We start from the raw sequence: 47,556 nt of genomic DNA, 5'->3' as shown, positions 1-47,556 counted from the left end.
GCACTGGCTAATGTGCTTACCGGTCGGCTGGCCTTTCACAACACGCTCCGCTCGCTGTTTCCTCTGCCGCGTGCCGATCAGGAGATTGCGCTCAGTTGCCTCGCTCGGGTCGGTCTGGCAGACAAGGCGCTAAGCCGGGTGGACAAACTGTCCGGTGGCCAGCAGCAGCGGGTAGGCATCGCGCGTGCGCTAGCGCAACAGCCCGCGATCATTCTTGCCGATGAGCCGGTAGCCAGTCTCGACCCGGCCACTTCGGTCCGTGTTCTCGGACTGCTGCGCGACATCTGCAAGGAAGACGGCATCACCGCCATCGTTTCGCTGCATCAACTCGAATATGCCCGCCGCTTCGCCGATCGCGTCGTCGGGCTGGCCGATTCTCAGATCGTTTTCGATGCCGCGCCCTCGGAACTCACCGATGCGCAGCTTGAGCGCATCTATGCAGGCCGCTCTACGACTCAGCCAGCGAATGCTCCGGCTGAACCACCTGTCATGCTCGCACCTTCACTGGAGATGTCCCGATGAAACGCTTATCCGCGCTCTTATTGACTTGCTTGCTGTCCGCTGTTTCAAGTTTGTCCGCCGTAGCGGCCGATGCCGATCCGGATGTGCTAAAGGTTGCGCTGCTGCCGGACGAAAACGCCTCGGAGTTGATCAAGCGAAACCAGCCGCTGAAGGATTATCTGGAAGAGCATCTGGACAAGAAGGTGCAGCTGATCGTAACCACCGACTATTCCTCGATGATTGAGGCGATGCGCTTTGGCCGTATCGACCTGGCGTATTTCGGTCCGCTGTCCTACGTCATGGCCAAAAGCAAAAGCGACATCGAGCCCTTCGCTGCCATGGTCATCGACGGCAAGCCGACCTATCGCTCGGTGATTATCGCCAATGTGGCGTCAGGCGTGAATGAGTATGCCGACCTTAAGGGCAAGAAGATGGCCTATGGTGACCGGGCATCGACGTCCAGCCATCTGATTCCCAAAGCCGTGCTTCTTGAGACGGCCGGTTTGACGGGTGGGCAGGACTACGAACAACATTTTGTGGGCACGCATGACGCCGTTGCCGTCAACGTGGCGAACGGAAACGCCGATGCGGGTGGGCTGTCGGAGGTAATTTTCAATCACGCAGTCGAACGTGGCCTAATCGATCCGAGCAAGGTGAAAGTACTTGGTTACAGCGGCGAATACCCCCAGTACCCCTGGGCGATGCGCTCGAACCTGAGCCCCGAGCTGAAAACCAAGGTGCGGGATGTATTCGTCGGTATCGACGATCCCGAAGTGCTGCGCAACTTCAAGGCCGAGGCCTTCGCGCCAATCACCGACGCCGACTACGATGTGATTCGCAACATGGGATCGCTGCTCGGCCTCGACTTCGCCACGATGTGAGCACCGATATGTCTACTCATCATGACGTGCAGGCGCTGCCTGCAGAGCAACGCGAGCACATCCTTCGAGGCTTCGGCCTCGGTTGGTGGCGCCAGCTGGGGCAGGTGGCGATTGTATTCGGAGTGGTGCTGTTGGCCTGCTGGTACGTGGGGCTGCTCGATGCCACCACGCTGCTGAACGGGCTGCCCTCCATCGCGACCCTGGCAGGCGAGGCCATGCCGCCAGACTTTTCGGGCTATCGAAGCTGGATTCGCCCGTTGATCGACACGCTGGCGATGAGCATCGCCGGCACGGCCATCGCAGTGGTGTTCTCGCTGGTGGTGGCCTTCGTTGCAGCGCGCAATACGGCGCCGCACCCCCTTGTGTTCGGTGTTGCCCGGGTGCTGCTCAATGCCCTGCGGTCGGTGCCGGAGCTGATCATGGGCATCATCTTCGTTGCAGCCGTAGGGTTCGGCGCCTTGCCGGGCGTGCTTGCCCTGGGTCTGCATTCGATCGGCATGGTCGGCAAGTTCTTCGCCGAGGCCATCGAGCACGTCGACGAAGCGCCGGTGGAAGCCGCTCGGGCGGCGGGGGCTACGCCGATGCAAGTGCTGCTGCACGCGGTTTTGCCACAGGTGACGCCGCAGTTCGCCGACGTGGCGATCTACCGCTGGGAATACAACTTTCGCGCCTCCACCGTGATGGGCATGGTTGGCGCCGGCGGTATCGGCTTCGAACTCATGGGCTCGCTGCGCATCATGCAGTACCAGGAGGTTGCAGCAATCCTGCTGGTCATCCTGGCCATGGTCACGCTAGTAGACGCCTTCAGTGGCGTGCTGCGCAAACGTTTCAAATAGGACAAACCATGCTGCCGAAACTCGTTATAACTCACCGAGTACACGATGAGATCCTGCAACTGCTGGCGCCACATTGCGAGCTGATGACCAACCAGAGCGACAGCACGCTGACGCGCGAGGAAATTCTGCGCCGCTGCCGCGATGCTCAGGCGATGATGGCGTTCATGCCCGATCGGGTCGATGCAGAATTTCTCCAAGCCTGCCCCGAGCTGCGTGTGGTCGGCTGCGCGCTCAAGGGCTTCGACAATTTCGATGTGGACGCCTGTACTGCCCGCGGGGTCTGGTTGACCTTCGTGCCTGATCTGTTGACGGTCCCGACTGCCGAGCTGGCGATCGGACTGGCGGTGGGGCTGGGGCGGCATCTGCGCGCAGCAGATGCGTTCGTCCGCTCTGGCGAGTTCCAGGGCTGGCAACCACAGTTCTACGGCACGGGGCTGGATAACGCGACGGTCGGCATCCTTGGCATGGGCGCCATCGGACAGGCCATGGCTGAGCGCTTGCAGGGATGGGGCGCGACCCTGCAGTACCACGAGGCGAAGGCTCTGGATACACAAACCGAGCAACGGCTCGGCCTGCGCCAGGTGGCGTGCAGCGAACTCTTCGCCAGCTCGGACTTCATCCTGCTGGCGCTTCCCTTGAATGCCGATACTGAGCATCTGGTCAACGCCGAGCTGCTTGCCCTCGTACGGCCGGGCGCTCTGCTTGTAAACCCCTGTCGTGGTTCGGTAGTGGATGAAGCCGCCGTGCTCGCGGCGCTTGAGCGAGGCCAGCTCGGCGGGTATGCGGCGGATGTATTCGAAATGGAAGACTGGGCTCGCGCGGACCGGCCGCGGCTGATCGATCCTGCGCTGCTCGCGCATCCGAATACGCTNNAGGCCGAGCCTGCCGCATGTTGAATCCGGTCTGGCTGAAGAGCCTGGTAGCGATCGTTCAAACAGGCAGTTTTCAGAGCGCGGCGAGGGCGTTGGGGCTGGCCCAGCCGACGGTGTCGCAGCACTTGCAGAAGCTTGAAGAGCAGGTCGGCGTAACGCTGGTGCAGCGCAGTCGTAGAGGCTGCCAGCCTACCACACGTGCGCTGGCCTTCATGCCGCATGCGACCGCCTTGCTCGACATGCACGCCCGGGCGCTAGAAGCCCTGCATGGAAATAGTGAGCGCGTCGGGGCCAGCTCCAACATCGGCACCTACCTTCTCCAGCCATTCGTGCGCAGCTATCTGACGACCGCAAATGAGAGGGGCGAGGTGGATCTGCGCATCGCCGCCAACCCGGATGTGGCCGACCAGCTACTGGCGGGCCAGCTCGACGCCGCGATCATGGAATGGTGGCTACCTCACCCCGACTTCGAACACCGCCTCTGGCGGGTCGAGCCGCTGGTACTTATCGTCAGCCCCGACCATCCGCTGGCTGAAGCAGGGTGCATAGAACGCGATCGTCTGGTGGACCTGCCGATGCTGGGAGGTGAACCGGGTAGCGGTACCGGACGGCTTCTGACCGAATACTTTGGCGAGCTGGGCGTGCCTCGCAGCGGTATGCAGCTAGGCAGCACCGAGGCAGTCAAACAAGCAGTCAGGGCGGGACTCGGCGTGTCGTTGGTGATGGCTTCCGCAGTACAAGACGAAGTTCGCAGTGGCGCGCTGGTAGCTCTTCCCATCCCGGGGCTTGAAAAGCGTCTCCAACTGATCTGGCGCAAACCGCCCGGAAATCTGCACCCGCCGGGATTTGTGCGGCACTTATTGGCCGATAGCTACAACTCGCTAGAAGCTGTTATCAGCTACGCGCCCGCGATGCCTAATCTCACCGTCTAAGCGAAAACCTGACTCCAATCTCTATCTACTAGGACAGTGCATGCCTGCGGCGCTCCACCGAAACATCGACTCGAAACCTTTGAGAGCTTCGCAACAGAGTCATAGGTAATAGGTTCGCCAGATTGATTGATCAGGACGCCGCCAGCTCCCCGCAGAATTGCGTGTCCAGCCACCACATCATGAGCAGATACAGGAACAACTGAGACTGCCGCAACACCATCTCCAACGGCGACCGTAGCCAGTCGGTAGGCAATACTAGGCATCGGTAAGCACACAGAAGGAGCGCAAAGCGCTGCGTTGACCTCTGGCCTCGCCAAAGCTCCCGTACTTACCAGCACGTTGCTGTCCGCTCCTAGCTGGAGTGTACTAATCGAGCTTTTCAAAATCTGTCCATTTCTACTGATGCCGGCCAGCCCCTCGCACCAAGCGATACAGTCTGGTCCTCTCCCGTTCGTGACCGGCGCATGAACCACGCCGAGGACAGGCTCTGCCCCCCTCAATAGGCCGACAGAGAGCGCTGTCCCTCTGAAGCCCCGAAGGAAATCCCGGGTGCCGTCGTTAGGATCAACTACCCAACAATACTCAGCACCAGTCAATGTTGAGCCCGTTTCCTCCCCCCAAAAATCGCAGTCCAGAGCAGCCAGAAGCTCTTCTCTCAGCAGGGCTTCAATCTCTACGTCGACCTCCGCCTTGTCCCCATATCCACGTGGACCCGATGCAAGCTCACATTCCGCTGCTAACAACTCTCCGGCGCCGAGAACAATCCGAATCGTGCAGTTCAAGAGATCAGTCAGAATCATGACGGGACCCTGTGTCATGCCTAAGCATGGGCTGCTTCAAGATTCAGCGACCGCGCTAGGCGCTGCCGAACAATATATTCTCGCCTTAGTTCCCCCTACCGCCCCTTCGTGGCGACTCTCCACGTAACACCTCCCCGTGCCGGTTTTGAACTCATAGCCAAACACCTGCTTTGCTTGATCGTGAACTTTCACCAGCTCGGTTAGCGGCTCCATGCTCCAGCTGTCCGTCCCGTTCAAGCGCGCAGGTACAACCAATGCGACCGACGCAATCTGCAGATCTGGAGACTGCTCCCCAAGAAGTGACTCAAAAGCATCCTCGTTCGGGATCAAGAGCATCGTGTCCCAGGACACACCATCGCTGGCTTCGCGAACCGTCACGTAGAACCATGGACGATGCTGCCTGTGCTCCACGTATTGCCACATTTGATAGTGGTCCCCAAATAGAGGCTCGAACGGGATTTCAGCATGCCTATAGGTAGTAAACATCTGTGGATACTCGAAATTAAGCTATATATAGCATAGCCGAATTATCACCAAGAAGGCTTCATCGTTCCCTTTGCGAGAGTGCAAAGTGGAACTGAACAAAGCACTTGGATTGGTAATGAAAGACATTCGGCAATCGCGCGGGCTGCCACAGGAGGGCCTTGGCCCAAGCCAGAGCTATATCAGTGCGCTTGAGCGAGGGAAGTGGAAAGCATCACTAGATAAGGTGGAGCAAATCGCAGGAATTTTGACCCTTCATCCCGCAACACTCCTTCTTCTCGCCTACCTGAGAAAGGACCCCTCGCTTGATGCGCAGGCGTTACTTTCGCAGATCCAAGCTGAGTTAGATGTCCATCAAAGCAACCTTGGTGCACGTTGAATTAAAACCCAAGGCAGGATCTAAAACCGCCGCAGTCAGATCGACACAGGTAGAAAACTGAAAACCCCAGCCTGAGACCGTCCCTGTAAGACCTCAAACCTAGGCCCAGGTGAGCCTCAGGCGCAAAAAGCATTGAGGCTTTTACCTTGCCTATGCATCATGACCTAATGGCGATGAGTATCTGAAACACTGGGGGTCGCCCCCCAAATCCAAAATGTAAACGATGGGCCCAATTAGAGGCGCACGGTTTACATTTTCCCCTGCCAGCTCTTAACGAAAGAAACTGATCCACCAAAACACCAGCCTTAAACCCGCATTTTTAGAGGAGTAGAGATCAAAAGAGGGGGCTCAGCGCACGTTTACAGTGATGCGCACTGGGTGGAACAGTACAACTGCGTTTCGGACTCGCGGCAGTATCGTGGTAATTTGGTAAGAATTAGCCACGAGAAGTTGCTTGTTTTTAAGAAGGATAAACATGAGTTGTTCTTTCTTGCAGCAGTTGAACAACGAGCCGCGGCAATGAAAGGCATTACCTGGCGAGCAGCAGTTCGCAAGATACTTTTAGGTGGGAAGACATTGCACCTAAGTGAGATCTATAAGGAAATTGAGCCTTTTGCGCGTACTCGGGATAACAGCAACTGGGAGGCCAAGGTGCGACAGGTCTGCCAAGCTGAAAAATACTTTGAGCGTGTCAGTCCGGGTGTTTACCGCCTGGCTGCTTGAAGACAGTCTCGCTCCTCCTCTTTGGCTTGTGCCAAGGGGGAGGAGAGAGGCAAACAGGTAACAATGCTGGCCACTGGATGAGCGCATGTTGAGTGATGCCGCTCGGCGGCAGGCGGTATCAGTGGGTAGACCGGTTGCTGGTGCTGCCCTAAGCTACGTCCCAAGCTGTGAATCAGCACATCTGTTCTTCTGCCCCTGTCCTGGGGGCGAATTGACCATATTTTGATCGGCGGCCGCATTACTGTGCAGTCGTTGGCGTCCCTTCTCCTCGAAGACACTTCGGTAATGGTGAGCCATTACCAAAGCGGATTCTTCTGCCCCGAATGTTCGGGTCAGGGAAACGGCAGCTGCTCCGTCTTGCAGCACTCAACTACCCAACTGGGGACTTACCTCCCCGTTCGGGGCAGGGGGTCTCCAACCCCCGGACCGGGGCCACTCCAAAGACCCCGCCTCGGGTTCTTCGGTGTGGTCCTGGTTCGGGCTCAACACTGGAGAATACCCATGAAACATGAAACCACGATCGATCTCAGCATTCCGCAATCGATCTCTACTGATGTCCTTCTCGAGAAGTACGCCAAAGACGGCGAAACTACCCAGGAGGAGATTTTTGCTCGCGTCGCAAAGGCGCTGGCATCCATTGAAAAAGATCCTGCTCACTGGGAAGAGGCTTTCCTCTACGCTCTGCGTGGTGGCTTCATCCCGGCTGGTCGGATCATGTCCGCAGCTGGTACTGGTATCCGTAGCACATTGATGAACTGCTTCGTTCAACCCGTTGGCGACAGCTTCCTCGGTGTGGACGAAAACGGTGTGCCAGGCATCTATCCGGCGCTTTCTGAGGCCGGTGAGACGATGCGTCGCGGGGGTGGTGTCGGTTACGACTTCTCTGCGATTCGCCCGAAAGGTTCCCTTGTGAAAGGCACTAAATCGGACGCAAGCGGCCCTGTCAGCTTCATGCATGTCTTCGATAAATCCTGTGCGACCGTAGTGTCTGCAGGTGGTCGTCGAGGTGCACAGATGGGGGTTTTGCGAGTGGACCATCCGGACATTCGTGAGTTCTGTCGTGCAAAGCGTGAGGCTGGGGTTCTGACCAACTTCAACGTGTCCGTGGGTGTGACGAACGCTTTCATGGAAGCGGTGGAGGCGGGTGGCCAGTTCAAGCTGGTTCATGCGGCCGAACCGTCGGAGATTCAAAAGCAGAAAGGTGCTTTCTTCGAAGATGGTGTGTGGGTCTATGAGGTTGTGGACGCCAAAGTTCTGTACGAAGAAGTGATGCTTCTGACCTACGACTTTGCCGAGCCTGGGATCCTGTTCATCGACCGTATGAACGAGGAAAACAATCTCGCGGGTCTCGGGGAAGTGCTCCGGGCGACCAACCCTTGCGCGGAACAGCCGCTGCCTTCGTATGGCTGCTGCTGCCTGGGCTCTATTAACCTGGCTGCCTTGGTGAAGCACGCTTTCTCTGACGATGCTGTTATCGACTGGGAGCAACTGCGTAACCTGGTCACCGTTGCAGTGCGCATGCTGGACAACGTGCTCGATCTGACCTTCTGGCCCCTCGAGCAACAACGTAAAGAAGCAATGGCTAAGCGCCGCATTGGGCTCGGTTTCACTGGCCTCGGTGACGCGCTGCTGATGCTGTGTTCGAAGTACGACACTCAAGAGGCGCGCATGCTCGCAGCAGAGATTGCTGAGTTCATGCGAGATGTTGCTTACGAGGCTTCTGTCGAGCTGGCGCAAGAAAAAGGTGCTTTCGAGATTTTCGAAGCTGAGGGGTATCTGCAGTCGCCGTTCATTCAGCGTCTCCCTGAGAACCTCAAGAATCGCATCCGTGAAAGCGGTATCCGCAATTCGCACCTGCTGTCGATCGCTCCGACTGGCACCATCAGCCTGGCGTTCGCAGACAATGCATCCAACGGCATTGAGCCTCCGTTCAGCTGGTGGTATCCGCGTAACAAGCGTGAAAGCGATGGTTCCACCAAGCAGTACAAGGTGATGGATCACGCCTACCGTGTCTGGCTCGCACGAGGTGGTTCGGAAGAGAATCTTCCGGAGTACTTTGTGACGGCTCTGTCGATCTCGGCGGGTAGCCACATGGCCATGCTTGAAGCGGTGCAGCCTTTCATCGATACCAGCATCAGCAAGACTGTGAACGTGCCGGAGGATTACCCCTTCGACGAGTTCAAGTCGCTGTACATGGATGCGTGGAAAGCCAAGCTGAAAGGCCTGGCAACCTACCGTCCGAGTGACGTCCGCGGTGCTGTACTGGTAGCCCCTACGGCTGAGAAGCCGAAGGAAGAAAAGTCTGATTTCGATGAAACCGATCCGGATCGTCGAGTCAAGTTGGACAAGCTGCCTGAACCTGCGCTCGCCAGCCTCCGCTGGAACAAGCGGCCGCAGTTGGCGGCTGGCAATCCGTCCTGGACCTATATGGTCAGCCGTCCTGATGGTCAGGACTTTGCTGCCATGGTGGGCCACGTCGATGGCGAAAGCGGTGAGAAACCGCAGATGCTTGAGGTGTGGATCAACGGATCTGAAGCCCCTCGTGGTTTGGGGGCTATCGCAAAGAGTCTGAGCATGGATATGCGCAGCGCGGACACCCGTTGGCTTAAAGCTAAACTGGAGTCCCTGCAGCGTGTCGCCGGCGAAGATGCTTTCGACATGCCGTGTCCGTTCGATGGGGAAATCAAGCGTATGCCCAGCAGCGTTGCTGCCATGGCGTACGTGGTGCATGCACGCTGCGAGCAACTGGGTGTTTTCGAAGAAGAGGGTCCATCCCCGATCTTTGATGCGCTGATGTCCGCAAAAGAGCCGAAAACTGGTACTGGCGGCACGATGTCCTGGAGTGTGGACGTTGTGAATCCGGCAACTGGTGACGATCTGTGCATGTCGCTGAAGGAGCTGCAGATGCCTGATGGCTCGCGCCGGCCGTACTCGGTGTGGTTGTCTGGCAACTATCCACGGACGCTGGATGGTCTTTGCAAGAGCTTGTCTTTTGACCTGCGTGTGGTCGACCCGGCATGGGTTGGCGCGAAGCTGCGTCAACTCGCTAGCTTCTGTGAGGTTCGCGGCGATTTCTTCGCAAAGGTTCCGGGCAGTGAAAAGTCCGAAAACCAACCCTCCACTGTTGCCTACCTGGCCAAACTCATTCTGCATCGCCTTGCGATGCTGGGAGTTTTGGATAGCAATGGCCACCCGATCCAGCAGCTTGGTTACTTCCACCAGGAAGGCCGCACTGTGAAGACCGGTGGCGCCAAAGCTGTGTCGGGTTACAAGGCCTGCCCGGAGTGCTCGAAATACACCGTCGTCCGCAAGGACGGCTGCGACTTCTGCACTGCGTGTGGGCATCAAGGTAGCTGTGGCTAAGTGATGGAGTGGGGCCCCTTCGGGGGCCTTTACTTCCCCCATCAGAGGAATCACCATTCGACAAATGGCGAGATGCTTTCAGTAAGCTGGCCTTACTAAAGGCATTTCTCTAGTGACCATTGTTGGTTGCTAGGAAGACGGCAGCTGCTCCGTATGCAGCAATCAAATGGGCAGTTGCCTAAACCCTCAAGGGGCTACTCGCCCGTTGGGGCCGGTAGCCCCCAGTCTTGGAGTTAACATGAAATCGCAACTCACTTCTTGCACTCACGTCGGTGAAACTCGCTCTGAGCTCACCGTAGAGTTCGGCGCTTCGGGTAGCAAGCTGAAGTACACAGCAACGGTGCCGGCCGGCACGAAGGTTGGAAAGCGAGAAGGGTACGCTGATCAGTGGATAGTTGATGATCTCAGTTTCATTGAGGACAAAAGCTCGCTGATGTACCACGACGCCGACCACTACGGAATTCGCATCCCGGAGTCCGAGATCGTCAATATTCGTGCGGCCTGAGTAATCTGAAGGAGCTCAAAACAGCTCCTTGAGAAGCCGTTTCGTTCGAAATTTTCTCCCGCCGGCATTCCGTCAGCTGGAGATAGCATCGCTGGCATTGCCAGCATCACAACCCCTGGGGGCGTTCTCCCCTAAGGGGAGGGGCCTCCAGTCTTCCAAGTAGGAGGTCCTATGTCTCACAAAGAACACCCACCCTGGTACGCACCGATCGTGCATTTCGCCACTCATGCAGTGGTGGGTTCGATCATATTCATAATCGTTGGCACACCATCAGTGCTGTTGGGCTGGCTGGTGCACAAGCTCCGTGATTGGGGGGTTTCAGAGGTTACTCTGACCATCCTTCAATTCTTGGAGTACGCCATCCTGATTATGGATGCAATCCTCTTCTTGGCTTTCCTCGGCTTCACAACCTGGTCGGCCATCAAGGAGCTCAAAAATGAATGAAGCAAACAGCGACAAAGGGGCTTCTGGTCCTATCAAGGGCTGCATAGCCGAGGTGATCAAAGCTGCTCGTGCGGCGCCGGCGATCTACTTCGCTCCCCTTGTGGGAGCGTTTACCGGCGTGGCTTTGCAGTGGAAAAAACTGCAGCCGCAACCCTTGGCAAAACCGAAGCTCGCGTAGCTTTTTCCCTTTCAGGGAACCTCTGTGAGGAGTATTCTTGAGGTAGATGCCCTAACGGAGCAGCTGCAATGAGCATGCGAATTCCAGAGTCACTTCATCGTGTTTGGCGCGAAGTTTCCGCCGCTGCGAAATCAGCGCCGGCGATCTACTTTGCTCCCCTCGTCGGGGCTGTCAAAGAAGTGCAAAGCATGGCGAAGGAAAAGTAGGCAAGCTGTATGTTTCAACCCTCTCCGGCTACGGCCGGAGAGGGCTCTTTCGATACCAGTGACCAGATGACTCTCGCTGTGAGTGATGTGGTCAACGGTATTCACTTGACCGCCATGGTGCGTTCAAGCTGAAAGTCAGCTGCAACTCTATGCAGCATCAACGCGGCTTAGCCGCTCAACCCATTGGGGGCATCTCCCCCTAATGGGGCTGGTGTCTCCAGTACCAGGAGTCACCATGAATCTTCATCAAGCCCTTTGCAGCTCTGGCATGGAGCAGGTAGTTCATAGCCTGGCTTTTCGTGCTGGTGTCTTCCATCGCCTCGGCCTCGAGGTCGATGAGGCTAAATTACTCACCAGTTCGGAACGACTGAATCTCCAGTGGATCCAGTCTCAACTGAACGTGAAGAAGCTTTCCAGTGCTGATGAGCTCGCCGAGCATGATCGACTGGTAGTACTGCTGCATCGCGAAACCGGCGAATCCCAGTCTTGGCTTCAAAAGCTTCCTCTTCCGCGCTTGCGCAAGATGATGGATGCCGTTGAGTCGCGGTGGTAATCGCTAAAGAACAGTCGAGCCCATAAGGGTTCGATTTACACGCTGCGTTCGCAGCAAAACCCTGCCGGGGCATCTTCCCCGCAGGGGTAGGGCCTCGGTTTTCTTTTGGAGGTCCTATGACAGATAACAACGTGATCCACCTGCAAAACATTAACCCTGCACTTGAGCTCAGCCACTACGAGGAAATTATCGAGAAGCGGCGTGCTCAATTGTTCGGTGAGATGGATACCCAGGGGTTCAACAAGATCCTGCTGCTCGATGTCGCTGACCGTTCTGCATACATCAAGTGCAAGGCGGCCGTTGCGCAGTTGGGCACGCTGGAAACCATGGCTAGCCGTGGTGTGAAAACACCGGAGGATCTGCGTGAGCATATCCAGCTGGTGCACGACCTGAGTGCTGTTCTCACGGACATCACTGCCGCAGAGCTGCGCACCTACTCCCTGGACCTCTTGAGGTCGATGGATATGGAAATGCGTAGTCAACGCACGGCTTAAGTCAGGCGATGGGGAAGGGTAACCTTCCCCATCTTCACCTAGCCAAAATCAGGTGCTATATTGAGCTCAGCTGTTCGCAGCACCTTCTTCTAGGCACTCGCCTATCAAGCACCACCGTCAAGGGTGCTTTGGAAATCGAAATTTACCAAAGCAGAATTCTTCCTCGCGCAATGTTGCGTGTGGTCGATAGCGCAGCTGCGCGTTCCTTCAGCAGCAATCTAAACCCAATGGGGTCCTCCCATTGGGCGGACCCTCCACTCACATCGAGGACTCCGTCATGATCGACTTCATCGTCAATCTGATCATTTTCATTCTTCAGTAATGGAAATCGGTCACCCAACCGGGCCAGAACCTTCTTCGGAAGGCCTGGCCCGATGGTTGGGAGTTTGATTTCAAAAGCAAGGCTTTCGAAATCAAGTTCGTGCTCCGTCTCATGAGAGATTGGGCTTGAAGGCAGCTGGACCTATCCAGCATCAACCCAGTGGGGTCTCTGCCCCCACTTGGGCAGCGGCTTCACCTCTGATTTAGGAGGTGTGCATGTCGATTCTCAATGTACCGATTTCCGAACTGATGGTGGTCGGTCGTGGTTACTACTTCTTCAAAGGTCAACTGGTTCACTGCGATGGAAATCGCGGCCGTGTTCGCTTTTGTGGGGGTGCTACCGAATGACTAAGCCGAAACCCCAGGAAAAACCAGCGACTCCGAACCGAGTCGTTTTGCCGCTGCATGCATATTCCGACGATAGCTTCGTTCGGATGATGTCTGCGCTGGTTGGCCTGGATCCGAAAGCGGGGGAGGGAAAGAAGAAATGAAATCCTACCCTCGGCTTGTTTCCTTGCTTCGCGAGACGATGAACCTCACCACCGGTGAGGCTGAAGCGTTAATGCGTGGTGTTGAGGCTGAAGCGGTGGTGCGTTGCGGCGGTAAGGCGAAGATCATCTCGAGAGCGATGACACTGCGTCACTACCGCGTAGCAGCAGACTTGCTTCAAAAGTATCCCAACGGCAAAGACATGACGATGTACTGCATCGACATGGGATATGCCGGCAAGCGGAGAGTGATCGTTTTTGATGGAAAGGTGGTCAGTCATGGCCACCAAGATTGGTTCCAGTTTGTTGAACGCATCCGCTACAAAGCAAAGACTGCAACAGCAGCCTAGCTATTCCTTAAACCCACAGGGGTCTCAACCCCTGCGGGTTCGAGACCTCTCTCAGCTGGAGAAGTCTCATGTCCCTTTCCAACGCAGTCACCACCCTGATGACTCGCAACCTCCAAAAACTTGGCTACCCCACCGGCGACATTCGCTGGAGTCTGGGATACTGCCAGGGCGATGGATCCTCGTTCTCTGGTTCGCTCGACATCGCCGTTCTTGGGCCGAGGCTGCTTCCTGAGATTTCGCAAGAGATCTGGGCCAGCATTGACTGTGACCTCGAAATCGTCCGCAGCCGAAGCTGCCGCTATGTTCATGAACGTAGTGTCGACCTGAATATCGACACCCTGTGCGTCGAACAGACGGATGCCAGTGAGTACGGCGGCGTGGCTCAGAAGGTTGCCCTGCATAAGCTTGTAGGAGCTCTTGAGGATGACATCCTGAAGGCCTCTTTCAAGAATTCTGCTGATGGCTACAAGCTGATCGAAAGCTTCGTATCGGAGGACACTCTGGCATGGCGTTTTCGTACTGCGTCCTTCCTCGTTGAGCTTTTCAAGATCAACGATGAAGACTGCAGTCCCTTCGATTTGTACGACGAAGGTGATCAGTTGGATGGTGTGATCAGCAGCATCCTGGAGGGGAAAACCAGCATCTTCGGCACGAAGGTCGTTGTCTCTCTTCTCGATGATGATGGTGACGCCTCAACCGTGCTCGCAGAGTCGTATCTCGGCGGATTCAGTTGTGATTCTAACGATGCTTCCCTTGGTGGAATGCGTCGTGAAGTCGTCTCAGAGGCCATTTCGATGGCCCGCGAGGCATACCAAAAACTGCTACGGCCGAGACTCAAGGCTGCGGCATAGCTAGCACATCCCTTGGGGGACTTCCCCCTAAGGGGCGAAGTTTCTCCAGGGTTCTCAACCCCGGTATCGGGGCTTCCCAAAGCCTCCGTACTGGAAGTTTTGGGAAGCCCCGAGCCGGGCTTAACCTGGAGGTACTTCGATGTCTAAGGAACACAATTTCGACGCCAAGGTTGTCAGGGAGGCGGCTGCGGGGCAATGGGAGCGCATCATTCAGGCGCTCATTCCTGGTATTCCCGACAAAGCCTTCACGAAGCTTGGAAGTCACGTTGCTTGCCCTGTACACCACAGGGGAAGCAAAAAGCGTGGCGACGGCTTTAAGCTGTTCAAAAAGGACTTCCACCTCTCTGGGGGTGGGATGTGCAACTCATGCGGTGCGTATCCTGACGGTTTCGCGCTGATCATGTGGGCCAATAACTGCTCATTTGCGGAAGCTCTAGAAGCTGTCGCCCATGAGTTAGGGATACGTTCTAAGGAAGATGAGAGGGCGCAAGCTGCTATCAACCGAGTGAACGAATCTCAACGTGCTGCATTGCTGAAAGAGATCGAGGAGAAGCAGGCGGCTGATGACGCGCGTTCTCGGGAAAAGCTGAAATGCCTTTGGCGTGAAAGCATACCCTTGACGCACCCGGATGCTGAGCCGGCCAGGCTGTACCTCAAAGGTCGAAAGATCCTTTGCTGGGACCGTCCAGGCCTGGAGACTGTTATCCGCTTTCACCGGTCGGTGAAGTCGTGGAATGAAAACCTCGAGTTCGAGGGAAGCTTCCCGGCCATCATTTGCCTGGTTACCAACGCCGGCGTACCGATCACAATCCATCGGATCTACTTGACCGAGAAGGGTGAGAAGGCGCCGATCGAGAGCGTTAAAAAGATGTGCTCCTACCCCAGCGACCGAACAGTCACTGGCGGGGGCATCATCACTGGTCCGTGGACTGAGGTAATCGATCTAGCTGAGGGACCTGAAACGTCCCTGGCAGTTGAGATGGCCACAGGCTTGAAGTGCTTTCCGACGGTAAATGCGACCCTGCTTGAAAACTTTGTTCCCCATCAAGGCGTAAAGGCAATTCGGGTATGGGCTGACAAGGACCGGTCTGGGACGGGAGAGGAGGCTGCTAAGAAGCTCAAAGTCCGCATGTGGGAGTTGGGTATCAAGGTCGCCATTATGCTTCCGCCCTTGCCGATCCCTGACGGGGAGAAAGGGGTCGACTGGAACGACGTGCTGATTGAGCTTGGGCTGCTCGGGTTTCCGAGACAGCAAGCCCAGAGGAAGTGCGCATGACGTTCGTTAGAAGACCCTGGACGTTTGACCCATTGGTCGTTGACTCAACGCCTGGTGGTAGCTTTGTCTGCCCCTTCTCTCCACCGAGTGACTTTGGTGGAGGAGGGGGAGAGTACCTTAGCTTGATGAGGATTCGTTACCGGGATCCTTCGTATAGCAGGTGCTTTGCGGAGCACATCCGGGCAATGAACTCTGGGTTGACCATTCACTTTGAGGGACCGTACAGCACAGAGGCGATGGCTGTCCTAGCTAAAATCTCTGAGAAACACAACCAACAAAAAAGGGCCAGCTGATAGCTGGCCCTTTTTTTTGGCCTACTTCTGACGAGCGGTAGTGCTTATCAGGGTTAGGCGTGACCTGTGGTATTGTATGCGCAGTGAGTTGCATATTTCGGGGCGCGGGAGATAGTTGGTGCATCCCGCGGAGATAAGATAATGACATTGCGACATGTTAAGTTTTATACGGAAAGTACAGATAGGGAAAATGTATATCTAGTCTCTTTGGCTGGAGATGATCGTTATTTCCATCGATTGGAAGTGCATCTTGATTGTACTTTCGATGTTGATGTACTTGATTACGTTGAGCTTTATGGTATTTGGTTTTTTTGATATCCCTTGAGGTTGCTGGGAAATTTCGGACAGCCAGGAACCTGGCCATTTCGGTATCTAGGCCCTCTGTCCGGTCATTACTGCTCGGTAAAACCATGTCCGATTCAATTGGTCCTTACGCATCAGCATTGAGGGCTATGCTCTACGGCATGGAAAGTATAGGGCTTGAGCGAAAACCAGCTTGGCTAAGCAACGTCACTGATGTTGGAGGCCTTTGCTCTCGCTGGGATGGCCGTCCTTGCCCATACCAGACGGTGTCCAACGACCGGTTCGGTGAGATTGGCATCACTCATCATGCGGTTGATCAGTACTTCAAGCGGACTAGGTCTGAGGGAAGGAAAGATCAAATGTTATCAAAAGTACAAAGCCTGGCCCGTGCTGCAACCGAAGAGGTAGAGCTTCCCCCAGAAGTTGTTTTTAAGAAGATCCTGACTCATGGATTTGAGCAGAAATATGTAAAAACTCTTGCAGCGCCCAGAGGCTGGATGTTGGTAACTGCGCCTGATCATGAAAGAGGCTATTTGCGTGTCATCTCCGTTTACCAGCTCAACCTTGGGTGAAGAAGCCATGGGACGGTTGTGGAAGTACGTAAAGCGTCTGCGCAGTGAAATCATGTCGTTAATGAAAGTGCATAGCCCTGACGCCTGGGAAGAAGCGCAATCATTAAAAGGTGATGAGCTAGTAGACTTCTTAATTAGGCAGCCACTAGTAAGACACGGTATTTGCTATCACATCCTTGGGGATGCTGGATATAGAGAGAATTGCTATGTTCAGCGGCTGCGTGATGGCGAAGCTTTTATTCTTAAAAGGTGCTTAATTCAATTTGACGAAATTGGAAATCCGCTAATCATTACTCTAACTGGCGTAAAGAGTGATGGGGAAACTGCTGAGCGGATCGGGAAGATTGAAGAATTTGTCAGCATGGAGACTGGCTATCAAATTCTTCCTTCGCTGATATTCGACATGCTACCAGAGGACTGAGAGGTGCCAGGCGCTACTGCTGGCTGCGAGGTGGAAGCATCAACATGGCGCTGCTTTTCGAGCTCACGCCGTAGGTCGTTGACGTGTGCGTCCACTGCAGCCTGTAGGCCTGGCCTGTATCGCAGAGAATCCTCAATCGCGTCGACCACGAGTACCGGGGGAAGGCCGAACTGATCGGCGGTGATGTCAACGATGTACCGGCATCCATTCACAGAGACCTCAGTCCAGTAGTGGCCGTGGCATGAACCCTGGATGTTGATTCCTTTCTTGAATTCCCCGTCGCCGCCACGAATCCGGGTGGGGAATCCAGAGAATTTTCGAATCACCTCGGCGCAAAGAAATGCTGCGTACAAGCAAGTGCCTTTGGTTGTCGCCGAGCCAATGGAGTGGTCAAGCATCTCCTCAAAAATCTTGCGAGTGTTTTGGGCTATGCTCAGTATCTGATGATAATCGTCTGTCATGTAAGCTGGGTCTAGGCCGACGGCTACAAAGCGGAGGTGGTCCAGTTTTTGAAAAATCGGATTGGATCTGGGTGGCAGGGTAGCATTTTGTCATGTGCAATATCCGATAATAGGTAGACCCGGATATTGCAAGCAAATCGCTCCTGGGCGAGTATACCCACCATCTCAGTTAACTGGATTTGCCGCGATGTCTTCCAGTATCGATAAGCCTTTTCCTCTCTTTGATTCTTATCGTGAATTCCGCCAGCTCAATTTCAACGATCTTTCGAAGGAGCGTCCAATCGTTATAGGCCTACTTCGGCAGATTGGCGAGGCCGCTGATCCGATAGAAAGCTATAAAGCTGTCCGTGAGTTTTTCCACTCGTACGATGGGAACGAAGGTACTTTCAACTCATACAGGACGCACGTTGAGCGTTTGCTCTTGTGGTGCCTTCTCATTGTGAAGAAACCAATCCTTTCGCTTCGCAGAACAGACGCTGAGGCGTTTATGGAGTTTTGCCTAAAACCCCCGGCCAGTTGGGTTGGGCCGGTCGTTAAATCAAGGTTTGTCCGCGCTGGTGGTCGTAAGAAGTCGCCTGATGACACATACACGGTTAATGAGGACTGGAGACCGTTCAACCTGACACAGCCGAAGCTAGTGCGAAAGCTAGCTGAGGAAGCAAACGTCGAAGCACCTTCGCCGTCTGGTTACAAGATGTCTAGCGGCTCGGTTGCTCAGGTTTTCGCCGCGTGCCAAAGCTTCTATCAATTTTGTATAGATGAGGACCTCACAGAGGTTAATCCCTTCCGTGCGATTAAGCAGAAGTCGCGGTACACACAGAGGAGCACTCGCGAGGTCGGCGGCCGATCGCTCACTGCAGTTCAGTGGGATTTTGTGATTGAGACCGCCGAACTGATGGCTGATGAAGATGAGGAGCACGAGAGAACACTTTTCATTCTGGTCACGCTCTTCTCCCTGTACCTCCGAATCTCTGACCTGGTAGGCCGGGAAAACTGGGAGCCCACCATGGGTTCTTTCCAGAAGTCTGGAGATGACTGGTGGTACCACGCTATTCGCAAGGGCAACAAGAGCACAAAAGTAAGCGTTCGCCATGAGTATCTGAAATATCTGAAGCGCTACCGTGCGACGCTTTCTCTGTCCCCTCTCCCATTTCCCGGTGAGCAGACGCCACTCCTGAAATCAAAACAAGGGAGGGCCGGGCTTTCCGATCGCCACGTTAGGCTCCTGGTGCAGGGGGTCTTTGATCGTGCCGTTGAAAGGATGAAAGCTGAAGGACAGCCTGAGGATGAGATTACGAACCTGAGGGCAGCTTCCCTGCATTGGCTCCGCCACACAAGCGCCACTTTTGATGCGCCATATCGTGATCCGAAGGACCTGCAGGCGGACCTTGGCCACGAAAGCCTTTCGACAACCCAGGACAACTATTACGACTCCCTGGATGGAAAGCGAGCGTCTTCAGTAAAGGGGCTTCCGGTCAAAGGGTATTAGAGGTCGACAGCCAGGTGAGTCCGGGCCAACCACCCTACCCTGGCTTCCATCGCTGCTCAGGTTGGTTGACGTTCTGTCCCTCCCATAGGGCTCAATAGCCACTCTTTAGGCACTGTCTATTCCCTAGCATGGCTGCATCAGAAATCAGATGCATGCAGCGGTGACTAGATGTTTACGACTCTTGCCCATGCTGGCTCCGCTCAGGCGAACCATGTCAGCGCCGGCGACGCCTGTGAAAAGCAGTCCACTTACGAAGCCCTCTTTACTCGATTTGGCGACGCAATCCCGCGGGATGATGTTGCAGATCTGCTCTTCTTCTCGAAGGTCTACTTCGCGAAGCGCATTGGCAGCAAAGATCTAGATCACCTGGCTTGGGTCAGGGCTTTAAAGCCAGCTCGGATCCGCAGAGGGCGCCGCACCTTCTTTAAGACTCAGGCCGTGGCCTCGTTTCTGGATGCTCGTGACGGCGATGCTGGAAGCGAGACCACTGCATGACATCTCGCAGGATCACGTTAGCGGTACTCGCTGCAATGCTGTCGCTATCGACAGTCGCAGCTGAAAAAAAGAAGGACGAAGAACCTTCGTTGCCGGCTGCCGGCAGTGAAACCTTCTATAAGGGCAAAGCTGAAGGCTGGTTCTGGTACAAGGATCCTAAAGAGGAAGAAGAGGAGGAAGAGAAAAAGCTTCCCCCTCCTCCTCCGCCCCCACCTGCTCCAGCCAAAGATGAAGAGCCTGAAGCGGCTTCTCAGCCAGAGCAACCAGCAATCTTCAGCGTGAAATGGTTGAGAGACAATCTCGACACATACCGCGACATTGCCATCGATAGCCCGACTGAAGAAAACGTCAGCCGCTACTACTACATGCAGCGGATGATGATGGATAAGGCGTCGAAGTTCTCTGAAATGTCTTCCAAAGTGATTATGAAGGATCCCTTCCTGGACGAGGACAGCCGTCGCCCTGTAGCAACTTACGCGGCCAACGCCATGAACAAAATGGCAGCAGACAGTCGCGACAAGGTTCTAAAAGACCTTTCGCAGAAGGTCGGGCTCTTCTACTTCTTCAAATCTGATTGCGCTCTTTGTGTTGAGCAGGCAGGTGTCCTCCAGTCACTGAACCACGCCACGGGTATTTCCGTCATCCCTGTTTCGATGGATGGGGAAAACCTGCCTAACGGCGGGTTCGCAGAGTACAGAGTAGACAGTGGCCAAGCTGAAAAGCTGGGGATCTTTCAAGCCCCTGCTCTTGCTTTGGCAATTCCGCCCAACAAGTCCGAGATTGTGGGATACGGCGCCATCACACTGGATGTCCTTTACAACCGCATTCTGATTGCTGCCAAGGATGCAAATGTAATTGATCAAAAGACCTTCGCTTCAACTCAGCCGGTTAACGATACAGGGCTCCTTTCTATGGAAGATGCCGAAGGCATTTCGGAAGAGATGCTTAAGGATCCGGATGCCTTGATCGAGTACATGCGCACTCAGCTTGCAAAAAAGAATATGGAGGGTAAATAAGATGGCCAGAAAAATTATGCCGAACCGGGTAACTCTGGCTATCGGATTCGCCACAGTCTTCGCCTTGATGCCGAGCATCTCATCCGCAAACATTCAGTCGCAAATGGATTCGATGTTCGAGTCCATGTCGAATACAACGGGTGGCGGTTATTTTGAAACCGCTACTCGCGGGGTAATCGCAGGCGGATCTATGCGGGTACGGAACAAGATTGCCACTGACCCACTGGTATCTTTCCGTCCCCCGTCTTTCCAGGCCGGTTGCGGCGGCATTGATATGTTCGCGGGGTCTTTCAGCTTTATCAATGCACAGCAGTTTGTTCAGTCACTGCGCTCTGTAGCGGCTAACGCTGTAGGTGTTGCCTCGGGCTATGCGTTTAAATTAGCGCTGAACGCAATGGGCCCAACAGTCCATAACGTAATCCAAAATTTGCAAGAAGTGATGCAGGACATCAACTCTTTGATGTCCAACTCTTGTCAGTTAGCTCAAGGCCTTGTTACTGAGGCTTTCTCGGCCTTCGATGCTAAAACCGATATGAACGCTTCAACAGAAAACGTTACCAAGGGTATTGGTGACGTTTTCTCGCAACTCAAGCCCTCCAACTTAGTAGGTAGCAACCCTAAGACGGAACAGGCAAAAGCAGGTAACGCGACGATCTGTAAAGACTTCGGTAACGTGCTCTGGTGTGCTATGCGGGCTAATAGCATTAAATCCACTTTCCAGTATGGGTCCAATCAGACTGAAGAGTTGATTCTTTCTCTAGTAGGGTCCGCTGTTATTGGCGACCTTGCTAATGCTGAAGATGGAAAAGGTCAAACCCGAAACATTAATTACCTGCCGCCCCTGACAATAACCCTCAAAGACATCATTGAGGGGCGTAAGGATGAGAATATCAAGATCTATGACTGCTCATCAGATCAAGATTATTGTGCCGATCCGGACATTAAGGACATCAGTTTTGATGGATTGGCTTCAAAAATAGTCAAGGCCTTTAACGGTGGTGATGGCGGGCCAGGAATCATCTACAAGTGGGCCACCAACACGGGGAGTTTTACCTCGACTGAGGTAGAGGTTATTTCATCTCTGCAGCAAACCGGATTTTCCGCAATGATCCAAAGACTCTCGCAACGCAGTCAGTCAATCGCCCAGGGATTTGTCCAGGAGCATGCAAGACTGATTGCGCGTGATGCAGTTGCATCGTTAGTCCGATCGTATATCGCCGCAGCTGAAGCCAGTATGAAAAACGCGAAGATGGCTGATCTCCAAGGTCCAGAAGCGGTGACCTTTATTAAAGATGCACGTCAACGTGTAAATGAAGACTACGCCGCTGTACTGCAGGACTACGGAAATTCTAACGCTGTTTTTGCCGACTACCAAAATAAGCTTCAGATTATGCCATCAACGAGTTTCCTGGCCGTTGGGCCAGCAGCACCTGTAGGCGGAGAGTGATATGGACTTTACAATTTACTCTATTGGCTCCGCGGCCTATCTGGAAGAGATTCTTAACTCAGTAGCCATGATTTCGGGTTCAGGCAAGATTGAAGACCTTGCCAAAATTGGCTTACTGATCGGAGTTTTTATTCTCGGCTTTCAGGCTGTCTTCAACAATACGGGTATTCAGTTTCAAAAAGTAGGCGTGTGCCTGATTCTTTATCTTGCTGCCTTTGGTCCGCAGGTTACTGTTCTTGTCGAGGACGTTTACACAGGTGATGTTGCCGTTGTTGATAACGTTCCGCTTGGCCCGGTTGCTGTAGGCTCGATCGTGTCTAATTTGGGCTATGACATCACCAATACCTTTGAGCAAGCGTTTTCCACGCCTGGAATGACGAGCTATGGGTTTGTCGATCCGCTGGAGACTCTCCAAAAGTTCCGCTCTATCTCAATGAACATTATGTCTATCCCTTCCTTTGTTGAGGATGGCGGCAACCAGAATCTGGTCGCCTCCTGGACTAACTACATGAAGGAGTGCACTTTCACTGGGTACGGTTCTGATGCGCGAGCCATACAAAATATGATGCGCGATTCAGATCCTTTGCGAGGACTCAAATTTGAATCAAGTGTGTATTACACATTGATTTATGATGGGTCTAGCCCTGAAGGTCGAACTTTGACTTGCTCCGCAGCGCACAATGAATTGATGGGTATGACCCAACCTAAGGCGGACGGAATCATTGAAGACGTTGGCCGCATTGGTTTCAAGAAGCTCGGGAAGCCAGCACCAGACTACGCCTCTATGGAGGCTCGTCTTAGTAACAGTCTTTATGGGCTAGGCTTGATCGCGACGAATACTCGAACTTTTGCAATTGCTAGCAGCCTACTCCCTGTACTTCAGAGAGCGCCAGGCGAGAAAGCTATTGAAGAGCTTCAGGGCGCCGCGGCGATCATGATGAATGACAGCATGATGAAAACGAACACTCAGTGGGCAGCCGAAGGGTCAAAGTTCACTCAGTACGTGCGTCCGTTCATGACTTTCTTTGAAGGTTTTATCTACGCAATTACTCCGCTCATGGCATTCGTAATGGTGCTTGGTGGGTTTGGTATTGGGTTGATCTCTAAGTACCTATTGATTCTTGTATGGATGATGCTTTGGATGCCGATGTTGTCCATCATTAACCTATACATCCTGTCATATGGTGCTGACAAAATATCCGCGGTAGTCGAGGCTTCTTTGGCGTCTGGCGATATCGGCCAAGGGATATCTTTCCAAGGTCTGATTGCAATGCAGCCTGTTATCGAGAGTCTCATTGGTACCGCTGGGCTTATGGCGTCTTCAGTGCCGGCACTTAGTCTATTCCTTGTATACGGCACATCTGTAGCGGCTAGTGGTATTGCAAGCCGACTGAGTGGTGGTGACACAATCAACGAAAACATGGTGGCACCAGATCCGATGAAAGTTGGAGCTGCCCTGGACGTTAGCCCTATCGCAACCAACGATCTTAACAAAGGGACTATCCTCGCGGGCTCTGATGCAACCCGTGGCAATGTGAGTTTCGGTAAGACGCTCTCCGACAGTGTTCAATCCACACGAGCCACTGCGGAGCAAAGCTCCCAGCAGTTTAGTGAGCAAATGTCGTCTGCATTTGGGAATGCATACCAAAATAGCTCTTCGATTGCAGACGCTGCTCGGGTTGGGCAAAGCATGTCCAGCACTTTTGGGTTGTCGAATAGCACCAGCTATCAGACTGGCATCGATGCGATGAAAAAGGCTGGATTTGGTTCTGACCTTATTGATGCGACTGTTGCCTCAATCGCAACCTCGGCTGGAGTTAATGGTAAAGCTTCTGCCGGCGGAGGTGGCGGGCCCTCTGCTTCTATCGATGCTGGGGCAAAAGGCAATATGACAAGCCAACAGAACCGTAACGATAAGCGAACGCTTAGTGATGCCTTGGACTTTGCAAAGAGCGTTGGACTTGATCAGTCTGTTAAAAATGGACTGGACAGTGCCAAAGGCTACGATGTTGCTAAAAACTTCCAGTCTGGTGAGTCTGCCGTACTTAGTGAGACCGACACTAAAACACTTAGTCAAACTGCCTCTAAAACGATGTCGGACCAAGAAAGCTATCAGCGAGCGCAATCGCTTCAAGATCAGTTTGGGTATGACGGTAAGTATAACGTTGATACCTTCGCCGGCATGATGATGCAGCGCGGACAATCCGCGGCATTGGTTGATGCAGCTCGAAATGAGTATGGTGAGCGGAACGCTCAGAACTATGCCGTTTTTGATTCGATTCTTGATCCGTCCCGACGTGAAACTGCCGCTGCTATTCAAACGCTTGCAGAGAATGGTCGCTTTGATCTTTTAGGTGGTGCGGACATCAACCCGAACGAAAATAGCAATCTGCGTGGTGCAAACGTTCAGGGCGTTGAAGACCGTGCTGCAGGTGCTGGTTCGATGGCTTCCGATCATGGCGTACATGGTCGCGTAGCAACCGAGCGTGACAGTGCGATTGACGGGCTCAATCTCCAAGATCGGTACGAGAATAAAAACAAGGTCGTGGAGAACGACGCCCAGGTTTATGCCCGCGACACCGCAAAACCTCAGGTTGACCAAGCAGAAAACAGGTTGCGCGGTCTGGGTAACGGGTCCTATACGTATGGCGAGACGAGTTTTGGCGCAGTTTCCGCTATGTGGAACAAGGTTTCCTCTGGGATGCATGACCGCGAGACATATCACCAGGAAGGACTGGGCTACAACCTAAACGAAGCACAAGCCGAGGTGTTTGCTTCCGCTAGAATGGGTGAGGTTTGGAGTGGCGAGACCCGTGAGAAGTGGAACGCATATGCCGAATCCCAGAACATGGATCCTGAGCTTCGTGATGGCATGTTCAAGGCACTGACTCAAGCAGGTCTGCATGATGACGGCAGTGGCGGGCAACTCGCAGACATTCGGATGGTTAACGTTGGATCAAGCACTGATGACGTCATGGTGATTAGGCACAACAACTAGTTAAGGACTATCTACCTAAAAGCCCCGGCATTGCCGGGGCTTTTTTGTGGTGCGCCATGCACCATAAAAAAAACCCCGCCTAGGCGGGGGCACTGTAGCTGCTGCAACTCAGTCGTCTGCAGCATATGGTACGAAGCCAGCGTGGTTGTGCAGGAAAGGGTCGGCGTCATCTTCGAACAGTGCTGACGACGAGTCGTGGCGACTCGACTCATCATCGTACGGAGCGCTATTCCCATTGTTACGGTCTTGGAACATGCCAACCACCGACTTCAGGAAGAGGCCAATCGACAGTAGCATGAGCCCGAACATCATCAGGGTTTCATTGCCGGCCGCGGTCACCAGAGCACACCCAGCTAGAACCACTGGAACTCCGATAAAAAATGCGCGGACAGGCTCCTTGAAGTGGGTCAGGTTGAGAGCCAACGAGATGAATCCGACCAGGCCGGCAGCATAGCTGATCACCATCTCGCGGGTGTTCATGTCATCGTCGACGAAACATACCCCCAAGAACGCCATGAAGATCACCACTGCATGGCGGATGAACCAGAAGCCACCGCTGGAAATGGTCTCCTCAATCTCCCACATGCGCATGAGCGGCTGGCGGAGACGGGGAACTCGGACCAGGTCAGTCAGCGCGTCAACCAGGTTGACCATGTTTCGCGCCACCTGTTTCGACGGCGAAGCATCCAGCAGATCCTGGATCATTTGTACGCAGCGCTTGAAGTCGTCAGAAACATCGTCGATGGCCATGATGTTCAGCTCGGTCAGGATCAGGTCGCCGGCGTAGAAGCCAAGGTACTTACCGATCAATGCTTCTGCTCGAGCAGCTTCAGCTTGGATGATTCGTTTGGTGTCCATGGGTTATCCCCCTTTATCTGTTGAGTACAGATTAACCCGCCTCTCAAAACTGCAACCCCCCCTACCCTACTGGTATCCGCTAACTGTCGATCGACGGCGAGTAAGTCGATCGCTCAAGGGCCTCAGCATTCACTTCTACAACAGTTGGCGCCTTTGCTGGCTTTCTGCGTTTCTTCGGGGGCACGTAAATGTCGAGTCGGCGGACTGCCTCGTCTCGCGTCTTCTTGTCCGCCCTGGGCGAGGTACGCTCGGCTCTGCTGAAGCTCTGCAACTCAACCACCTCGAGATCCACCGGGCCAGCTACGACAAACACCGGCAGGTTTGCATGAATCATCGCATCGTACCGCGAGTTTCCAGAAAACCAGAGCATGGCGCGAGGATGTGGAGCCACCTTCTTGTATTGCACCAGGTGCTCGCCGGCGTCCATGTTCACAAGCGATCGCAACTCTTGCCACTCAGGTGTGGTGTCGATGGCCACCCGCTCTCGATCGGCGCGAAGCTGCGCCTCGGCCTCGAGCTTCTCTCGTAGCTGGCCGACGGGGATTCGGGTTGTCCCAGGCGTGTGGCCGGCCCAAGTGAACGTCAGCAGACGCGGGGGCATTTCGAAGGAATGGATCTTGCGCAGCAGCTGATTGGTGTTGAAGTTCGCCCCCAGCGCTCGCCGCATAATCCGCGGCCGCGCGTCCTTGATCATGTTCAATTCCAGGCGCGTAACCTCGATCGCTCCATCGAGTGCTTCCTTCAGCGCGTTGATTGCCCTCACCTGCTCCAGCACCGACTCTTCAAGAACGAAGTAGCCAGGCAGTCGAATGACAGTACCTGGTGCCTGGCCCAGGTCGAGCTCGAACGCCAGCAACGCCTCTACGGCTGCCTGTACGGCGTTATCACCCTCTAACCGCGTCACCGGTATCAGATCCGGCGTTTTCTGCTCCGTAAGCAGCGGCAGGCGCCATACGACCCCACTGATCACTAGAGATGGCCATCGTTCGTTGAAAGCGATGATTGCTTGGCGCATTTCGGCGTAAGCCGCCTGGATTCGTTCGTGCATAGCCGTGTCCTCGGTTCACAAACTCCACCTCTATAATACCACCCCTGTAGCACGTGTGTATGTAACCGCAACCCTCCCTCCCTGCACACCCACCCTATTCCGCCCGCCTTTACATCTTTCCTTCTTTTTTCCTTCCTTTTTCCTCCCTCTTACCTTCAATCGCGCAAGCGCGGGCCGGTCAAGGAGGGGCCAGGTCTAGGGTGTAAGAGGTCCCGCACAGTGCCGCCGGCGGGCACGGTCCAGGCTTTTTGGGGAGGTACAGGTCGGCGTAGGAGGTGGGAGGTGGGAGGGGCGCCGATCACGGGATAGACGTGCTACAGGGGTGGTATTATGCGGCCCCTTCTCCCCCAATCTGCGGGCTCTCCCGTCTTTACGCTGTCGATCGTTAGTCGATGAATTGTCCATGCGGCCGTCGTCGAGACGGACATCGACTAATGATCGACAAATGCCCTACAAGGTTTTCGCGTGATTTCGCATGCACGGCCTCTCACCGGCAGGTCCAGATAGAGCCAGGCCCGGCAGAAAGGGAGTCGCCGCTTAAGAAGGAACTCGCCCCGCTGACCGACTGCAGATCCAGTGGGCACCAGGGCAAGCAAATGAGAGGGCTGAGATTAGCCGGTGAAGTGCTGCGCGAGCGTTTTCTTCCAGTGCGCAACTCGATTGTCGTACTTCCTCATGGCATCAAATCGCTCAGCTGAAGGCCCGCGCGGCATCTCGTGCCAAAGCCCCCGCAACTCAGCTTCTGCCTTGATGAGAATTTCATCCTCAAGAACCGATCGGCACGCTTCCTCGAGACCCTCTGTCACCAGGTAAGCCGGCCAGGCGAAGCGAGTCAGCGAATCCATGTCCGGAATGATTCCGCGGAAACCTTCATCACTATCAGGTAGCTCATCGAGATCGTCCAACAAGAACAACCTCAAGGCTGGCACCTTGAAAAGCGCGGCGACGAGATCGTTTCTGAATGCATTGAGATCGCCGTTGGCATAGGCGCAGAAGGACTTCACCAGCAGCGCCTCTCCACCGTCTTCATCTCTGAAGCGGGCACACTCACTCAAAGCGTCATCACTCCAGCCCATCTGCAGAAGCAGCAACGGAAGCAAGTACCGAATCCCCAAGTTGTCGCTGGGGTTTAGCCTCAACATTTTCTTGGCGACCTTGATTGCGCGATTCAGATCGCCAACGGTCGAGCCATCCCGGTTGAGGATGTCGAGCACCAAATACTGCAGGCGGTGATAGAACCGGTTGCTTTGCCAGGCCCACAAGATCTTTTTGCGGAACCCCTTTGGAACCAGTGCATTGGCCAAACCCAGGTACTTTTCCGCGATCGTCAGTGCTGAAGGATCACCTACCTCGTCAAGCAATGACGCCAGCATCAGTCCCCCTTCGAAAAACTGGGGCTGCTGCTTCAGTGCATTCTGGAGCCAGGCAAGAATGCTCACCCTCTCCTGATCGCTGACTACTTCGAAATCAGAATGTAGCTCGTACATCTGTTCGATCAACTCATCGCAAGCGTCGCTGGTCACAAACCGCGAATCATTCGGGTCATGGCTGTCAACGACGAATCGATACAGCGGCGACTTTGTCTGTAGGGGAGATCGAGTGAGTACCTCCTCCCAAGTGAGTGCACCGCAGAGCTTTGCAGTTACTCCGTCCAGGACTAACTGTTCAGTCTGACCGCTCGCTTCAGCCAGGTTGCTGGCAAAACTCTGCATCGCCGCGGCCTGCTCGAGCCCTAAGGGCAAGCAAGGCTTCGCCTTGATGGTGAGCACGAGTGCTGTCTGGAGTTTGAGGATCCACTGATCATTGGCGCCTTCGGAGCCGAAGCTGTTGGCCATATTCAGATGGTTGTGCAGCTCGTGCCAGGTGCTGAAAGAAAGGGATTCAGCAAGCGCTTCGAGTGCTTTGGTTTGTTGGATACCCGCAACCTTCTTCAGGTTTCGAGCGCAGAACTTGATCCGGTCCAGCAGCTCTTCGATGAAGACTGATGGGGAGCTCTTGATCCAAGCGAATGTGTAGTCGACGTCGAGCTCGAGGGCGCGGCGGTCAAAACTGTTCAACCCAGGGAAATGGGTGTTCATGACAATCTCCCACAGAACGACTGATGAACGGCCCGCTCGCTCTGCGTTCGCAGAGAGTTGTCAGCTGGAGTGTGCTTGACGTTTTGAAGCTAGTCGCTGTGGTGGCTTTTCCTTGCGGGCGGATGGCGTGCGACTGTCACCGCCGATGAATTTATCACTGCCCTCCTCTGCCCTCAACCTCCTTCACTCCCCATCGCCGCCCGGTACGTGATCGCCTTCATTTCGGGCAGGACCCTGTTCGCCTTCACGACTCTGCCCGGCAGAACTGGCCAAGCATAGTGCGTAATCCATAATTGCATAATAAGAATAATAATAATATTATTCTTATGGTAATCCTTCCCGGAGCATGTCATGGAACCGATCAACGTCAATCCTGAAGTACGCGCTCGAATCGTTAGCGCCATCGAAGAGCTTTACGACCAGCTCGGCCGCAGCGATCAGTTCCCAACGCAGGCTGAGGTTCGAGCGAAAGCCAAGGCGGACATGAACATCTGCTCCATCGTTTACCGGGAGTGGAAGCGCCAACAAACGGCTAGGCCGGTACTAGTCACGGTGGAGGTTCCTGAGCCGGTAAACCAAGCTCACCTTGAGGCGGTAGGGATTGTCTGGGCGGCAGCTCAGGAGCAAGCCAATGCTCACTTGCGAGATGCGGAGGCCAAGTGGGAGTTGGAAAGGTCTGATAACGAGACGATGCGGCGTGAACTGGCTGAAGCCTATGAAGGAGCGGTTGCTGCTGCTGACGAGGCTCGTGAAGCGCTGGCTGTGGTGCAACGCGAAAAAGAGCAGCTTGCCCAGCAGAACCAGTCTCTCCTGCAGCAGCTAACCGAAGCACGGGAAAATCTTGTCCAGCAGTCGACCAGAGCTGAAGAGAACGAGCGTCGGGCAAATGATCTGAAAGAAGAGCTTGGGTTAGCCCACATCGAGACATCCAATGTTCGGCAGGAGCTCTCCCAGGCTCGAGTTGCCCATGCTTCGGAAATGGAGCAACAGAAGTCCGCAGCGGCCTCCCAGCTCGAGCTTTTGAGTGAGAACCTGGCAACGGCTAAAGCACGCCTGGATTCGGCCAATGAACAGTCTGAACAACGCCAAACGGCCCTTTCTGATGCTCAGGCGAAACTAGCCCAGGCGCTTGCCCAGGCTGAGGCGGCAGCTGGAGAGCTGCAGCGTGTGAGAGGCGCTCTCGAAACTAAGCAGCAGCAGGCGGAAGATCTTCAACATCAAGTGGCTACTGTCAGCGCTCAACTTGCTGAGCTACAGCGCTCGCATGCGTCCTTGAAAGATGAGGCAACCCAGTCTCGGCACCATGCCGAAGAGAGTTCGCGTGAAGCAGCTAAGGTCTCCGGCGTTCTGCAGGAAGTCCAGCGCCAGAACGCTGATTTGATGGAGCGCCTTACCACTGGCAAGGGTAAGCCTACGAAGAAGGGTGACGAGTGAATTGGGGGATGGCCACAACGGTCCTAGCCCCCTCTCCTCCAGATGTCATCGATCGGGATGTGAGGCCTGATCCGCGGATTTGCTGCGAGGATTGGTAGCGCATCATTGGCTATAGGGCGGGGATTCAAAGCATGAGTCCCTGGTTCAGGTCACGCAACGAAGTATCTTCGTTGAGGGAGAAGTGATGGTTGAACAAGGCGAGAAGCCCCTGGGTTTTCACGTATACGGATCCAATGGGGCGCTAAAATTCGAACTGGGTAGCAGTGAGGCTCAGGCGCCTGTGTTATCCGTAGATGGCTGTAACAAGGCAGGTACAGGATTCGATTGGGGTAACAAGATAATCCTTCAGCTGTCAGATCGTGAGGTGCCTGGGCTCTTGTGTTGCGTTCTTGGGCTGACTGTTGAGTTTGAAGCTCGAAACCATGGTGCTAAGCGTAACAAGTCGATCCACCTGGTCAATCAACCCGCTCATCGTCGGATTTACGTGAAGCTGTCCCAACCAGAGTACGCAGTGAAGGTGCCCATGACGCCTGATGCTGTATTCAAGCTTGGGGCTCTTGGGCTGCAGGTGCTTTCAGCTCAGACAGGCTTTGATGCAGCAACGTGTTTGGCTATTCTTCGAGGTACTGCAGGTCGTCTATACTCCTAGCATTCCACCTCTCCCCCGCTGAAGGCTTTTGCTTTTAGCCCCTCAAGAAATTCCTCAAATCCCTTAACCGGTTAGAAGCAGGTTAAATACTGGTTAAAAGCAGGTTAAGGGCTGTAGATAACTCTCTGAAGGCCTTGATTTATAAGGGTTTCAGCTGTTTTCTAATTACCTCACTAAGAGGTAAATTTACCTTACCGTGAGGTATTCCTACCTCACCATGAGGTAATGTGTCCTCATTATGAGGTATTAGCGTACTTTTTTCGCTTTGATTGCTAGGAACCTGCCGCAAAGCCTTGATTCATAAGGGTTTAGGTCTGCCAGAGTGATTACCTCAAGATGAGGTAAATCGACCTTACTTTGAGGTAATTCTCCTGATCTTGAGGTAAGTATTAGTCTAAGGCACTGATTTATAAGGGAATTATGATTTCACTTCATCTCGAATCTAGCCGTCCTGACTTTGAAGTAAGGCTCCAAAGCCCCTTTCCCTGACTATGGGGTAAAAGTTCTAGATCATACGGATCTCGGTGCCTCAGTTTACGTCGATTGGTACCCAACCAAGGTCCACGGTACATCAGCCCTCCAGAAGCTTTTACGCTTCTATTAGCCCCCTTGGCCGGGCCGGTTTGGGGGCCTTTCCCTAGAAACCCATTTTTTACCTCATAGTTAGGTCGTTCTCTCCTTCGGGCGCCCTACCCTGTTACCTCATGGTCAGGTGGCTTCTTACCTCAAAATCAGTTTTCTACTGACGAAAAAAAACCCCGCGTTTGCGGGGTTTCTATTGGGCTTGTCACTCCTGGGTGATTGCCGCGAAGCGATTCCGCTCGACTTCTACCTTTCCGGTCTTATCCATTCGCCAATCTTTCAGGAACCCTGAGAGCTTCAGCTCGTCCATCGCACCCTTGATGAGCTGTTTAGCCTTCCCATCACTTGAGCAGCGTGAGCCAGCGTTCTTGAGTAGCGTCTTGTAGTGAACCGGATATGGGTCCTTGTGGCTGGCGTAGAAGCCATGAAGCCATTTGGCCAGGTTCCCACTCAAGTTCATCCTTTGCTCTTTCTCGATTCGCGTTGAGTAGACACCGCCGCCGAATAGAATGGCGATCTCTGGCTCGAGCTCGACGTACCACATGTCGTCTTTTGGAGTGCCTTGCTCATCTGAATCGTCCGAATACTCAAATTTACGAATCAGAGATAGCGACACCCCTCGTTCCAGCCTATCGGAATGGAGCACAACAGCTGTCGCTTTCAACCTGGTTAGGTTCATCTTCAGCCGCTCTGTATGCTTCGTCCCATATGGGTAACGAAGCTCTTTCTTCATATCGTGAGGGTTGAAGTAGATGGGTTGATCGAGGTCCTGATCACGCGCGGCATGAAGGATCTCAAGCCATACGTCCAGATCGTCCTGTCTCAGTTCCTCTCCGTTATAAAGGACCCGACAGTTCCCGTAAGCGGCTATTTCGCCATTTTTGATGTGCTCGCGGGGGCGGTTCTTGTTTCCGGCAGAAAAAAGTGCGCTTCGAAGTAGCTCGTTTGGAGCCTCGCGAATCTCCTCAGCCCAGCCTTTGAGCTTCCTGGATTGCTTCTCGAGAATATCGTGGGTGCGCTGTTCAATCCTCGAGAGAGCACTCCCTTTCCTCTGCCCTCCCCCGCTGGATGAGCGTCGGCCAGCAGGATTCGCAGGCTCAAGATCGAGTCCCTGCTGCTGACCAGCATCCTTATTTTCGTTTTTCACTGGAGGGCTCCTATTCGTTCAGGAGATCTGAAATAAAGGACTCAAGTCTAGCCAGTTTCTCCTCGTTGAAAGCTGAATGATTCAGCTTCAGTTGAGTGTGGTTAGCTTTTTTAGTGATCTCCCCAGCCTTTGCTCCCTGGAACTTGAGTTCGGTTTTGTTTGGAAGCGTTTTGTTGGGATTGAGGAAGGTGAAAATCTGTGAAGCCAGATTTGTTAGTTTTTTGCCGCCGTCAATGGCTTGTTGCACCAGGGTCTTAAGGGCGGTGTCGTATTTGCCCTTCTCTGCGCCCTTCTCGACCTCGCTGTTGATTAACCGTTTAGCTTCATCGGCAGCGTATGCACTAACGAGCTCAGGATAGTCTGCAAGCAAATCATTAACCGCTGGCGGGAAGTAATCGAACGCCATCAAGCGGAAGTACGTACTCTTGGCCATGCCCCAGTGGTCATATCCAAAGTGCTCACCGAAGTCCTTCAAGTGACGCTTGATGCTCAGGTATACCTCAAAGTCAGTCAGGTTTTCCCGACCAAGATTCTCTACGAGTGCTCGTGCGGAGGCCTCTTCGTCTGTGATGACGATGACGAAGGCTTGGATGAAACGTTGCTGGAGTAGCTTGTGAGCTCGTAGACGGCGTTCGCCGGATACCAGCTGGTACCGATTGTTTACGGCGCGAACCTCGATAGGCTGCAAGAGTCCTTGTGCATCGATGAGCTCGGCCAACTCCTTCAATTTCTTTTCATTGAAGGTTCTGCGAGGCTGCCAGGGGCTGGGATCAATCAGCTCTACAGGTATGCTCTTGGCAAGCTTGCTGTCTGTATCGTTGTTGATACCGCTACTTTCATTGCCTTCCCGATGAGCTGCTGCACCTTTCGAAAGGGACCCAATCAGCGGGTTCGGTCGACGTGGTTTGGCGCCTGCAGTTGTGCCGGCCGGTTTAGCGCCCTGCTGAGGCTTCTTGGTTTCTGCGGCTTGCTGGCTCATTTGGCGCCCTCCCCTGCCTTCAGGCCCTGGCCTGCAGTTACTTCTGCAATGTAGTCAGCCAACTCCTGGTATTGCTTTGAAACTTTGTTATTACGTTCAGCCATGCGAACTGACACCTTCTGTGCAATCGACTGATTGACCTTGGTGGTTGTAGATATTTTCACTGGAATGAGCTTTCCAAAGAGTTCTATGGCATCAGCTTCGTTCTCGCGGCACAGCACATGCCGCTCGTCATGCTTGATTAGGAGAGCTCCCAGGAAGTTGAGGGATTCGTTTACAAGCATCACTTTTTCGACACGGCGCTTGAGGTCGTCAAGGCCATTAATTGCATAAGGTGCACCCGACTCAACTGGGACGATGTAGTGCGTTGCAGCAGCAATGGCGTTTTGAGTAAGAAGCTTCAGCGACGGCGGGCAGTCGATGATGATGTAGTCGTACGCCCCTATGAGAGGCTTCAGCCGCTCCTTGAGCACCTCGACTGGCCGCGGGTATTCGTTTTTGATGACTTCATCGACGTTCTCCAGGGAGATGGAGCCATAGATGAGGTGCACTCCATCAATGGTTGTGTCCTCGTAAATGAACGATCGAATTTCAGTTTTGTGGTTACTCAACAGCTCGCAAGCGTTGTAAACGACACGTGCAGGGTGCGTTTTGCCGATATGTTGAGAGGCGTTTGTCTGAGGATCGAGATCCACGACAAGTACCCAATTCCCACGCTGAGCCAGGCAGTCAGCCAAGTTCACAGCCGTCGTCGTTTTCCCCACACCACCCTTGTGATTGGCGATGGCGAGAATTCGAGTCTCAGTCTGGGACTCCTCAGCTCCGTGTATCACCTCGGCGATGGCGTCAACGAGTGGATCGGCAGGATGTTTTGGCGAGTCGATCTGAGCAGCTGCTGCTTGTTTCGACATAAATCACTCCATTGAGCATAAAAATACAGGGCGTTTTGCTTTGTATCGTCTAAGCCATTATGGCGATTTTTATCAGCATGTCACGCCGATCTGTTCCTTTATTGGTATCAAACTGGTTGAGCATCGAGATCCTTTCTTGGATGTCAGGCTTGATTTTGAATGGCATTGTCCTGTTACTTGTGTGCCAGGTGGTGCTGGATGTGATTTCCCATGCAGCCTGAGGCGTAGAGCGTTAGGGAAGCCTCTACTATCTCGTTCACAATCTACCAGTCCCAGACTGGGACAGCCTGAACCTTCCATTCCCTCTTTACGGCTGCAATAGCCAGTCCCAGTCTGGGACGCTTTGTTTGAAGCCCTATTGCAGTCCATATGGCAGTTGGTGGCCCACGTCAGGGCTGATTTATGCAGCCTGAGCTTCACCGGCCATTCTTGCTTCTGTTGATGGTTCTGCGGCTACTAATGCCTTTGTCCCAGACTGGGACAGCGATTGGCGCTAGAGACATCTAATAAGGCGGTGGGGAGTCGGTCCCAGTCTGGGACTGTCTTCTTTTCTGTTTGTGTAGCTGAGCGTTTCTGGGGGTTCGGATCCAGGCTGAAGAGAAGGCTGTTACTTCAAGAGTAGTCCCAGACTGGGACAAGCTACACGTAAGAGGAATGCATTCCCCCCGGTCTTGAGCGGCATGCCTAGGTAGTCGATCCCATAGCCGGTCCCAGTCTGGGGATGGCTTGTTTGAGCGCCAATACCAGTTCCAAGGCAGTGACGTCCTAGGCTGGGACAGCCTTATTGACAGTTTAGGCGGCTGAGCGGCTCTCCGGAATCTGGCCCAGGCTGAAGAGAGAGTTGCCACTTCAAGAGCAGTCCCAGACTGGGACAATCCGCACGTAAGAGGTATGCATTCCCACCGGCCTTGTGCGGCATCCTTCGGAATGCGATCCATGGTCAGTCCCAGTCTGGGACTGGTTTGTTTGAACACCAATGCCAGTTCCTAAGGAAGTGGCGTCCCAGGCTGAGGCTGCCTTTTAACATTTGGAGTGGCTGAGTGTTCCTGTTGATTTTGATCCAGCTGAAGAATGTGATGCTACTTAAAGCGCAGTCCCAGACTGGGACAGGCCACATGTTAGAGAAGTGCCATCTCCCGGCCTTGGGCGGCTTGGCTCGGAAGGCAATCCATTGCCAGACCCAGTTTGAAACTGATTTGTTTTAACCGATGCCAGTTCAATGGCGGTTATCGTTTCCAGGCGGGCCTGCATTTATACAGGCTGAGTGGCTGTGATTACCTGGAGCGGGTTAATCAAAGGCGGAAGAATCGTCTGACACTAAATGTTAAGTCCCAGAAACTGGCCACCTAATACTTCAGCGCTTTGTCTTAATCGCATGCCATCAGCCCCATCCTTGGATGGGCAGTTGTATGAGCAAGCCTTGTCCCAGTCTGGGACTGCCAAATTCACCATGCCTTGCTTTCCCGCGCTGGCCATCATCACTCTGGAACTGGCTACTTGGAGTTAATGATGGGCGTGGATCAAGAGTCTACGGCTGGAACGGAAATTACCCTGTATCGGGATCGCGGCTAACATCCAAGAACTCTCGGCCCCGGACTGGGGATCACCTCCATGTCAATTCGGCCTGCAATAGACGGAGTGGGGTTCATTCATGCCGGTGACTGTGAATTGGAGGGAGCACCCTGGTGCGACTTCCCTTTGTTTTGGAATTGCGAGAGAACCATGCTTGTCGAGTTAACCAACGTCCGGAGCTGCTTAAATCTGCGTTTTGCTCAGGTAAGAATCCCTTGCGTGAGAACTAAAAATTAAGACAAAGGTTAGTACCAACACAGACCCAGCCTGGGGCGCCGGCTCCCTCACTTATGGACTGACCCTGGACCTGGTAGTGAAGGGAGCAACCGTAACAATGAGATGTTCAGGAGGGAGCGGGTAATTTAAGAAGAAGGACAAGCGCCTGTCCCAGTCTGGGATAAAGTCATGTTGTCCTAAAAATCATACACCTCGATTTACTGCTGGGGGGGGCTAGTCCCAGTCTGGGACTGGGAGCTACTACCTCATGGTGAGGTAGAAGGGTGTAGAGGCTGAATTACCGAAACATTAGATGGTGAATGCAATACCGCAGCCCTGGAGGGTCTGGCCAGACTGATTGGGGAATATTACCTCATAGTCAGGTCGCGCCGCGTTGTAGCCATCCAACGCTTTTACAAAAGATCGACTAACAGTCGACTAAGCATCGACTAATCGGGGTAGGCAATCCTAAAAAGGGGGGGGGTCGGCCTGACGGCGTTCAAGCCATCCAAAACATCGACAAATGATCGACAAAAGACTGACTAACACTCGACAGCAGGGCGGGGGAGTACTGATGGTTTCTATGGACAATAAAATACCCGCCGTAGCGGGTAGTTTTTGTGGGAGTAGGGGAGGGGGCTAGCGAATCAGTCGATCAAGAAATTGAGATTGGCTCTCCAGCAATGCTTTAACACGAGTTGAGGCCACGTAGAGCAGGTTGAGTTCCTCATCGAGTTGGTGACCTTTCCCGCGGCGAGCGAGGGTTTCGAGCTTGGAGTCGAAGTCAGAGGCAATGACTATGTTGTTCCATTCCCGGCCTTTTGCACGGTAGACACCTGTAAGGGTTACCTCAGGGTGGTGCGATTGCCCGCTTCCTGAGAGGATCCGAATCAGATCATCAACTCGTTCACCGTATTCACTTGCCAGCATCCCAGCCTGGGACACTTCAGAGTCTGGGTGCTCAGCTGCCCAATCATCAAATTCGCCCCAATTCTTAAATTGAGAGTAAGCCGGATGCCTGATTTCGCGGTGGTTCCGTTGCATCAAAGCGTTGGCGCTGATGATCTTTTCTTTCAGATCCTGCATGTCGCCGACAATAGAGAATGGCGTACGGAGATCAGCAAGGACCATTGCGTCACGGGCTATGGAAACGTTGTGTCTGAAAATCTTGGTGTGAGAAGTTCCATGCCGGAGTTTTCCAATTCGAGTTTCTTTTCCCGCAAGACCTCTAAGCCGTATCGGCGGAGGGTTAGACTTAGCACTCAGAATTCGGTTTGCTACAGAGGCGATATCCGGCCCGAAACGGAAAGAAAGAGATAGGGGGTATCCGGCCCCAGGAATCTTCAGCATTGCGTCCTGGGCGCCCTTGTAGGCGTATAGCTGTTGGGCTGAGTCAGCAACCACCACGGCCCTCTGGGCGTACGCCAGACAGCCAAGCAGGACGCCGTTGGCATCTTGAGCCTCATCCAATAGCACCATGTCAAAGCTGGATAGGCCTGGGCAGCCCTGCAGATGCCATTCCTTGAGGTAAACCTCGTGGGGGAGGGGTAGCACCGTATTCTGCCCTACGCGCACGCCCTGGAAGAGCACAGAGGCATATTGGACTGCCAAGCCACCAACCACAGGGTCCTTGACCCAGGCGGGCAGGTGGGAAGCAAGCACAGAGGTAGAGCTGCTATTGCAGAAAGCAGAGACTGTCTGAAGGATTATCTTGCTGAAGTTGTCAGCGTCGATTGGGAGCTTTTTGCTTCTTAAATCAAAAGCTTGAACAATATGGGATGGATACAGATTACCTGTTTTCCGTCCCGACTTTAGCGCTGCTGTTGCTTCAAAAGCCATGCTGTTGAAGGTTCTGACGCTGGCAAGGTTGTTGAATCGCTCCTTCCCGTCGTCAACCAGCGGCTTGTTGTAGGCCAAATAACAAAGCCGGCGAGCGCCGGCTTCTTTGCAGCCCCTGGCTGCGCCTTGGAGGGTTGTGGTCTTACCACAACCAGCTCCGGCAACCGTTTTGATTATGCCCCTTGGCTTCTCTAGAAGCTGAACAGCAGCTTTTTCGATCGCGGCCTGCTCTTCGGTAGGGGAGTGCATTACGCCACCGCCAGGGCCGCCGGAGAGGCCTTCATAGCGCCGATGCCTTCCTGCTTGAAGGTAGAGAGCAGATCTACACCAGTAGCAAAACGATTAGTGATAGACGCGAGGTGAGCGTTGGTAAGTTTCGGTAGGGCCAGGCAGAGAGCGTATTCATCACTGTTAAGACCATGATCCTTGCAAATCTCGGTCTCGGTGCATCCCCAGTGCTTGAATTGCATTACGAGCGCAGAGAGCTCAATCAGCTCAGGAACCGAGCGCTCGGTAACAACGGCTTGGGCGTCACAGGAGAACAGATCGGTTCGAACGACCGCCCCATTGCAGATCGGGCAGCACTGGCGGCTGTCATGGATGCTTGAAACGAACTGGATATGGCACCCGCTGCAGGAGCGCATCATGACCTCGAGCGCACGGTAGTCGCGGGCGACTACCCATGCGTCGTCGATATCGAGGAAGTTGTCCAGGTCCACTTGATCGTTTCGGATTGCTGCATGGCAGTGGAAATACTGGTCGTGTGCCGCGATCACTGCATCGATATCTACATCGACTCGTGGCGTTTTCGCCAGATACAGGTAGTTCAGCATGAACAGACTGGCTTCCATAGCCTTAGCCTTCCCGCTCAGGATGCTGTGAGCTTGCGGCAAAGGACCAGATTCGGCCGGGCCAACAATGCCAAGCCGCTTTCTCAAACTCGCGACCTGTTTCCGGGTCAGTCCTGTCTGGGCGCGAATGATGGCGGAACGAAAACCGCAGCGGGCCATGCGAATGTCAAGAGTGGTGTCCATATCAGCAATCCTGGTTTAAGCGGGAGAAGAGGAGGTTGAGAACTTCAGCACTGCCTAGGCAGCGGCATTCGCGGGCGATGACCCAGGCTTCTTCAAGGGTCAGCGGGAATTCGTTTTGCTCGCTCACCGACTGGCTGTGAGCTGTGATCAGGGCATCAACCCCTACTTCAAAGTCAGCTGAATCCCAGTGTTCGAGGTAATTCATAACCAGGCCGATTGCTGCTTGGGCCTGAGTCGACTCGAAGACGATGGAATCAAAAGAGGGGAGGGCGGGTACCAGCTGGGTAACCGACGCTTTACGGGCAAGGTGAACAGCCGCGGCTGGTCCTACTGAGATACCCGTCTGAATTCGAATAATCGTGTCGCTAAAGCCGGCTTGGCCCATGCGAAGTGCTAGCTTGGAATCAGCCACTGACTTTCCCTCCGGAAAGAATCCGCATGAGGTTGGCCATTAGGTCCGTGCCTGACTGATTTTGGCGAGCGATGCGGTTGAAGGGAGTGCGGGGGGAGAAGGTGACTTTCCCCTGGGATGCCAAAGCGATTCGGTCTTTGAGGCTGCTATTGCAGAGCCAATCTGCATTGGTTTTGGAGCTAATTCCCCATGCGATCATGCCGACCCGGACGTTGCTGCGAATGTTCTCGGCGATGGCACCCAGAATCCCACTGATGGCCGCGACTTCTGCCGTTGGCATTACTGCGCTTCCCGCCAACTCTTTCGGGCGTATCTCGTCGAGGTTTACCTGGATGATCGAGGTTGGAAGGTCGGCCAGGCTCTGGAGGTCTGCATCAGAACAGTCGAGTAGCCATTGACGATCGACCTGATCAAGCGAGAAGAAACGACCGAATGAGCCGTTGTTCGTAGATGCCCAGTCTTTTGCTGTGTGTAGGACTAGGTTCAGCGCGTAATTATCGAGCATGGCTCAGGCCTCCTTACTTTCAAGGAGGATCAGGCGGCGCCAGATCGTCAGGACGTTGCGTCCATACTCGCGAGCCACCGACTCGAGTTCTGGGTTTGGGGTGTGGTATCGGCCGATGGCCAGTTCCAGATCACCGTGCTGCCCATCGATCATCTCGCACAGCACCTGCGTACCGATGCGTACATTGGTCTCAAGATCCAGCAGATCTTCAGGGTTGGCGACACGCTCGCCATTCCATCTGATGCTGATCTGCATAGCCCCTACAGCGATGCTCCGCGTCTTCTGCAACCCATCACGCAGTAGTTGCTTAGCTTGGCTGAGAGAGGCTGGGTGGTGCGGTTTGTCCGCGATATTGAGGGCCAGAGGATTCGGATTAACGATGCGTCCGGAGTACCGCTTCGATTCGACCAGGGCTACTGCATAGAGCAGCTTTGGGTCGACCTTGCAGTAGCGCTGGGATTGCCGCTCCCAGACCGTTCCTTTCAACGTAAACGCTTCAGCAGGCGCCTGAAAAAGCGCTGCTAATGTGGCTGAAAGCGTTAAAACCGGTATCCATTTCATAATCCGACCCTAGAAAGCAGGAAAATCTGACCCTGATATGGGGCGGGATTCTACTCGTGTAGCGGTATGTTTCAAGAAGGTTCGGTGACAAATGACCCTTAAGTGGGTCATTTGACGCTTGAAAATTGACGTAATCCGACGAACGGCACGGAACTCATGCGAGAAATGAGGCCTTGTTACCCTTTTTTGCCTTGTGAGGGGGTGTATTTGGTCAACGAGGGGCACAAATTCCGAAATACAGGGTCAGTAAATGTGACCCTATGGTCGCAATGATTATGACCCTACTCAGGTAGGCGCAATTTGGCGGCAATTTGCCTTTCGCCCCCTTAATTGGGTTTAATTGCAGCTTTCAAGACGTTGATTGACACTCACACAGGTCATTTTTAGACCCTATACTGTGGTGGCTTTCTGATATGCCAGTGGCGATAGCAGTCATAGAGCTGCGCCTCATGGGGAATGGATTTCGGCCATAAGCGGACATCCACCGGCTAAATGTGTGTGACAGTGAGAGCTTTAAGAAGCCATGCAATACGCATCAGAAGATATTTCCGTTGACGCTTTCATGAAGCGCGTCCAGGAGCGGATGGAGCTTCTTGATATCAAGCCGAAGCAATTGGCTCAGTTAATCAGCCGCAACGAGAGCACGACCAAGAACATTGTTTACAAAGGTTCTGAGTGCAATCGTTTGACATTGATTTTGCTTGCCAAGGCTCTGCGTACAACCGTTGAGTACCTCGCTACCGGCGCCCTCATCGCTGACGCCGAGGAAACGATCACCCTGACGATTCATACACCTGAGTCGCTAGCAATCAGCCAGGGGTTTGCGGATGTGAGGCGAACGAGCAGAGACTCGGACCTGCCGATCAAATCTCTGCCACTGCCTAAACGCCTGATTCAGTCTCATGGCGTTAATCCAGAGAAAGTCCGAGCGATGTACATCAACTCGGATGCCCTTCAGGGAACGCTGGATCAAGGAAGCATCGCTCTGGTCGACACGGACACCAAGTTTCTTCACGAAGGCTGCTTTCTCATTTGCATTCGTGACACGGTGATCATGCGGCTCGCATCGCCTGTATCCTCGGGGTTTGCACTTACCTCCACGAACGTCAACATCGTGGGTACGACGGTTACACTGGACTCTACAGGCGCGATGAACAGCAAAGGCACGGCGGTAGTCGGGAAGATCTTCCTGCGCATAAGCATGAATCGACTCTAAGTAGCCTTCTATCCAAATGAAAAGCCCGCCAATTGGCGGGCTAATGAGATGGTCACCCCCACACCCTGCCAGGGTTAGGCTTTGGCAGGGTGTTTTATTCACGGAGACCATCATCATGAACACTGCAACGCTGGTAGGTATCGATCTCGGCAAGCACAGCTTTCATCTGCACGGACAGGACAAGTCCGGACGCGAGGTCTTCCGCAAGAAGACGACACGTCTGCAAATGATGCGATTCCTAGGCAACCTGCCGAGTTGCATGGTGGTGATGGAAGCCTGCGCCGGCTCGCATTTCATCGCTCGCCAACTGAAATCATTCGGACATGAGGTGAAACTGATCTCGCCTCAGTTCGTGCGTCCGTTCGTCAAGGGCAACAAGAACGACTTCATCGATGCCGAAGCGATCTGCGAGGCGGCGTCCCGACCGACGATGCGTTTCGTGACGCCGAAGACCGAGGCTCAGCAAACGCTGTCCGTACTGCATCGGATGCGCGACTCCCTCGTGCGTGACCGGACGAAAACCGCCAACCAGACCCATGGTTTTCTGCTGGAGTTTGGCATCAGCCTGCCCAAAGGGCTTTCGTTGGTCAGGCGGCTGCCCGTCACGCTGGACGAACACCCGCTACCCCCTCGGTTGGTTTCCCTGTTGAGCCGACTGCACCAGCACTTCTGCTATCTGGATGAACAGATCAAGGAGCTGGACAGGGAGATGACCGAGCAACTTGCCGAAGATGATCTCGGCTCTCGCCTGCTGACCATCCCGTGCGTTGGTCCGATCACGGCGAGTCTGCTATCGGCAGAAATGGGGGACGGCAAGCAATTCGGCTGTAGCCGAGACTTCGCGGCCGCAGTCGGACTGGTACCCCGTCAGTACAGTACCGGCGGTAGAGCCAACCTCCTGGGTATCAGCAAGCGTGGCGACAAGAACTTGCGCCGTCTGCTGGTGCAGTGCGCCAGGGTCTATCTCCAGCATCTGGAGTTCCAAAAAGGAGCCTTGGCCGACTGGGTACGCTCATTGCGCGAGCGTCGCCACTCGAATGTAGTGGTGTGCGCCTTGGCGAACAAACTGGCCCGTATTGCCTGGGCGATGACGGCCAATCACTCGGAATTTGAAGCAGGGCCGAGCGCTTACGCCGCTTGACCCTGCGGTTACAGCTGTACCACGAAACACCCTTTCAGGTTTTGCGACGCTGAACAACTGATGACGTGAACGGCACACCGGCCTGACGAAGAACCTGGCACAAAAATCGGCTCTTGAAGCCGACGGGCTTTTCAGGATCGTCAGGCGCGACTCTCATCGTGGCGCGGGGCATGCCCCATACAGACGCCGGATAGATTTAGGCAAGCCAAACACTCATCACTGATCAGTATTGCAAAAACGGGGGTGACCATAGATTTTTGTTACGTCATACCCACTTTGAATCCGTGGCCAGACCGTCGGGGTTTTCGTGCAGCTGAGGGCTGCTGTCCGTGGATAGGTTCATTTGCTGTCGCGGCTTCAGTGGTCGGCCGCTGGTGTCCAGCGCCGTTCACGTCTTCAGCTAAAGCATCCCCAGTCCCTGGTCTCTCACTCTCGGCAGGTGGAGGAGGTGGTGCAACCGGTTCGATTGCCGGGGCAGGAGTTTGCTCAGGTGCCGGCGGAGCCGGCTCCCGCGGTGTTGGTGTTGGTGTTGGTGCTGCCGGTGCTGAGGCTACAGCCGCAGTTGGAGCTGCGACTGTAGGTACGGTCGGAGAGGGGAGGTCCTGGGCGGGCAGCAGTTGATGCCCCATGGCCGCCATTTCCGCTATCTGCCCGATTTGGGCAAGCACGATCAACCGTTTGACCCGTTTACGCTCAGGGAGCGCAGCGAGCTCGCGATAGAGCCGTGTGTATGTGGACTCGGATACCGTTGCAAGCATCTTGATTTCGCCGCCAGACATCTTCCCGCTCCTTTAAACGACGCTGTTCTTTCCGTGGAACCAGTAGCCAGAGGCGTTGGAGGTCACGTTGTTGTCGGCAACGATCACCTTGGCCTTGGGGAAGAGGTACTGGGCCGCGTCTTTATAGAACCGAGCGCCGCCACCGCCAAGCAGGATGAAGTCGAGAGCCTCACCCTCCATGAAGCGCATTTGCTCCTTGAGGTTGGACAGAGCGCGAGGTGCGACTTTGCCCATGGCACGATCCACATACGGGGCCAGAGCGATGCGTTCGCCGAACATGAGGACGGTGTCCCGATTGTTTTGCATGGCGATCTCGAGCTTGTCGCGACCAGGTCCCTCGCCGCCGTGCTCCATAGCGAACTCTTCATTGATGGCGTCCAGGACGACACTCATAGCGTCCAGGGACGTGCTCGACGAGTCGCGCTGAATGTCGCCGCGGCGGAACATGACCCAGTCAACGCTGAAGAAACCAGGATCGAGGACGAGCAGGTTTGCCTCAGCGAACAGATCGGCATCTTCGTGGTAGCTGTTGATCTCACAGAGGGTACCTACCGGCTGAGCAATTACCTCAACCTCGCGGACCTCAATCGTCCGCTTCGGCGCTACTTGATGAATGCCCGTCAGCCGCTTCGTCAGCGCTTCAACGAGTTTCGCGTCTCGCGCTTGAGCCGTAGGCAGGCCGGTTACGAGACGGTCAACCACGTTACCGTCCTGGCACGAAGCAATCAGTGCGGCGTGGTACAGAGCTTTGTAGGGATCGGTCGCCGGATAGTCGCCGTGCAGCTCTCGATTAAGACGTGCGCGTCCTGGATCGAGGAACGCCGCCCACGGCTCACCGTTTACTTCCACGGCGTACTCGCCTGGTTTGAGAGCCATGCTGCCATGCAGCTGGCTGATCGGTGCCGCCTGAGCCGGACGTACCAGGAGGGTAGGCTCCTCGTCAGTGGACAGGCCGTAGGCCAGCTTCCCGTTCGAGTACCCGCAATCCCAGCCGACGATCAGTTTGGGTGCTTGTGCTTCGCTCTTTCTGCTCATTGCTTCTCCTAAGCCCTAATGGCTGTTGCTTGTTCTGCAGCTCTGCAGATGTTTTCCGAGTACATCGCCCCGCTTTCGCCCTCAGCCGCTCAAAATGTCGACTATTGATCGACAAGAGATGGAAAGCCCTGCGCGAGCCTTGCCTTGATCGGCTTGGTCGACAAACAGTCGACTAAGGCGCCTCTGCGGATCGACTACTGCTCGACTAGGAACAGCCTGCCACGGTTTTCAAATATGCAACCCCCCAATCCGGCCCTGGAGATGGGCCACATTTTCTCTCTGGTAGGGCCACGCCAATTTCCGAGAAATCGCCTCTCCCTGGAGAGTGTTTTCGAGGGTGCTCAGCGTAAGAAGTGCGTCCAGAAATGCGTTCCGCCGATCAGGCACCGCAATGGCCTAGCCACAGTGCATAGCAATCTGTATGCGATATAGATAGCGCATGCAGATTTGTATGCGCTTCTATCTTTGCTTTCCCGTGGCTCGCAACGTTATGGGGAATACAAATTTGTATGCTCCATAGATAGGGCATACAAAGAAGAATGCTTATTCGCGAGATGGGGAAATCGCCATATGGCGCATACAGATTTGTTTGCGACATAGATAGAGGATAGGCAGAATCAACGCAGTTTTTTTGGACGCTTCGGCATGCATCTGGGACCGGCGAACGCATGGTTGACGATAGAGAGCATGTAAGTGAAATTGCGATATAGATAGTTTATGGAGATTTTTTCCCGTGATGCATTCAGCTGAAAAACTCATCCAAGGCCTGGATGAGTACTTCGAAATTGTCTATGCGAAGGCCCTCGATGCGAGGGACAGATTTTGGGTGGAGGCGAGGGCGTCGGGTAAGACGCTTTTCAGGGGTGTCGCGATCTCGCGCAGGGGAAACAGCGTGGACATCTACTGGCTTCGTTTTGCCTACAAAAAACACGAGCACGGCCCGCAGGAGAAGCCATTCAAAAACAGGGTGCCAAAGGGTAAGGGTGGCTACCCTCGTTTCTCGCGGGCCCAGATGGGAAGGATGGAGGCCTGGCTAGAGGAGATGTTCAACCGGTACGAGGATGAGTTCGAGATCTACCGCCAGCTGATGAAGGAGAACCGGACTATGCGTCGCGATCTTGAGAGGCATATGAGGCTGGGAACGAAGGTTGAGTGGTAGGGGTTGCAGTTTTGGCGATGGCGGTAAGGTAGAGACGTATCTCCAACCAAACAGGTATTTCGACATGGCACTCACCCCAATCTTCGTAAGCGGCGACCTCTCCATCCCGGCGGATCAACTCGACAGCTGGGCCGACATCTACTTCGAGGCCAAGACCGCTGGCCTGATGCATGTGCCGCTCTCTGTCTTTCTCAGTGATCCGATGCGGTACATCGCTGAAGGCGGTCAGCCGGTTGTCGAGTCTGCGCAGGACGACGAGTTTCTACCGCTTCTCCCGCGGCAGGCCGAAGTGGCCACGCGCATACAGGAGCAATGGGCTCGCGAGGACGCTCAGCGTGGCAACCACCTGACGCTTGTCGCCAGTCGCTAACAAACGACTCGTCGCATCAGGAGAAAGGTGAGCGTTCAGTCGGCAAAAAAATGGATAGGGGGGAAGCCAGCTCGGCGCATGACCTGGACTCCCTTCCTGATGCAGGGATGGCAGCTGAACTAGTACACGGTCTTCAAATCGGCGAGCTTTGTGCTGAATGCCGGGCTCGTATCCTCAGATTTTCCCCGCCAACGTTTCCCCGAGAATTCGCTGGCAACCGCAATGGTCCCCCGGCCGAACTTCCCGTTAATCCCATCCAAAGCCGACATAACGTCCGAGCTGACGGCTGACGACTGACCGAACAATTCCCCCTGAGTCATAGCCCCATTCGGAGCAATGCCCATTAGGCAGACCCCAGCTTTGGAGAACTCAACGCCAGAGCGAAATACGGACGCAGCTGCCTCAGAGACCAAGGACGCCAGCACGCGAGAGTCATCCAGAGGTGAGCGAAACTTCACTGTGACCGTTTTTGCGTACGGGGCTGCGCGGGTGCTGAACGGACTAGATTGCGCATACACCCGCATGAACGACGTAGTGCACTGCTGACGACGTAATTTCGTAGCAGCGCTGGAGACAAAAGACACCAGCGCGTTAGCAAGCTCGGCGACTGAAGTGACAGGCACACCAAAGGACCGAGAGACGTTGATCATCTGCCTAGGGGTGCCGGGATCGTCGAGTGAGATCGCACATATCCCGTTGAGCTCTAGCTGCGTCCGAATGACCGTGACGGGAAACTCTCGCTCCAGTACGTGTCTCGGTGCGGCGGCGAACTCGGCAGCGGTCTTAATCCCCAGGGCGAGAAGTTTCTTCGTGACGGAAGGCCCGATCCCCCAGACCTCGGAGACGGGAGTCAGGCGTAGGAGGGAAAGGCGGTCATCAGCCCCCATCAGATTGCAGAGGCTCGACCGTGTGACCCGCTTAGCGGCGTAGGAGGCCAGTTTTGCCAGGGTGAGAGTCGGACCGATGCCGGCGCCTGTACCGAGTCCGCACCACTGCTTGACGCGCAAGCCTGCCTCCAGGGTCATCGAGTGGAGCTGCTCATCCGACATGCCGTCGCAGATGGCGAACCCCTCATCGATTTAAAGGAAAGATGTCAACCC

Annotated in this window: 45 protein-coding genes and 1 pseudogene; 30 read left to right on the top strand and 16 right to left on the bottom strand. The window is 54.4% G+C overall.

Annotated elements, in window-relative coordinates:
• From YA0848_RS30660 to YA0848_RS30640, 5 genes and pseudogenes are all read left to right on the top strand, one after another.
• Positions 1 to 522: ATP-binding cassette domain-containing protein (locus YA0848_RS30660; RefSeq protein WP_198731483.1), on the top strand; the 522-nt coding region annotated here is incomplete at its 5' end.
• Positions 519 to 1,382, top strand: coding sequence for a phosphate/phosphite/phosphonate ABC transporter substrate-binding protein (gene phnD, locus YA0848_RS30655; protein WP_034055437.1), 864 nt, complete (start codon positions 519 to 521; stop codon positions 1,380 to 1,382). The genes YA0848_RS30660 and phnD, both read left to right, overlap by 4 nt.
• Positions 1,383 to 1,390: 8 nt before the next feature.
• On the top strand, positions 1,391 to 2,218 hold the full coding sequence (gene phnE / locus YA0848_RS30650; RefSeq protein WP_075116656.1) for a phosphonate ABC transporter, permease protein PhnE: 828 nt from the start codon (positions 1,391 to 1,393) through the stop codon (positions 2,216 to 2,218).
• Between the two features lie 8 nt (positions 2,219 to 2,226).
• Positions 2,227 to 3,087: pseudogene (ptxD, locus tag YA0848_RS30645) on the top strand (phosphonate dehydrogenase PtxD); the annotation flags it as partial.
• 20 nt (positions 3,088 to 3,107) lie between these two features.
• A complete protein-coding gene (locus YA0848_RS30640; protein WP_003298906.1) occupies positions 3,108 to 4,022 on the top strand; it encodes a LysR family transcriptional regulator in 915 nt (304 codons plus the stop codon).
• On the opposite strand, the gene YA0848_RS30635 is transcribed toward YA0848_RS30640, so the two are convergent.
• Both YA0848_RS30635 and YA0848_RS30630 read right to left on the bottom strand, forming a co-directional pair.
• The gene (locus tag YA0848_RS30635) at positions 4,019 to 4,822 is read right to left on the bottom strand and encodes an inositol monophosphatase family protein (RefSeq protein ID WP_082041293.1); all 804 of its coding nucleotides are present in this window, start codon (positions 4,820 to 4,822) and stop codon (positions 4,019 to 4,021) included. The two genes, YA0848_RS30640 and YA0848_RS30635, sit on opposite strands and share 4 nt — an antisense overlap.
• Before the next feature lie 36 nt (positions 4,823 to 4,858).
• Positions 4,859 to 5,308, bottom strand: a complete 450-nt coding sequence (locus YA0848_RS30630; RefSeq protein ID WP_003298903.1) for a hypothetical protein — start codon at positions 5,306 to 5,308, stop codon at positions 4,859 to 4,861.
• Positions 5,309 to 5,393: 85 nt separating this feature from the next.
• Here YA0848_RS30630 and YA0848_RS30625 point away from each other — a divergent pair, with 85 nt between their 5' ends.
• The 14 genes from YA0848_RS30625 to YA0848_RS30565 all read left to right on the top strand — a co-directional run bounded on the left by YA0848_RS30625 (position 5,394) and on the right by YA0848_RS30565 (position 17,025).
• Entirely contained in the window at positions 5,394 to 5,684 is a 291-nt protein-coding gene (locus YA0848_RS30625) for a helix-turn-helix domain-containing protein (RefSeq protein ID WP_036998697.1), read from the top strand.
• A gap of 378 nt (positions 5,685 to 6,062) precedes the next feature.
• Positions 6,063 to 6,407, top strand: a complete 345-nt coding sequence (locus YA0848_RS30620) for a hypothetical protein (RefSeq protein ID WP_198731482.1) — start codon at positions 6,063 to 6,065, stop codon at positions 6,405 to 6,407.
• 501 nt (positions 6,408 to 6,908) lie between these two features.
• On the top strand, positions 6,909 to 9,770 hold the full coding sequence (locus YA0848_RS30615; protein ID WP_065327353.1) for an adenosylcobalamin-dependent ribonucleoside-diphosphate reductase: 2,862 nt from the start codon (positions 6,909 to 6,911) through the stop codon (positions 9,768 to 9,770).
• 238 nt (positions 9,771 to 10,008) lie between these two features.
• Positions 10,009 to 10,275 (top strand): hypothetical protein, encoded by a 267-nt coding sequence (locus tag YA0848_RS30610; protein WP_065327354.1) that lies wholly within the window; start codon positions 10,009 to 10,011, stop codon positions 10,273 to 10,275.
• A gap of 171 nt (positions 10,276 to 10,446) precedes the next feature.
• The gene (locus YA0848_RS30605) at positions 10,447 to 10,719 is read left to right on the top strand and encodes a hypothetical protein (protein ID WP_065327355.1); all 273 of its coding nucleotides are present in this window, start codon (positions 10,447 to 10,449) and stop codon (positions 10,717 to 10,719) included.
• Positions 10,712 to 10,897, top strand: a complete 186-nt coding sequence (locus YA0848_RS30600; RefSeq protein ID WP_065327356.1) for a hypothetical protein — start codon at positions 10,712 to 10,714, stop codon at positions 10,895 to 10,897. Before YA0848_RS30605 ends, YA0848_RS30600 begins: the two co-directional genes overlap by 8 nt.
• 441 nt (positions 10,898 to 11,338) lie before the next feature.
• Positions 11,339 to 11,656, top strand: a complete 318-nt coding sequence (locus YA0848_RS30595) for a hypothetical protein (RefSeq protein WP_065327357.1) — start codon at positions 11,339 to 11,341, stop codon at positions 11,654 to 11,656.
• Between the two features lie 116 nt (positions 11,657 to 11,772).
• Positions 11,773 to 12,150, top strand: a complete 378-nt coding sequence (locus YA0848_RS30590) for a hypothetical protein (protein WP_065327358.1) — start codon at positions 11,773 to 11,775, stop codon at positions 12,148 to 12,150.
• A gap of 537 nt (positions 12,151 to 12,687) precedes the next feature.
• Positions 12,688 to 12,819 (top strand): hypothetical protein, encoded by a 132-nt coding sequence (locus YA0848_RS36480; RefSeq protein ID WP_255302820.1) that lies wholly within the window; start codon positions 12,688 to 12,690, stop codon positions 12,817 to 12,819.
• Positions 12,820 to 12,958: 139 nt separating this feature from the next.
• A complete protein-coding gene (locus YA0848_RS30585; RefSeq protein WP_065327359.1) occupies positions 12,959 to 13,309 on the top strand; it encodes a hypothetical protein in 351 nt (116 codons plus the stop codon).
• A 68-nt stretch (positions 13,310 to 13,377) separates the two neighbouring features.
• Positions 13,378 to 14,160 carry a hypothetical protein gene (locus tag YA0848_RS30580; RefSeq protein WP_065327360.1) on the top strand — a complete coding sequence of 261 codons (783 nt, stop codon included), beginning with the start codon at positions 13,378 to 13,380 and terminating at the stop codon, positions 14,158 to 14,160.
• A 139-nt stretch (positions 14,161 to 14,299) separates the two neighbouring features.
• Positions 14,300 to 15,436: a DUF7146 domain-containing protein gene (locus YA0848_RS30575; protein ID WP_065327361.1), complete on the top strand. Its 1,137-nt coding sequence runs from the start codon at positions 14,300 to 14,302 to the stop codon at positions 15,434 to 15,436.
• A 703-nt stretch (positions 15,437 to 16,139) separates the two neighbouring features.
• Positions 16,140 to 16,604 (top strand): hypothetical protein, encoded by a 465-nt coding sequence (locus tag YA0848_RS30570; RefSeq protein ID WP_198731481.1) that lies wholly within the window; start codon positions 16,140 to 16,142, stop codon positions 16,602 to 16,604.
• Complete coding sequence (locus YA0848_RS30565; RefSeq protein ID WP_198731480.1) at positions 16,570 to 17,025, top strand: hypothetical protein; 456 nt, start codon at positions 16,570 to 16,572, stop codon at positions 17,023 to 17,025. The genes YA0848_RS30570 and YA0848_RS30565 overlap by 35 nt, the downstream gene beginning before the upstream one ends.
• Here the strand turns inward: YA0848_RS30565 and YA0848_RS30560 are convergent.
• Positions 16,980 to 17,486: a hypothetical protein gene (locus YA0848_RS30560; RefSeq protein WP_065327362.1), complete on the bottom strand. Its 507-nt coding sequence runs from the start codon at positions 17,484 to 17,486 to the stop codon at positions 16,980 to 16,982. The genes YA0848_RS30565 and YA0848_RS30560 overlap by 46 nt on opposite strands.
• Before the next feature lie 187 nt (positions 17,487 to 17,673).
• Between YA0848_RS30560 and YA0848_RS30555 the strand changes: the two genes are divergently transcribed.
• The 5 genes from YA0848_RS30555 (at position 17,674) to YA0848_RS30535 (ending at position 24,931) form a co-directional block, all read left to right on the top strand.
• Complete coding sequence (locus YA0848_RS30555; RefSeq protein ID WP_083195982.1) at positions 17,674 to 18,975, top strand: tyrosine-type recombinase/integrase; 1,302 nt, start codon at positions 17,674 to 17,676, stop codon at positions 18,973 to 18,975.
• Positions 18,976 to 19,143: 168 nt separating this feature from the next.
• Positions 19,144 to 19,470, top strand: a complete 327-nt coding sequence (locus YA0848_RS30550; RefSeq protein ID WP_065327363.1) for a hypothetical protein — start codon at positions 19,144 to 19,146, stop codon at positions 19,468 to 19,470.
• A complete protein-coding gene (gene traF, locus YA0848_RS30545) occupies positions 19,467 to 20,486 on the top strand; it encodes a conjugal transfer protein TraF (protein WP_083195983.1) in 1,020 nt (339 codons plus the stop codon). The genes YA0848_RS30550 and traF overlap by 4 nt, the downstream gene beginning before the upstream one ends.
• Before the next feature lies 1 nt (position 20,487).
• Positions 20,488 to 21,933 (top strand): conjugal transfer protein TraH, encoded by a 1,446-nt coding sequence (locus YA0848_RS30540; RefSeq protein WP_232925215.1) that lies wholly within the window; start codon positions 20,488 to 20,490, stop codon positions 21,931 to 21,933.
• A 1-nt stretch (position 21,934) separates the two neighbouring features.
• Positions 21,935 to 24,931, top strand: coding sequence for a conjugal transfer protein TraG N-terminal domain-containing protein (locus YA0848_RS30535; protein ID WP_065327365.1), 2,997 nt, complete (start codon positions 21,935 to 21,937; stop codon positions 24,929 to 24,931).
• A 108-nt stretch (positions 24,932 to 25,039) separates the two neighbouring features.
• Here YA0848_RS30535 and YA0848_RS30530 read toward each other — a convergent pair whose 3' ends face one another.
• The 3 genes from YA0848_RS30530 to YA0848_RS30520 all read right to left on the bottom strand — a co-directional run bounded on the left by YA0848_RS30530 (position 25,040) and on the right by YA0848_RS30520 (position 28,915).
• Positions 25,040 to 25,789: a hypothetical protein gene (locus YA0848_RS30530; protein ID WP_065327374.1), complete on the bottom strand. Its 750-nt coding sequence runs from the start codon at positions 25,787 to 25,789 to the stop codon at positions 25,040 to 25,042.
• Positions 25,790 to 25,868: 79 nt separating this feature from the next.
• Entirely contained in the window at positions 25,869 to 26,837 is a 969-nt protein-coding gene (locus tag YA0848_RS30525) for a DNA replication terminus site-binding protein (protein WP_065327375.1), read from the bottom strand.
• Between the two features lie 611 nt (positions 26,838 to 27,448).
• Positions 27,449 to 28,915, bottom strand: a complete 1,467-nt coding sequence (locus YA0848_RS30520) for a hypothetical protein (RefSeq protein ID WP_065327376.1) — start codon at positions 28,913 to 28,915, stop codon at positions 27,449 to 27,451.
• 351 nt (positions 28,916 to 29,266) lie between these two features.
• Between YA0848_RS30520 and YA0848_RS30515 the strand changes: the two genes are divergently transcribed.
• Positions 29,267 to 30,349, top strand: a complete 1,083-nt coding sequence (locus tag YA0848_RS30515; RefSeq protein ID WP_065327378.1) for a DNA-binding protein — start codon at positions 29,267 to 29,269, stop codon at positions 30,347 to 30,349.
• A 1,436-nt stretch (positions 30,350 to 31,785) separates the two neighbouring features.
• Here the strand turns inward: YA0848_RS30515 and trfA are convergent.
• From trfA to YA0848_RS30475, 8 genes are all read right to left on the bottom strand, one after another.
• Positions 31,786 to 32,727, bottom strand: a complete 942-nt coding sequence (trfA, locus tag YA0848_RS30510; RefSeq protein WP_065327379.1) for a plasmid replication initiator TrfA — start codon at positions 32,725 to 32,727, stop codon at positions 31,786 to 31,788.
• A 10-nt stretch (positions 32,728 to 32,737) separates the two neighbouring features.
• The gene (locus tag YA0848_RS30505) at positions 32,738 to 33,706 is read right to left on the bottom strand and encodes a ParB/RepB/Spo0J family partition protein (RefSeq protein WP_083196041.1); all 969 of its coding nucleotides are present in this window, start codon (positions 33,704 to 33,706) and stop codon (positions 32,738 to 32,740) included.
• Positions 33,703 to 34,617: a ParA family protein gene (locus tag YA0848_RS30500; RefSeq protein ID WP_083196042.1), complete on the bottom strand. Its 915-nt coding sequence runs from the start codon at positions 34,615 to 34,617 to the stop codon at positions 33,703 to 33,705. The genes YA0848_RS30505 and YA0848_RS30500 overlap by 4 nt, the downstream gene beginning before the upstream one ends.
• A 2,427-nt stretch (positions 34,618 to 37,044) precedes the next feature.
• Positions 37,045 to 38,493, bottom strand: a complete 1,449-nt coding sequence (locus YA0848_RS30495) for a 3'-5' exonuclease (protein ID WP_065327788.1) — start codon at positions 38,491 to 38,493, stop codon at positions 37,045 to 37,047.
• Complete coding sequence (locus tag YA0848_RS30490) at positions 38,493 to 39,278, bottom strand: FlhC family transcriptional regulator (protein ID WP_065327787.1); 786 nt, start codon at positions 39,276 to 39,278, stop codon at positions 38,493 to 38,495. Before YA0848_RS30490 ends, YA0848_RS30495 begins: the two co-directional genes overlap by 1 nt.
• Before the next feature lies 1 nt (position 39,279).
• A complete protein-coding gene (locus tag YA0848_RS30485) occupies positions 39,280 to 39,690 on the bottom strand; it encodes a hypothetical protein (RefSeq protein WP_065327786.1) in 411 nt (136 codons plus the stop codon).
• Complete coding sequence (locus tag YA0848_RS30480) at positions 39,683 to 40,195, bottom strand: hypothetical protein (protein ID WP_065327785.1); 513 nt, start codon at positions 40,193 to 40,195, stop codon at positions 39,683 to 39,685. Before YA0848_RS30480 ends, YA0848_RS30485 begins: the two co-directional genes overlap by 8 nt.
• A 3-nt stretch (positions 40,196 to 40,198) precedes the next feature.
• A complete protein-coding gene (locus tag YA0848_RS30475) occupies positions 40,199 to 40,756 on the bottom strand; it encodes a transglycosylase SLT domain-containing protein (RefSeq protein ID WP_065327784.1) in 558 nt (185 codons plus the stop codon).
• 523 nt (positions 40,757 to 41,279) lie between these two features.
• Between YA0848_RS30475 and YA0848_RS30470 the strand changes: the two genes are divergently transcribed.
• The 3 genes from YA0848_RS30470 to YA0848_RS36475 all read left to right on the top strand — a co-directional run bounded on the left by YA0848_RS30470 (position 41,280) and on the right by YA0848_RS36475 (position 43,693).
• Complete coding sequence (locus YA0848_RS30470; RefSeq protein WP_065327783.1) at positions 41,280 to 41,972, top strand: hypothetical protein; 693 nt, start codon at positions 41,280 to 41,282, stop codon at positions 41,970 to 41,972.
• Positions 41,973 to 42,087: 115 nt separating this feature from the next.
• Positions 42,088 to 43,113 (top strand): IS110 family transposase, encoded by a 1,026-nt coding sequence (locus tag YA0848_RS30465; RefSeq protein WP_198731479.1) that lies wholly within the window; start codon positions 42,088 to 42,090, stop codon positions 43,111 to 43,113.
• A 451-nt stretch (positions 43,114 to 43,564) separates the two neighbouring features.
• Positions 43,565 to 43,693 carry a hypothetical protein gene (locus tag YA0848_RS36475; RefSeq protein ID WP_269837080.1) on the top strand — a complete coding sequence of 43 codons (129 nt, stop codon included), beginning with the start codon at positions 43,565 to 43,567 and terminating at the stop codon, positions 43,691 to 43,693.
• A 211-nt stretch (positions 43,694 to 43,904) separates the two neighbouring features.
• Here the strand turns inward: YA0848_RS36475 and YA0848_RS30460 are convergent, their stop codons facing one another.
• The gene (locus YA0848_RS30460; RefSeq protein ID WP_065327781.1) at positions 43,905 to 44,927 is read right to left on the bottom strand and encodes a ParM/StbA family protein; all 1,023 of its coding nucleotides are present in this window, start codon (positions 44,925 to 44,927) and stop codon (positions 43,905 to 43,907) included.
• 736 nt (positions 44,928 to 45,663) lie between these two features.
• Between YA0848_RS30460 and mobI the strand changes: the two genes are divergently transcribed.
• Both mobI and YA0848_RS30450 read left to right on the top strand, forming a co-directional pair.
• Positions 45,664 to 46,086 (top strand): conjugative transfer protein MobI(A/C), encoded by a 423-nt coding sequence (mobI, locus tag YA0848_RS30455; protein WP_065278529.1) that lies wholly within the window; start codon positions 45,664 to 45,666, stop codon positions 46,084 to 46,086.
• Positions 46,087 to 46,150: 64 nt separating this feature from the next.
• Positions 46,151 to 46,456: a hypothetical protein gene (locus YA0848_RS30450; RefSeq protein WP_065327780.1), complete on the top strand. Its 306-nt coding sequence runs from the start codon at positions 46,151 to 46,153 to the stop codon at positions 46,454 to 46,456.
• Between the two features lie 119 nt (positions 46,457 to 46,575).
• On the opposite strand, the gene YA0848_RS30445 is transcribed toward YA0848_RS30450, so the two are convergent.
• A complete protein-coding gene (locus YA0848_RS30445; RefSeq protein WP_232925214.1) occupies positions 46,576 to 47,463 on the bottom strand; it encodes a DinB/UmuC family translesion DNA polymerase in 888 nt (295 codons plus the stop codon).
• Positions 47,464 to 47,556: the final 93 nt, after the last annotated feature.

It is taken from the genome of Pseudomonas sp. S4_EA_1b (genome assembly GCF_016307435.1).
In the GTDB taxonomy this organism is placed as follows: Bacteria; Pseudomonadota; Gammaproteobacteria; order Pseudomonadales; family Pseudomonadaceae; genus Aquipseudomonas; species Aquipseudomonas rhodesiae.
The sequence above is the reverse complement of the archived record's forward strand: the minus strand, read 5'-3'. Positions and strand labels throughout refer to the sequence as shown.

Excerpts from the sequence above, each read along its gene's own strand:
- phnD (WP_034055437.1), top strand. The coding sequence starts at position 519 with ATGAAACGCTTATCCGCGCTCTTATTGACTTGCTTGCTGTCCGCTGTT.
- phnE (WP_075116656.1), top strand. The coding sequence starts at position 1,391 with ATGTCTACTCATCATGACGTGCAGGCGCTGCCTGCAGAGCAACGCGAG.
- YA0848_RS30640 (WP_003298906.1), top strand. The coding sequence starts at position 3,108 with ATGTTGAATCCGGTCTGGCTGAAGAGCCTGGTAGCGATCGTTCAAACA.
- YA0848_RS30635 (WP_082041293.1), bottom strand. The coding sequence starts at position 4,822 with ATGATTCTGACTGATCTCTTGAACTGCACGATTCGGATTGTTCTCGGC.
- YA0848_RS30630 (WP_003298903.1), bottom strand. The coding sequence starts at position 5,308 with ATGTTTACTACCTATAGGCATGCTGAAATCCCGTTCGAGCCTCTATTT.
- YA0848_RS30615 (WP_065327353.1), top strand. The coding sequence starts at position 6,909 with ATGAAACATGAAACCACGATCGATCTCAGCATTCCGCAATCGATCTCT.
- YA0848_RS30610 (WP_065327354.1), top strand. The coding sequence starts at position 10,009 with ATGAAATCGCAACTCACTTCTTGCACTCACGTCGGTGAAACTCGCTCT.
- YA0848_RS30605 (WP_065327355.1), top strand. The coding sequence starts at position 10,447 with ATGTCTCACAAAGAACACCCACCCTGGTACGCACCGATCGTGCATTTC.
- YA0848_RS30600 (WP_065327356.1), top strand. The coding sequence starts at position 10,712 with ATGAATGAAGCAAACAGCGACAAAGGGGCTTCTGGTCCTATCAAGGGC.
- YA0848_RS30595 (WP_065327357.1), top strand. The coding sequence starts at position 11,339 with ATGAATCTTCATCAAGCCCTTTGCAGCTCTGGCATGGAGCAGGTAGTT.
- YA0848_RS30590 (WP_065327358.1), top strand. The coding sequence starts at position 11,773 with ATGACAGATAACAACGTGATCCACCTGCAAAACATTAACCCTGCACTT.
- YA0848_RS36480 (WP_255302820.1), top strand. The coding sequence starts at position 12,688 with ATGTCGATTCTCAATGTACCGATTTCCGAACTGATGGTGGTCGGTCGT.
- YA0848_RS30585 (WP_065327359.1), top strand. The coding sequence starts at position 12,959 with ATGAAATCCTACCCTCGGCTTGTTTCCTTGCTTCGCGAGACGATGAAC.
- YA0848_RS30580 (WP_065327360.1), top strand. The coding sequence starts at position 13,378 with ATGTCCCTTTCCAACGCAGTCACCACCCTGATGACTCGCAACCTCCAA.
- YA0848_RS30575 (WP_065327361.1), top strand. The coding sequence starts at position 14,300 with ATGTCTAAGGAACACAATTTCGACGCCAAGGTTGTCAGGGAGGCGGCT.
- YA0848_RS30570 (WP_198731481.1), top strand. The coding sequence starts at position 16,140 with ATGTCCGATTCAATTGGTCCTTACGCATCAGCATTGAGGGCTATGCTC.
- YA0848_RS30560 (WP_065327362.1), bottom strand. The coding sequence starts at position 17,486 with ATGACAGACGATTATCATCAGATACTGAGCATAGCCCAAAACACTCGC.
- YA0848_RS30555 (WP_083195982.1), top strand. The coding sequence starts at position 17,674 with ATGTCTTCCAGTATCGATAAGCCTTTTCCTCTCTTTGATTCTTATCGT.
- YA0848_RS30550 (WP_065327363.1), top strand. The coding sequence starts at position 19,144 with ATGTTTACGACTCTTGCCCATGCTGGCTCCGCTCAGGCGAACCATGTC.
- traF (WP_083195983.1), top strand. The coding sequence starts at position 19,467 with ATGACATCTCGCAGGATCACGTTAGCGGTACTCGCTGCAATGCTGTCG.
- YA0848_RS30540 (WP_232925215.1), top strand. The coding sequence starts at position 20,488 with ATGGCCAGAAAAATTATGCCGAACCGGGTAACTCTGGCTATCGGATTC.
- YA0848_RS30535 (WP_065327365.1), top strand. The coding sequence starts at position 21,935 with ATGGACTTTACAATTTACTCTATTGGCTCCGCGGCCTATCTGGAAGAG.
- YA0848_RS30530 (WP_065327374.1), bottom strand. The coding sequence starts at position 25,789 with ATGGACACCAAACGAATCATCCAAGCTGAAGCTGCTCGAGCAGAAGCA.
- YA0848_RS30525 (WP_065327375.1), bottom strand. The coding sequence starts at position 26,837 with ATGCACGAACGAATCCAGGCGGCTTACGCCGAAATGCGCCAAGCAATC.
- YA0848_RS30520 (WP_065327376.1), bottom strand. The coding sequence starts at position 28,915 with ATGAACACCCATTTCCCTGGGTTGAACAGTTTTGACCGCCGCGCCCTC.
- YA0848_RS30515 (WP_065327378.1), top strand. The coding sequence starts at position 29,267 with ATGGAACCGATCAACGTCAATCCTGAAGTACGCGCTCGAATCGTTAGC.
- YA0848_RS30505 (WP_083196041.1), bottom strand. The coding sequence starts at position 33,706 with ATGAGCCAGCAAGCCGCAGAAACCAAGAAGCCTCAGCAGGGCGCTAAA.
- YA0848_RS30500 (WP_083196042.1), bottom strand. The coding sequence starts at position 34,617 with ATGTCGAAACAAGCAGCAGCTGCTCAGATCGACTCGCCAAAACATCCT.
- YA0848_RS30495 (WP_065327788.1), bottom strand. The coding sequence starts at position 38,493 with ATGCACTCCCCTACCGAAGAGCAGGCCGCGATCGAAAAAGCTGCTGTT.
- YA0848_RS30490 (WP_065327787.1), bottom strand. The coding sequence starts at position 39,278 with ATGGACACCACTCTTGACATTCGCATGGCCCGCTGCGGTTTTCGTTCC.
- YA0848_RS30480 (WP_065327785.1), bottom strand. The coding sequence starts at position 40,195 with ATGCTCGATAATTACGCGCTGAACCTAGTCCTACACACAGCAAAAGAC.
- YA0848_RS30475 (WP_065327784.1), bottom strand. The coding sequence starts at position 40,756 with ATGAAATGGATACCGGTTTTAACGCTTTCAGCCACATTAGCAGCGCTT.
- YA0848_RS30470 (WP_065327783.1), top strand. The coding sequence starts at position 41,280 with ATGCAATACGCATCAGAAGATATTTCCGTTGACGCTTTCATGAAGCGC.
- YA0848_RS30465 (WP_198731479.1), top strand. The coding sequence starts at position 42,088 with ATGAACACTGCAACGCTGGTAGGTATCGATCTCGGCAAGCACAGCTTT.
- YA0848_RS30460 (WP_065327781.1), bottom strand. The coding sequence starts at position 44,927 with ATGAGCAGAAAGAGCGAAGCACAAGCACCCAAACTGATCGTCGGCTGG.
- mobI (WP_065278529.1), top strand. The coding sequence starts at position 45,664 with ATGCATTCAGCTGAAAAACTCATCCAAGGCCTGGATGAGTACTTCGAA.
- YA0848_RS30450 (WP_065327780.1), top strand. The coding sequence starts at position 46,151 with ATGGCACTCACCCCAATCTTCGTAAGCGGCGACCTCTCCATCCCGGCG.